This window comes from Spongiactinospora rosea (genome assembly GCF_003315795.1).
Classification (GTDB): domain Bacteria; phylum Actinomycetota; class Actinomycetes; order Streptosporangiales; family Streptosporangiaceae; genus Spongiactinospora; species Spongiactinospora rosea.
In genome coordinates, this window is sequence record NZ_QMEY01000001.1 from 225,898 (window position 1) to 282,933 (window position 57,036).

At 70.0% G+C, this 57,036-nt stretch carries 53 protein-coding genes and 3 tRNA genes (2 of these 56 cut by a window edge); 29 read left to right on the forward strand and 27 right to left on the reverse strand.

The genetic code is table 11. The features are described 5' to 3' along the window. Positions 1–1,168 carry the 5' portion of an MFS transporter gene (locus tag DP939_RS01090; RefSeq protein WP_113977769.1) on the reverse strand. It extends 221 nt beyond the left edge of the window, so the window shows 1,168 of its 1,389 coding nt (coding positions 1–1,168); it begins with the start codon at positions 1,166–1,168; the stop codon falls past the left edge of the window. Positions 1,169–1,371: 203 nt separating this feature from the next. Next, positions 1,372–1,722: a metallopeptidase family protein gene (locus DP939_RS01095; protein WP_199564892.1), complete on the reverse strand. Its 351-nt coding sequence runs from the start codon at positions 1,720–1,722 to the stop codon at positions 1,372–1,374. Between the two features lie 176 nt (positions 1,723–1,898). Here DP939_RS01095 and DP939_RS01100 point away from each other — a divergent pair, with 176 nt between their 5' ends. From DP939_RS01100 to DP939_RS01115, 4 genes are all read left to right on the forward strand, one after another. Then, positions 1,899–3,356 (forward strand): metallophosphoesterase family protein, encoded by a 1,458-nt coding sequence (locus DP939_RS01100; RefSeq protein WP_225877986.1) that lies wholly within the window; start codon positions 1,899–1,901, stop codon positions 3,354–3,356. Between the two features lie 73 nt (positions 3,357–3,429). Next, positions 3,430–3,502, forward strand: a tRNA-Glu gene (locus tag DP939_RS01105). A 70-nt stretch (positions 3,503–3,572) separates the two neighbouring features. Then, positions 3,573–3,647, forward strand: a tRNA-Asp gene (locus DP939_RS01110). A 5-nt stretch (positions 3,648–3,652) separates the two neighbouring features. After that, positions 3,653–3,726 (forward strand) — tRNA-Phe (locus DP939_RS01115). A 59-nt stretch (positions 3,727–3,785) separates the two neighbouring features. Here the strand turns inward: DP939_RS01115 and DP939_RS45925 are convergent. The 3 genes from DP939_RS45925 to DP939_RS45280 all read right to left on the reverse strand — a co-directional run bounded on the left by DP939_RS45925 (position 3,786) and on the right by DP939_RS45280 (position 5,650). Beyond that, positions 3,786–3,953, reverse strand: a complete 168-nt coding sequence (locus tag DP939_RS45925) for a site-specific integrase (RefSeq protein ID WP_158578419.1) — start codon at positions 3,951–3,953, stop codon at positions 3,786–3,788. Between the two features lie 149 nt (positions 3,954–4,102). Continuing rightward, entirely contained in the window at positions 4,103–4,648 is a 546-nt protein-coding gene (locus DP939_RS01120; protein WP_199564893.1) for an AAA family ATPase, read from the reverse strand. Between the two features lie 336 nt (positions 4,649–4,984). Next, the gene (locus DP939_RS45280; RefSeq protein WP_147267807.1) at positions 4,985–5,650 is read right to left on the reverse strand and encodes a helix-turn-helix domain-containing protein; all 666 of its coding nucleotides are present in this window, start codon (positions 5,648–5,650) and stop codon (positions 4,985–4,987) included. A 220-nt stretch (positions 5,651–5,870) separates the two neighbouring features. Between DP939_RS45280 and DP939_RS45285 the strand changes: the two genes are divergently transcribed. The 4 genes from DP939_RS45285 (at position 5,871) to DP939_RS01135 (ending at position 8,842) form a co-directional block, all read left to right on the forward strand. Beyond that, complete coding sequence (locus DP939_RS45285; protein ID WP_147267808.1) at positions 5,871–6,197, forward strand: hypothetical protein; 327 nt, start codon at positions 5,871–5,873, stop codon at positions 6,195–6,197. Positions 6,198–6,300: 103 nt separating this feature from the next. After that, on the forward strand, positions 6,301–7,212 hold the full coding sequence (locus tag DP939_RS01125; RefSeq protein WP_113977773.1) for a PI-PLC domain-containing protein: 912 nt from the start codon (positions 6,301–6,303) through the stop codon (positions 7,210–7,212). A 35-nt stretch (positions 7,213–7,247) separates the two neighbouring features. After that, positions 7,248–7,490: a carbon storage regulator gene (locus tag DP939_RS01130; protein WP_113977775.1), complete on the forward strand. Its 243-nt coding sequence runs from the start codon at positions 7,248–7,250 to the stop codon at positions 7,488–7,490. A 338-nt stretch (positions 7,491–7,828) separates the two neighbouring features. Beyond that, complete coding sequence (locus DP939_RS01135; protein ID WP_113977778.1) at positions 7,829–8,842, forward strand: RDD family protein; 1,014 nt, start codon at positions 7,829–7,831, stop codon at positions 8,840–8,842. A gap of 6 nt (positions 8,843–8,848) precedes the next feature. On the opposite strand, the gene DP939_RS01140 is transcribed toward DP939_RS01135, so the two are convergent. Next, complete coding sequence (locus tag DP939_RS01140; RefSeq protein WP_147267809.1) at positions 8,849–9,883, reverse strand: hypothetical protein; 1,035 nt, start codon at positions 9,881–9,883, stop codon at positions 8,849–8,851. A gap of 176 nt (positions 9,884–10,059) precedes the next feature. Beyond that, a complete protein-coding gene (locus DP939_RS45290; RefSeq protein WP_147267810.1) occupies positions 10,060–10,578 on the reverse strand; it encodes a hypothetical protein in 519 nt (172 codons plus the stop codon). 181 nt (positions 10,579–10,759) lie between these two features. On the opposite strand from DP939_RS45290, the gene DP939_RS01155 reads away from it, so the two are divergent. From DP939_RS01155 to DP939_RS01175, 6 genes are all read left to right on the forward strand, one after another. Then, on the forward strand, positions 10,760–11,950 hold the full coding sequence (locus tag DP939_RS01155; protein ID WP_113977789.1) for a cellulose binding domain-containing protein: 1,191 nt from the start codon (positions 10,760–10,762) through the stop codon (positions 11,948–11,950). A 26-nt stretch (positions 11,951–11,976) separates the two neighbouring features. After that, entirely contained in the window at positions 11,977–12,207 is a 231-nt protein-coding gene (locus DP939_RS46690; protein ID WP_199564894.1) for a DUF2975 domain-containing protein, read from the forward strand. A 4-nt stretch (positions 12,208–12,211) separates the two neighbouring features. Beyond that, positions 12,212–12,340: a hypothetical protein gene (locus DP939_RS48585; protein ID WP_263972284.1), complete on the forward strand. Its 129-nt coding sequence runs from the start codon at positions 12,212–12,214 to the stop codon at positions 12,338–12,340. Further along, positions 12,340–12,588 (forward strand): helix-turn-helix domain-containing protein, encoded by a 249-nt coding sequence (locus DP939_RS01165; protein ID WP_113977791.1) that lies wholly within the window; start codon positions 12,340–12,342, stop codon positions 12,586–12,588. Before DP939_RS48585 ends, DP939_RS01165 begins: the two co-directional genes overlap by 1 nt. Before the next feature lie 600 nt (positions 12,589–13,188). Continuing rightward, positions 13,189–16,140, forward strand: a complete 2,952-nt coding sequence (locus DP939_RS01170; protein WP_199564895.1) for an amidohydrolase family protein — start codon at positions 13,189–13,191, stop codon at positions 16,138–16,140. 351 nt (positions 16,141–16,491) lie between these two features. Continuing rightward, entirely contained in the window at positions 16,492–17,457 is a 966-nt protein-coding gene (locus tag DP939_RS01175) for an alpha/beta fold hydrolase (RefSeq protein ID WP_113977796.1), read from the forward strand. 35 nt (positions 17,458–17,492) lie between these two features. Here DP939_RS01175 and DP939_RS01180 read toward each other — a convergent pair whose 3' ends face one another. Next, positions 17,493–18,305, reverse strand: a complete 813-nt coding sequence (locus tag DP939_RS01180; protein ID WP_113977799.1) for a PIG-L deacetylase family protein — start codon at positions 18,303–18,305, stop codon at positions 17,493–17,495. An 89-nt stretch (positions 18,306–18,394) separates the two neighbouring features. Between DP939_RS01180 and DP939_RS01185 the strand changes: the two genes are divergently transcribed. After that, positions 18,395–18,883 (forward strand): CinA family protein, encoded by a 489-nt coding sequence (locus DP939_RS01185; RefSeq protein WP_158578420.1) that lies wholly within the window; start codon positions 18,395–18,397, stop codon positions 18,881–18,883. A gap of 52 nt (positions 18,884–18,935) precedes the next feature. Here the strand turns inward: DP939_RS01185 and DP939_RS01190 are convergent, their stop codons facing one another. The 3 genes from DP939_RS01190 to DP939_RS01200 all read right to left on the reverse strand — a co-directional run bounded on the left by DP939_RS01190 (position 18,936) and on the right by DP939_RS01200 (position 22,268). Beyond that, entirely contained in the window at positions 18,936–20,423 is a 1,488-nt protein-coding gene (locus DP939_RS01190; protein ID WP_263972285.1) for an MDR family MFS transporter, read from the reverse strand. Positions 20,424–20,622: 199 nt separating this feature from the next. Next, the gene (locus DP939_RS01195; RefSeq protein ID WP_113977807.1) at positions 20,623–21,228 is read right to left on the reverse strand and encodes a TetR family transcriptional regulator; all 606 of its coding nucleotides are present in this window, start codon (positions 21,226–21,228) and stop codon (positions 20,623–20,625) included. An 86-nt stretch (positions 21,229–21,314) separates the two neighbouring features. Continuing rightward, a complete protein-coding gene (locus DP939_RS01200) occupies positions 21,315–22,268 on the reverse strand; it encodes a helix-turn-helix transcriptional regulator (RefSeq protein ID WP_113979446.1) in 954 nt (317 codons plus the stop codon). Positions 22,269–22,359: 91 nt separating this feature from the next. Between DP939_RS01200 and DP939_RS01205 the strand changes: the two genes are divergently transcribed. Then, on the forward strand, positions 22,360–23,724 hold the full coding sequence (locus tag DP939_RS01205; RefSeq protein WP_113977809.1) for an FAD-binding oxidoreductase: 1,365 nt from the start codon (positions 22,360–22,362) through the stop codon (positions 23,722–23,724). 423 nt (positions 23,725–24,147) lie between these two features. Next, the gene (locus DP939_RS01210) at positions 24,148–24,762 is read left to right on the forward strand and encodes an AAA family ATPase (protein WP_113977811.1); all 615 of its coding nucleotides are present in this window, start codon (positions 24,148–24,150) and stop codon (positions 24,760–24,762) included. On the opposite strand, the gene DP939_RS01215 is transcribed toward DP939_RS01210, so the two are convergent. After that, positions 24,726–26,096: an APC family permease gene (locus DP939_RS01215; protein WP_113977813.1), complete on the reverse strand. Its 1,371-nt coding sequence runs from the start codon at positions 26,094–26,096 to the stop codon at positions 24,726–24,728. The genes DP939_RS01210 and DP939_RS01215 overlap by 37 nt on opposite strands. Before the next feature lie 111 nt (positions 26,097–26,207). On the opposite strand from DP939_RS01215, the gene DP939_RS01220 reads away from it, so the two are divergent. The 5 genes from DP939_RS01220 (at position 26,208) to DP939_RS01240 (ending at position 30,261) form a co-directional block, all read left to right on the forward strand. Continuing rightward, on the forward strand, positions 26,208–26,765 hold the full coding sequence (locus DP939_RS01220; RefSeq protein ID WP_113977816.1) for an RNA polymerase sigma factor: 558 nt from the start codon (positions 26,208–26,210) through the stop codon (positions 26,763–26,765). Then, the gene (locus tag DP939_RS01225; protein ID WP_113977818.1) at positions 26,762–27,604 is read left to right on the forward strand and encodes a hypothetical protein; all 843 of its coding nucleotides are present in this window, start codon (positions 26,762–26,764) and stop codon (positions 27,602–27,604) included. Before DP939_RS01220 ends, DP939_RS01225 begins: the two co-directional genes overlap by 4 nt. A gap of 145 nt (positions 27,605–27,749) precedes the next feature. Then, on the forward strand, positions 27,750–29,156 hold the full coding sequence (locus DP939_RS01230; RefSeq protein ID WP_113977821.1) for a hypothetical protein: 1,407 nt from the start codon (positions 27,750–27,752) through the stop codon (positions 29,154–29,156). A 27-nt stretch (positions 29,157–29,183) separates the two neighbouring features. Further along, positions 29,184–29,417 carry a hypothetical protein gene (locus tag DP939_RS01235; RefSeq protein ID WP_225877988.1) on the forward strand — a complete coding sequence of 78 codons (234 nt, stop codon included), beginning with the start codon at positions 29,184–29,186 and terminating at the stop codon, positions 29,415–29,417. A gap of 112 nt (positions 29,418–29,529) precedes the next feature. Further along, positions 29,530–30,261 (forward strand): DUF998 domain-containing protein, encoded by a 732-nt coding sequence (locus tag DP939_RS01240; RefSeq protein WP_113977826.1) that lies wholly within the window; start codon positions 29,530–29,532, stop codon positions 30,259–30,261. Positions 30,262–30,367: 106 nt separating this feature from the next. Here the strand turns inward: DP939_RS01240 and DP939_RS49040 are convergent, their stop codons facing one another. From DP939_RS49040 to DP939_RS01285, 9 genes are all read right to left on the reverse strand, one after another. After that, positions 30,368–31,876 (reverse strand): DUF742 domain-containing protein, encoded by a 1,509-nt coding sequence (locus tag DP939_RS49040; protein ID WP_318656253.1) that lies wholly within the window; start codon positions 31,874–31,876, stop codon positions 30,368–30,370. Further along, positions 31,873–32,277, reverse strand: a complete 405-nt coding sequence (locus DP939_RS01250) for a roadblock/LC7 domain-containing protein (RefSeq protein ID WP_113977831.1) — start codon at positions 32,275–32,277, stop codon at positions 31,873–31,875. The genes DP939_RS49040 and DP939_RS01250 overlap by 4 nt, the downstream gene beginning before the upstream one ends. After that, positions 32,274–34,832, reverse strand: a complete 2,559-nt coding sequence (locus tag DP939_RS01255; RefSeq protein WP_158578421.1) for a sensor histidine kinase — start codon at positions 34,830–34,832, stop codon at positions 32,274–32,276. Before DP939_RS01255 ends, DP939_RS01250 begins: the two co-directional genes overlap by 4 nt. 467 nt (positions 34,833–35,299) lie before the next feature. Beyond that, on the reverse strand, positions 35,300–35,779 hold the full coding sequence (locus DP939_RS01260) for a hypothetical protein (protein ID WP_113977836.1): 480 nt from the start codon (positions 35,777–35,779) through the stop codon (positions 35,300–35,302). A 99-nt stretch (positions 35,780–35,878) separates the two neighbouring features. Further along, positions 35,879–37,081, reverse strand: coding sequence for a type II toxin-antitoxin system HipA family toxin (locus tag DP939_RS01265; protein WP_225877989.1), 1,203 nt, complete (start codon positions 37,079–37,081; stop codon positions 35,879–35,881). Continuing rightward, positions 37,074–38,597, reverse strand: a complete 1,524-nt coding sequence (locus DP939_RS01270) for a DUF262 domain-containing protein (protein ID WP_113977839.1) — start codon at positions 38,595–38,597, stop codon at positions 37,074–37,076. Before DP939_RS01270 ends, DP939_RS01265 begins: the two co-directional genes overlap by 8 nt. Before the next feature lie 292 nt (positions 38,598–38,889). Continuing rightward, complete coding sequence (locus DP939_RS01275; RefSeq protein ID WP_113979448.1) at positions 38,890–39,411, reverse strand: phospholipase; 522 nt, start codon at positions 39,409–39,411, stop codon at positions 38,890–38,892. Positions 39,412–39,555: 144 nt separating this feature from the next. Beyond that, positions 39,556–40,002 carry a hypothetical protein gene (locus DP939_RS01280; RefSeq protein WP_113977842.1) on the reverse strand — a complete coding sequence of 149 codons (447 nt, stop codon included), beginning with the start codon at positions 40,000–40,002 and terminating at the stop codon, positions 39,556–39,558. 19 nt (positions 40,003–40,021) lie between these two features. Beyond that, positions 40,022–41,068, reverse strand: coding sequence for an aldo/keto reductase (locus tag DP939_RS01285; protein ID WP_113977844.1), 1,047 nt, complete (start codon positions 41,066–41,068; stop codon positions 40,022–40,024). A 51-nt stretch (positions 41,069–41,119) separates the two neighbouring features. On the opposite strand from DP939_RS01285, the gene DP939_RS01290 reads away from it, so the two are divergent. Beyond that, positions 41,120–41,908 carry an isocitrate lyase/PEP mutase family protein gene (locus DP939_RS01290; RefSeq protein WP_113977847.1) on the forward strand — a complete coding sequence of 263 codons (789 nt, stop codon included), beginning with the start codon at positions 41,120–41,122 and terminating at the stop codon, positions 41,906–41,908. Here the strand turns inward: DP939_RS01290 and DP939_RS01295 are convergent. The 3 genes from DP939_RS01295 to wecB form a co-directional block, all read right to left on the reverse strand. Further along, positions 41,905–42,399, reverse strand: coding sequence for a pyridoxamine 5'-phosphate oxidase family protein (locus DP939_RS01295; RefSeq protein WP_113977849.1), 495 nt, complete (start codon positions 42,397–42,399; stop codon positions 41,905–41,907). The genes DP939_RS01290 and DP939_RS01295 overlap by 4 nt on opposite strands. A gap of 65 nt (positions 42,400–42,464) precedes the next feature. After that, the gene (locus tag DP939_RS01300) at positions 42,465–44,546 is read right to left on the reverse strand and encodes a glycosyltransferase family protein (protein ID WP_225877990.1); all 2,082 of its coding nucleotides are present in this window, start codon (positions 44,544–44,546) and stop codon (positions 42,465–42,467) included. Positions 44,547–44,578: 32 nt separating this feature from the next. Next, complete coding sequence (gene wecB, locus DP939_RS01305; protein WP_113977851.1) at positions 44,579–45,724, reverse strand: non-hydrolyzing UDP-N-acetylglucosamine 2-epimerase; 1,146 nt, start codon at positions 45,722–45,724, stop codon at positions 44,579–44,581. A gap of 56 nt (positions 45,725–45,780) precedes the next feature. Between wecB and DP939_RS01310 the strand changes: the two genes are divergently transcribed. From DP939_RS01310 to hisC, 6 genes are all read left to right on the forward strand, one after another. Further along, complete coding sequence (locus tag DP939_RS01310; RefSeq protein ID WP_113977854.1) at positions 45,781–47,457, forward strand: glycosyltransferase; 1,677 nt, start codon at positions 45,781–45,783, stop codon at positions 47,455–47,457. 114 nt (positions 47,458–47,571) lie between these two features. Next, positions 47,572–48,834: a nucleotide sugar dehydrogenase gene (locus tag DP939_RS01315; protein WP_113977856.1), complete on the forward strand. Its 1,263-nt coding sequence runs from the start codon at positions 47,572–47,574 to the stop codon at positions 48,832–48,834. A gap of 12 nt (positions 48,835–48,846) precedes the next feature. After that, a complete protein-coding gene (locus DP939_RS01320) occupies positions 48,847–49,953 on the forward strand; it encodes a glycosyltransferase (RefSeq protein WP_199564896.1) in 1,107 nt (368 codons plus the stop codon). Positions 49,954–50,028: 75 nt separating this feature from the next. Continuing rightward, positions 50,029–51,816 (forward strand): DUF4434 domain-containing protein, encoded by a 1,788-nt coding sequence (locus tag DP939_RS01325; protein ID WP_113977859.1) that lies wholly within the window; start codon positions 50,029–50,031, stop codon positions 51,814–51,816. A gap of 54 nt (positions 51,817–51,870) precedes the next feature. Continuing rightward, positions 51,871–52,548, forward strand: coding sequence for an NUDIX hydrolase (locus DP939_RS01330; RefSeq protein ID WP_113977862.1), 678 nt, complete (start codon positions 51,871–51,873; stop codon positions 52,546–52,548). 50 nt (positions 52,549–52,598) lie between these two features. Next, positions 52,599–53,666 carry a histidinol-phosphate transaminase gene (gene hisC / locus DP939_RS01335; RefSeq protein WP_199564897.1) on the forward strand — a complete coding sequence of 356 codons (1,068 nt, stop codon included), beginning with the start codon at positions 52,599–52,601 and terminating at the stop codon, positions 53,664–53,666. On the opposite strand, the gene DP939_RS01340 is transcribed toward hisC, so the two are convergent. The 3 genes from DP939_RS01340 to murA all read right to left on the reverse strand — a co-directional run. Beyond that, positions 53,647–54,597: an EamA family transporter gene (locus DP939_RS01340; RefSeq protein WP_113977864.1), complete on the reverse strand. Its 951-nt coding sequence runs from the start codon at positions 54,595–54,597 to the stop codon at positions 53,647–53,649. The two genes, hisC and DP939_RS01340, sit on opposite strands and share 20 nt — an antisense overlap. A gap of 64 nt (positions 54,598–54,661) precedes the next feature. After that, complete coding sequence (locus tag DP939_RS01345) at positions 54,662–55,951, reverse strand: transcriptional regulator (RefSeq protein ID WP_111169872.1); 1,290 nt, start codon at positions 55,949–55,951, stop codon at positions 54,662–54,664. A 200-nt stretch (positions 55,952–56,151) separates the two neighbouring features. Further along, positions 56,152–57,036, reverse strand: partial view of a UDP-N-acetylglucosamine 1-carboxyvinyltransferase gene (murA, locus tag DP939_RS01350; protein WP_113977866.1) — the 3' portion only. 393 nt of this gene lie beyond the right edge of the window; the window shows 885 of its 1,278 coding nt (coding positions 394–1,278); its start codon lies beyond the right edge, outside the window; its stop codon occupies positions 56,152–56,154.

The window sequence follows — 57,036 nt, forward strand, 5'->3', positions numbered from 1 at the left end:
CGGCGGGCACAGACTGGACGAACGCGGCGTTGGCGGCGAGTTGGTACGCGCCGCCGACGCCGGACAGCACCCATAAACCCAGCACGACCCACAACGACGGGCGCAACGCGCAGACGATCAGCGGCGCGCAGGTCAGCATCGCCAGCCAGCCCATCACCCGCAGCCGCGTCGCCGGTTGCACGAACCGCCCGAACCAGAACGCCCCCAGCACCGTGCCGGCCGGCATCGCGGCCATCAGCAGCCCGGTGACCATGGGCAGCTTGGCGGGATCGGCGGCCAGGGTCGCCGCGTAGGGGACGGCGATCCCCTCCGGCAGGATGTAGAACCCGCACAGCCAGGCGAACAGCACCAGCGTGCGCAGCCGCCGCTCACCGAACACCAGCCGCGCCCCGGCCACGGCCGTGGCCAGCATCGACTCCCCGCCCGACGCGTCGCGCGCCGCGCCCGGACGCCGCCGTACGCCGGAGATCAGGAACAACGCGGACGCCAGGAACGTCGCCGCGTCGAGCGCCAGCGCCCGATAGGGCCCGATGCCCGCGATCACCGCCCCGCCCGCCGCGAAGCCGAGCATCTGGACGGCCTGGTTCGTCATGTTCTGGAGCGCGGAGCCCGCGACGTAGCGGTCGTCCTCCAGGACCTCGGGCAGCAGCGCGGCCCGCGCCGCCGAGAAGGGCGCGCCGAGGAGTACGACACAGAAGACCAGCCCGCACAGCGCCCAGAACGGCATGCCCGGAACGGCCATCAGCGCCACCAGGACCGCGCGCATCACGTCGCACCAGATCATCACCGCGCGCCGGGCGTAGCGGTCGGCGAGCCCGGCCAGCAGCGGACCGCCCAGGATCGGCGGCAGGTAGGTCAGCGCGTAGACGGCGGCGGTGGCGAGCGCGGACTGCGTGCGGTTGTAGACCAGCACGGCCAGGGCGACCTGCGCGAACTGGTCGCCGAGCAGGGACAGGCCCTGCGCGTACCACAGCGCGCGGAACTCCGGTATGGCGATCACCTCGCCATAGGTCACCCGGCGCCCGGCCTCGCTCTCCGCCTCATCGGACCCCTTTGGAGGGGCGGCACCATCGGGCTCGCCGGGACCGCCCGGCTCGCCGGAACCGCTGGATCTGCTAAATCCGCGGCGATGCCGCCCAGACAGCCGCTGGGGCTTCGTAGCCGCCATGGGACTCCGCTAGCTCGCGAGGGGGCAGGGGCAGGTACTGACAAGAGCAGGTGACAGGAGCAGGTGAACTGACAGAGGGTGTTCGCTGTGTAACCTACGGTGCCTGCTGCCGGGCCGCGACGCAAGCGGATAATCGCTTGATCGCCCGCCCGGTGTTTGGGTGTGTCCTGAAATATCGGGGTATGTGAGACGTGTTGTGCCGACTACCAGCCGAGCTCGTGGAGACGGTGGTCGTCGATGCCGAAATGGTGGGCGATCTCATGAACCACTGTGATCTGTACCTCCTCGACGACATCATCTTCAGTCTCGCAAATCTCACAGATGGGATTGCGGTAGATCTCGATCCGGTCGGGCAAAACACCCGCGTACCAGTCGCCGCGCTCGGTGAGGGGGATGCCGGTGTAGAGGCCAAGCAGCCCGGGCTCAGGGGGATCGTCCACGACCACGACCACGACGTTGTCCATCAGCCGCGTCAGCTCGGCGGGGATCGTGTCCAGCGCTTCGGACACGAGCTCCTCGAACCTCTCCCGCGACACCTCCATCACACCGGCCATTCTGCCCGCCGAAAGCGCGAAACGTTCACGATATGCCGTCGCACAGGTAGGAAGGCATGCCCTTCAAGGAACTCCTCACCCGAATCTCGGACATCCGGCGCCGCATCGCGGAAGCCGCCCGACGTACCGGCCGGGCGACCCGGCGGGCAGCGGGGCAGGTGGCAGGGCGCCCCGGCGTGCGACGCGCCGGGAGATGGGCGGCGATCGTCCTGGTCGCGGGCTTCGGCGCGTGGCTCGGCATCGCCGTCAGCGGCGGCGTGCGTTCCTCGCTCGGCCCCGTCGAGGTCGGGCTGTCCCTGCGGCCCGCCTTGGAGGGGCAGACCGTCGTGGACGTCCATCCCCTCGGCACGCTGCTGTTCGACAGCCACGACGCGCCGCTGCGCCTCCGGGTGACCCTGGAGAACATCAACCAGGACCTGGCCCGCGCCATGATCGCCGATCCGCGGCTGGCCGACCGCCTGCCCGACCTGATCGAGGACGACCTCCGTACGGGCGTCACGGCCCTTCTGGTGCGTTCTCTGCTCTTCGCCCTCGGTGGGGCCTTGCTGGCGGGCATCGTCGTCTTCAGGCGCGTACGGGCGGCTCTGGCCACCCTCCTGGTCGCCACGGCCTGCGTCGCGGGCACCGGCGGGGCCGTCGCCGCCACCTTCCGCCCCCAGGCGCTCGTCGAGCCGCAGTACACGGGCCTGCTCACCGGCGCCCCCTCCCTGGTCGGCAGCGCCGAGTCGATCGTGACGCGGTTCGAGTCGTACCGGGCGCAGCTCACCAAGCTGGTCAGCAACGTCTCGCAACTGTACGACACGGTCTCGGCACTGCCCGTCTACGACTCCGACCCCAACTCCATCCGCGTCCTGCACGTCTCCGACATCCACATCAACCCGATCGCCTGGAACCTGATCAAGACCGTGACCTCACAGTTCAAGATCGACCTGATCGTGGACACCGGCGACCTCACCGACCACGGCACCAAGCCCGAGGACGCGTTCGTCAAGGAGATCGGGCGCCTGGACGTACCGTACGTGTGGGTCCGCGGCAACCACGACTCCAAGGGCACCCAGCGAGCCGTGGCCAGGCAGAAAAACGCCGTCGTCCTCGACGACCGCTCCGCCACCGTCAAGGGCCTGCGCGTCTACGGCATCGGCGACCCCCGCTTCACCCCCGACCTGTCCGCCCACGCCAACAACGACCCCGCCTACCTGATCGACCACGGCCGCCGCCACGACGTCGGCGAGAAGCCGGTCGACCTCGTCGCCGTCCACGACCCGATCATCGCCGAGGGCTTCTCCGGCCGCACCCCGACCGTCCTGGCCGGCCACGCCCACGCCCGCTCCACCAAACTCCTGCCCACCGGCACCCGCCTCCTCGTCCAGGGCTCCACCGGCGGCGCGGGCCTCCGCGCCCTGGAACACGAGCAGCCGACCCCCGTGATGGCCTCCGTCCTGTACTTCGACAAGGACACCCGCCGCCTGGAGGCCTGGGACGACATCACCATGGGCGGCCTCGGCCAGCAGTCGGTCCAGATCCAGCGTCACATCGAGGAGCAGCCTGGTCGTACAATTCTTCCTGAGCCGGCAAGCGCCCCGACACCATCGGGTTCGCTCAAGGCTCCCGCGACACCAGAGCACCGGGGATGAGCCGCACTTTGGCATCGGGGGCATTCGTCCCCTATGCTGCTACAGGTCCCCGACGGAAGGCGTCACGGGCTAGGCCCCCATCGTCTAGCGGCCTAGGACACCGCCCTTTCAAGGCGGCGGCACGGGTTCGAATCCCGTTGGGGGCACCGGCAAGCGAACGCAGACCATGGTCTTCGAGCCCCGAAGAACTGGTAAGCTAAGCGAGTCGAACAGCAAGGTCCTGTAGAGCAGCTAGGAGTGCTCGCCACCCTGTCAAGGTGGAGGTCGCGGGTTCAAATCCCGTCAGGACCGCTCAAGGTCAGGTAGCTCAGTTGGTACGAGCGTCCGCCTGAAAAGCGGAAGGTCGGCGGTTCGACCCCGCCCCTGACCACAGTCTGGCCAGCGAAAATCCCGAACCTAGATCATGGTTCGGGCTTTTTACATCAACGGCTACATCAACCGCTGAGCGGTCTCTTTTCCGAGCCGCTTGATCGCCTGCATCTTCCCTTCCAGGGGCGCGTGCGCGTACACGTCCATTGCGACCTCTACGGCGCTGTGGCCGACGATCTCGCGAACCACGTGCGGAGGCACGCCCAGGTCAAGGCGGTAGCGCTCCACGCCGCCGCACGGCCGGGCGTGCGGCGTGGGCGCCGGTCCCGGCCGGCGGCGGGAACGCGGGCCGCTCGCCGTACGCAGCGCCCGCTGTACCCAGCCAACCCGCCACGCTGGGGCGCACCGCCGTCCAGGGGAGGGCTCCTACTACCTGATCACCGCTGGTGAATGACGCGCTCTCCCTCTCCGACGGGCTCCTCAAAGCCGGTCAGGTAGCGGTTGAGGAGTTCTTCGGACACAGTGACACGGTTCGCGCCGTCCTTCGTATTGCGCACAGCAAGCCTCTGCCGAAGCGTGGCAGGGTCTGCCTTCAGGTAGACGAGCTCCCACCGATAGCCATGGCTCTCGATCAACGCTTTGTAGCGTTCACGCGTCGCACGCTGCCAGAAGCTATAGTCCAAGACCACCGGACGACCTGTTGCCATCAGTCGTATGAGCTCATCCCACAGAGTCTGCTCGGCAGCTGCCTTGTAGCGCTCGTAATCCTCTGATTCGAACTCTGCGGCATCACGGCCAAACTGTTCCCAGACCACTTCATCGATCGACAGCCGCGTATAGCCCTCTCGCACCAGCGCTTGTGCGTAAGTGGTCTTACCTGCCCCCGCGATGCCGCACATCATCACCACGACGGACTGACCCAGCCCCGCTGGCGAACCAGCAGCGGCCCCTGCGGCCCTGAGCCTGTCAGTAACATCATCCACACACGCCAAGCTACCGCCGCACCCTACGTCCTGTGCCTTGCTCCGTTCCGAGCCCACAATTCAGGTACCGCCCTCACGATCGCCTGATGCCGGCTGATCCCTGTGCAGGGCACTCTGCGGTACATCAACCGCTACATCAACCCGGGCTCACACCAGCCCACGTACCCACATGTCAGCGATCACATGGAGCCGAGGTCAGGCCGTAACGCGGAGGCAAACGATCATGGTGCCTACTCCTGAAAAGTGGAAGGTCGGCGGTTCGGCCCCGCCCCTGACCGCCCCACACTTCACCAGCCTCAAAGTCGCCTGCATCAGATTTTCCGAGTCACGCTGTTCTCAGGGGCCGCACTCGGTTTCCTGCAAGTCTCGCACGAGCATCCAGTGATAGCCCGGTGGATCCGCTGGAGTGCGAACAGCGCGGAAAGTCTCTCCCTTGTTCACCACATCCTGATACCTATCGTCGTAGGTTATCGAGTCCTGCTTGTTCTTGTGCTTGAGGATCGCGCCCTCCGTATCGGCCGTTCGATAAACTGGTGCGCCCTTTCTTATTACCAGAGCACAGTGAAGTGCACCGGCGACCGAACGTGCTGAATTCGCCGGCGTCGTGGGCGGTGGGGTGTCCGGCAGGATCATCCGCACGACCTGCTGGACGATCGCAATGACCAAGGCCGTCCCGACGACCAGTGCGACAGCCCGAAGCCGAAAGGCCAGAGGGCGATCACGGAACCGGGGGCGGGCGGCTTTCGATCGAGGGCGCCGAGCCTGGGCCGCCCTGGCCTCCGCCACCAACGGGGCCCACTCCTCCTGCTCTCCTCCCAGGAATTCGATGATCTTCAGGGTGAGGTCATCGCCTGGAATCTTCTTTCCGCTGAGAAGATCATTGACTCCGGTTTTCGAACAGTTCGCACCTTTGGCAATGTCGCGAGCCGAGGGTGCTCCTGCGGCTTCGTGCAGCTCACGAATTTTCTGATAGAAGCTGCCAAGTACGTCCTCGTCGGACACGTCGCCCTCCGATGCATGTTATTCAGGGTTGTGTCGTCTAAATCACGCTTGTGGGCTGATGTCCGCAATGCCCCAAACAGTGTCCGCGCTGTCCATGTTGTCCGCACAGTTGTCCATGCGACTGTCCGCGAATGAGAGGTGGACAGCAGCCCCATTGTCCACGCCTAAAGCCACGCGGAAGACTTCTTCACGAAAGGTTCTCGACTACGCAGGAGGAGAAATGAACCGCAAAATCCGCCTTCGGCGGGCATGTACCGGCATCGCGGCAAGCGCGCTGCTCGTCACCGGATTCGCAGCTCTGCCGCTGACGGCGGCGCAGGCTTCCGCTCGCTGCGGGCTCAGCGGCTCCTACTCGTCAGGCCCCAAGGCGGGCGCCTACCTCTACTCGTACGTCATCCGCAACTGCCACGCGTTCGGGGTGCAACGCAAGATCGACGTGGCGCGCTACTGGGACGGTCCCTGCATCCGAGTCCCAGCGGGGGCCTCCCGGAGAGGGAGTCTCGTCCTTCCGATCGGAACCTCCATCAGGGGAATCAAGCCTTGCTGACCTGACCAGGCACACAAGGGCGTGCTCATCCCGGTCGGCATACGGAGGTGAGCATGCCCGCTCTCGATGATGAACCCCGACCAGACCAGGCTATGGAGTTTCCATGACCGCCAGAACGACCCTTGCAAAAGTCGCCGCCTTCGCCGTGACGGGCGGCATCATGTTCGCGCTGCCGGCCTCCGCTACCACCGCCGAACCGATTACGAAGGAGCCGCCGCCACAGTTGCAGCTTTGCACGGCCTTCCAGCAGCCGTGGTTGCCCAACGCTCACTCGCACAACGACTACAACCACCGGCGCCCACTCTGCGACGCGCTCTTCAATGGGCATACCAGCGTGGAGGCCGATATCTGGTACGTCCGGAACATCGCCGACCAGGAGAGCATCCAGGTAGGGCACTCGGCCCCCAGCGGTAGCACGCTGAATGAGCTGTACCTGAACAAGCTCCGCGCCGTCATCGAGCACAACCACGAGAAATACGGCAGCAGGACGGTCCTGCCGCGCTATCACGGCCGATTCCAGCTGCTCATCGACATCAAGTCGACCGGCCGGGAAGGGGCGCGTGCCTTCGAGATGCTCCATCAGATGCTCCGCGACAGATACCGGACCGTGGTCACCCGCTGGCACAACGGCAGAAAGATCCCTGGCCCGGTGGACGTCGTCGTGACCGGCAACAGGCCGGTGGATCCCGTCATCGACAACTGGAGGTTCGTCGGTATCGATGGCAGTGGTCAGGAGCTGAACGGCAGGCACCGACCCGGGCGGTGCAAGCGGGTGCCACTGGTGAGCAGCCCCTGGACCGATGCGTACAACGACCCGGCGGTGCTCAAGCGCATGGCACGAACGGCGAGCGCCCGAGGACAGTATTTCCGCGTCTACCACGCGAGCGAAGACTCCTGGCAGAAGCTGTACGCCGCCGGCGTCCACTACATCGACTCCAGCCTTCATCCTGCCGCGTTGCGCCATTTTCTCAAGGGCAAGCGGCCGGTAGTAGCGCCTAGGCCATGCATTCCCTGAATGTCAATGTTCTGCCACGATCCTGGAAGGACCCCATGGTTCCTCCTCCGCGAAAGATCAGCCGATCATATGGGCGTTACCGGACGCAGGCGGTGAAGGTCCCCGGCCTCGTTCTCACCTTCAGGCCTGGCGAGAAGGTCATGCTGGGTGACGACATCGTCGTCGAAGTGGCGCGGGTCGTAGGTGAGAAAGTTCGCCTGAGAATCCACGCGCCGAGATCCCTCCCCGTCTATCGAGAGAAGATCTGGCGGATCCGGCACGGCCAAGTGCCTTCGTAGCCGGTACGAGCCAGAGCATCATCACCATCCGGCGACTCGGCCGAGCAGTGTGTCCATCGCTGCTCGGCCGATTCCATGGATCTGTTTCCATCGGCCGGCCTTGCGCCCCCATGGCTGCTCCCGCTCCGGCACCGGCCACCAAGCTCCCCTTCTCGCCTCCTTCCGCCGCTGGGCACGTGCTCCGCTTACCTCCGCGTTCGCTGCCCACCGGGCCCTGCCCGCCTCCGGCGGAGGGGAGCTTCACGCCCCCATGGACCCCGCTGACACCTATGCGCGACTAATGCCCGATTTTCCAATGGGGGCCGGTGTCCTAGAAGGTGCTGAGGAGCCGACACAGCATGGGCGAAAGGAGCAAGGTGGAGCGGTTATCGCGGTTGCGGACATCGGTACTGGTGGGGTGGGGGGTGGCTGCGGGGGTCGCTGGGGTTCCGACGTGGGAGGGGTGGCGGCGGGCTCAAATAGAGGAGTATGTCCCTCCATTTGGGGAGGGGGACATCTATGGGATGGTCTGCTTCTACAACAGTGGGACGTCGCTGTCGCCGTTGGCTCCGTTGCGGCGTGATCTCGAAGTGGTCTTGGAGATCGCGGTGGGGTGGGCGGTTCCCGTGCTTGTGGTGCTGGTCGGTCTTGTTGCGGTTTTGGGGGGCCGGGATCTCGGGGTGACGGCGCGGCGGGTGGCGGGGCTGCTCGTGGTGGGGGCGTTGATCGGGCCGTTGGCCTCGTTGTACAGCGTTCGGGGGGTGTGTCGGGAGACGGTTCCGTTGTTCAGTGCTGACTGGTTCAGGGAGGTGGCCGGGGCCTGGGGGGTCGGGCAGGGGTGTCTGCTGGGCGCGGCGGCACTGGTGTTCGTGGTGGGGGAGCGGGGGGAGTCGCTCGGTGGGGTGGTTTGGCGGCGGGCGGCGGCGGGGCTGGTGGACTATCTGGTCATTGTCACGGTGCTGAGCGTTGGGGTGGGGGTGGCATGGCCGTTGATCGACCGGCGGTTCTCGGTGCGGATGGGGACGGGGCTTTTGGAGCGGGTCGAGGGGGATGTGTTCGGGGGCAGTGTGAAGCTTGGGGAGCTGGCTCTGCTGGGTGGGGTGTTCCTCTATTTCTGGGTGCAGCATGCGGTGTGGGGGCGGACGCTTGGGAAGCGGTTGCTGGGCGTACGGGTGGTCGCCGCGTCTGCGGGTGGGCGATTGGGGGCGGGGAGGGCTGCGATACGCGCGCTGGTCTTTCCTGTTCTGGCTCTGGTTCCCGAGGTTGGGCTGTGGTGTCTTGTCGTAGTCGGGCTTTGGATGCTGCTCGATCCTGAAGGGCGGGTGCTTCATGACCGGTGGCTGGGGGCCGCGGTGGTACGTGACCGGAGGTAGGGGGGTTCAGTCGCGGGCGAAGATGGTGCCCATGGAGACATCGCCGTCGAGGCTCAGTTTGAAGTCTCGAATCCGATGCGAGGTTCCGGACCTGACGTTGAGGCGGTAGTAGCCGAAAGATCCGTCGCCGGACTCTGGGGGCTCGGCCTTGACGACGTATTCTTCGTCGTTCAGCCAGCAGTCACCGATGGCGTCGCTCGGTTCCGACAGCAGGCGGAGCTTGAACTTCTTGATCGGCCTGCCTGTCATGGCGTCCCGGGTGATGACGTACTCGTCGGTGTCTTCGGTAGGAGTGCTGTGGATCTCTACCGTGGTCCGGCCGTTGGGGGAGAGAACGCTCGCGTATTCGGATCCCTTCCACTCGCTGACGACTTCGCCGTTCCGCTTCAGGATGGTGACCAGACCTTCGTCCTCGGTGTACGTGCCGTCCTCTTCGGAGCATTCTCGTGACACCGCGATCCAGGACGCCTTCCGGCTCATGCCGTAGGTCGAGCAGTATCCGTTGAGGGTGGTGGTCTTTCCTGTGGCGAACTCGGTGATCAGCAGTCGAGGCCGGGCGCCGTGGAAGGCCACTGCGAAGAATCCGCCATCCGGTGAGATCTCCAGGCCGCTGAGGTCGTCCAGCGATTGTGGGTCGAGTCGCGGCGAGATGGCTTTCGTCTGGGCCGTCGGCAGATCCCAGGCCACGAACTTCAGGTGCTTCTTGCTGAAGTAGGCGACTCGGTGGCCGTCGCGGGAGACCTGGAGTGGGACGGTGCGGTAGTGCGACTCGTTCACCCGCACCATGCTGGCCGCGTCGGAGAGTCCGATGTCACCTATGCACTCGTCTCCGCTCGATCGGTGCGCACCGCACGATACGCCGAACAGGATGCCGATGTCCTGTCTCCCTTGGCCCTCCTTGAAAAGGACGTGGAGTCGCCAGTCGGTGCAGGTCACGAAGGGGGGTGGCGTCGGATCTTCGTCTGCTGCCGTCATGCGTGCGTCCGCGCATTCCTTCTCCTCCGGGGCGAAGGCATATTGCACGGGCGGGTCGAACGGCATCGGGTTCCACTCCGAGATGGGCCGTGGCTCTCTCCGCTGACCCGCATGAACGCACCCTGCGCTGACCGTCAAGGCGAGCAGGAGGACGCCGAGCCGCCTTACTAATCGGCGCCTCGGGGCCGAAGCTTCCATGTTGAGCGAAGATTTCATGCTGCAATGCCTCCCCCGTGTACGGGTCAGAAGCCGGGGCGATCGTCGCCGAAAGAGGTGTGTTCGGTGGTGATTCCGATGGTGTAGAGCAGGGAGCGGAGGGCGTCGTCGGCGAAAATTCGGTCGGTGGTGATGACATCGCGGAATCGGTCGGGTGAGACGGGTTGGCCGGTGGCGGATTGGGTCCAGGTGGCCAGGTGGTGGTGCAGGTCGGTGTTGTCGGCGTTGGGGGTTTCGGAGTCTGGGAAATCGTTTTCCTTGGCGCACTTCTCATTGAGGTAGAGTTCCCAGTGGGTTTTGCCGTCGATGGTTCCGGTGACGTACGCCACATCGCTGTCCAGGACCATGGCGAATAGCGCGTGGCCGTCGGTCTGGGCCGTGATGGCGTCGAAGTCGGCGATCGCGGAAATCTCCGTTCCCGCTATGGACCAGCCCGGGGCGACGAAGTCGCTCCAGGGTTCTGGGTCCCAGGTGGGGCCGGGTGGGAGGATTTTCGTGGCGTCGTTCGGGGATTGGCAGGCGAGGTAGGCGCCCCATGTTCCCATATCGACTCCTCATGTCGAAGGCAGGCTGAGAGTAGCAGAATAGGGGCCGTATTTTATGTATTTCTGGGGCCGGTAGGCGCTTTCCGATTTGATGCCTGGATGTGGGCCTTTACGGAGGGTTCGTGGTGGGCCACAATCGCTGCGGGGGGACACAGAACCAACGCGATTCGAAGGGCGCATCATGCAACTCCGCAGGCAAGCCCTGGGGGCGGTCCTCCTGACCCTCGGACTCTTCACTCTGGCGTTACTTCTCGCCGTCATGGCGATCGGCTCGGTCGGAGGTGCGGCGGCGCGGGCCGCCGTGCCCGTTCAGGAGGCCGTGCAGGCGGCGGCCTCGTCGGAGAGCGGTGGGGTTCCGGGGGTGCCGGCGCGGCCCTCTGGCGTTCGGCCGTGTCCGGTGCCGTTGGCTCCGGTCGGGAACGGTGCCGGGAACGCCACCGACACCGGGTACGCGTCGATCTGCTGGAACGCGTCGTCGGATGACACCGGGGTCGTCGGGTACGACATCTACCGGCTGGACGTCGGCGGGTTCGTCCATGCCGCCACCACCACCAGCACGGTCGGTGGGTTCTCCGGGGAGCTGGGGCGGCTGTACACGATGTACGTCGTGGCCAAGGATGCGGCGGGCAATGTCAGTCCGCCGTCCAGTCTGATCACGGTGGCCGCGGTGCTCGGGATGAGCCCGACCTCCACGCCGACGCCGCCGCCCGGGGACCGGATCCCGCCGTCGCAGCCGACCGGGCTGCGGGACGGGTGCCTGATGGACTTCGAGGGGGTCGCGTTCTGCTGGCAGCGGTCCACTGACAACGTGGCGGTGACGGCGTACGACGTCTACCGGGAGACCGCGACCGGGTTCATGAAGGTCGGCACGGTGGAAGGCGCGGACTACACGAGCTTCTTGGAGCACGACGGCCTGGTCATCGGGCAGCGCTACACCTACATCGTGGTGGCCAGGGACGCGGCCGGCAACGTCAGCGTGCCGTCCGAGCCGCTGTCCGCGCTCGCCAGGGAGGGGCTGCCCTCGCCGTCGCCGTCGCCGACCATTGATCCGACGTGTGTGGTGTCGTACCGGGCGGCCACCTGGGGGTCGAAGCTGAACGCGGAGGTCACGGTGCGCAACGCGGGCGCGACGGCGATCGATGGCTGGAAGGTGACCGTGCGCTATCCGGCGTGGTCGTCCGTGCGGCTCGTGTCGGGGTGGTCCGCGGACTGGACCCAGGGAGGTACGGAGATCTCCGGCGTGAACAAGCGGTGGAACGAGGTCCTGCACGCCGGGTCGGCGACGCAGATCGGGTTCACCGCGTCGTACAGCGGGTCCGTACCGGCCCCGATCACCTTCCTCCTCAACGGCCGGATCTGCGCGACTTCATAGCCGGTCGATCCCCTCTCCCCGCGGCGGTGCCGCCGTCGCGGGGGGCGGCGGCCCGTGTTCCGCTCATCGTGATCTCACTGGCGGGGGTTGTGACGGTCCAGGTCGTGCTGATCTGTGTGTGGCGGCTGGTCGCCATGGTGCGGTGCGGGGCCGTGTTCTCGCATGCCGCCTTCCGGTACGTCCATGTCGTGATCGGCGTGATCGTGGCCGCCGCCGCCCTGGTGTTCGCGCCGGCCGTCATTGCCGGCGCCGGGTGAGCCCGTGCCGCCGGGCGTGGTGCTGCTCGGGGTCGCGCTCATCGTGCTCGTGCTGCGGATGCTGCTCGCGCAGGCCGTCGCGCGTGATGTCGAGGCGGCGCGGATGCGGGCGGAGCCGGCGGAGGTGATCTGATGCCGATCGCCGTGGACATCGACGTGATGTCGGCCAAGCGGAAGATGTCCGTGGGGGAGCCGGCCGCGCCCTCGGCGGTGCTGAAGAACGGCCGGGCCAAGGCGGTGCGGTTGGCGACGCCGGCCGCGCTCTGTGAGGTACTGGAATGCCGGCCGGGAGACCTGTTGCGCTGGGAGCCGGAGCCCGGCGAAAACCCCGAGTCCGCGAATGTTCAGAACTCTCCGGCCATGCGAATTAGTTCAGCGTAAAGCGCCTCTGGGCGATTCACCGGCCCTTCACCTGCCGCCTCCCGGTCGATGAATTTCGGGCCCGGCGACCGCCCGGCGACCGCCCTGCACCAACGGCCTCGGTCCCGCCGACCAGGGCCTCCCCATACGGACGTCGCTGGAGCGGACACCGTCGCCGCCTCCGAAGGCATGACCGAAACCTGGGCCTCAGCCGCCTCTCCAGCCCCTTCGGTCACTCGTCCCGCCAAAAACGATCTACCGTTCGGCGCGCTCAGACGGCCGCTCGGCGCGCCGCGCTGCCGTTCATCGCTGTGTTAACAATCACCTTCTTGGCGGTGTGAGGGCGCTCGCTTACGTTGCGGGCACCGTTGTTCAGCGGATCTCGCCGTCTGAGGGGGTGCTGTCCCCTGTGCGATTTCCGCTGGCCCGGCCAGCCGTTTAGGAGGGACAGGCATGGGTCGAATAAGCCGGGGGCGCTTCACCGCGGCATCCGTCGTGAGCATGGCGGCGTTGCTCGCCGTCGCCAGCGCGACGCCCGCGAGTGGGGCGAACCCGACGAATCCAACGAACCCATCGAACTCGGCCGACCGATCACACCACGACAGAACGATCAAAGTAACGGTGACCGAGGGCACCAGCATGGCGGTCACCGCCACTCCCGGCGGAGGGACCATCGTCATGGACCTCCAGGGCCGGCTCCACACCCTGGCGGGTTCGGGCGGTACCGCCCGTCCCTTCGGGGATCCCCTGTTCGATCCCTTCTGGCCGCGTTTGTCACCGGACGGGCGCGATGTCGCCGTCCAGTCGTTCGCGGATGGCATGTTCCACATCTGGACGGTCTCGCTGCGGACCGGGGACACCAGGCAGTTGACCCGCGGCGAGTACGACGACCTCCAGCCCGCATGGTCCCCGGACGGAAGCAAGATCGCGTTCTCGTCCACCCGGGAGGGTGGCAGCGACATCTGGACCGTGGACGTCCGGACCGGGCGGCTCGACCGGGTCACCAAGGCCAGTGCGCAGGAGAGCCAGCCGACGTGGTCGCCGGACGGCAAGAGCATCGCCTACGTTCGCGGCAACGTCATCGAGAGCATCGAGTTGGCCACCGGCACGGTCAAGACGCTGGTCGCGGACCGGGCCGGCACCGTGGCGGCCCCCTCGTGGTCGCCGGACGGCGGCAAGATCGCCTTCCTGCGCAGTGAGACCGGGGCGCGCCGGCTGAAGGTCGCCTCGACGCCCGACCAGGAGCAGGCGGTCGGCGACCTGACCGACGTCTATCCCTTCCCGCCTGCCTGGCTGTCCGCCGAGGAGATCCTTTACGCGGGCAATGGCAAGATCGTGGTGTCCAAGACGGCCGACGGGCAGACCCGCCAGGTGCCGTTCTCCGCGACCTTCGTACTGAATCGTCCGGTTTATGAGCGCAAGGAGTACGACTTCGATTCCAGCCGCCGCCGTCCGGTGCGCGGCATCGTCGGGCCCGCGTTGTCGCCCGACGGACGCACGGTCCTGTACAAGGCGCTCAACGACCTGTGGTTGCAGCCGGTGGACGGCCGAGGCCACGGCCACGGCAAAGCGCGGAAGCTGACCGACGACCACTTCTACGAGATCGACGCCGTGTGGTCGCGGGACGGCAAGAGGATCGCGTACGCGTCCGACAAGGCCGGCACCATGGACGTCTGGGTGCGCGAGGGCGCCAGTGGCAAGGAGCGCAGGGTCACCTCGCTGGCCGGCGCCGAGATCGCCCCCGCGTGGTCGCCGGACGGCCGCCGCCTGGCCTTCCAGGACCAGGGCGGCAAGACGTTCGTGGTGAACGCGGACGGCGGCGACCCCGCCGAAGTGCTCGGCACCCGCAGCGCCCCCGGACGCCCGAGCTGGTCGGCCGACGGCCGCACGCTCGCGCTCTCGGTCTCCGCCGACTCGCGCAACCAGATCGAGCTGGTCAACGTCGAGGCCAAGACCAGCAAGGTCGTCGAGCCCGCGCCGTGGCGTTCGATCTCGGTGCGCGGCGACGACGGACCGGCCTGGTCGCCGGACGGCCGGTGGTTCGCGTTCATCATGGAGAGCACCCTGTGGGTGCTGCCGGTCAACCCCGACGGCACGCCCGCGGGCAAGGCGCGGCAGCTCACCCACCAGCCGAGCGACGCGCCCTCGTGGAGCGGCGACTCCAGGACCCTGCTCTACCTGGAGAACGGCGAGATGCGCACGATCGCAAGGGACGGCGGGCGGTCGCGTCCGATCGAGACCGGCGTCGGCTACTCGCCCGAGCAGCCCAAGGGCCGGGTCGTCATCCACGCGGGCAAGATGTGGGACGGCAAGAGCGAGCGCCTGCGCGAGAACGTGGACATCACCGTGGTGGGCAACCGGATCAAGGACGTCAGCCCGCACCGGCCCGGCCCGCACCCGCGCGGCTGGAAGGTGATCGACGCCTCGGACCGGACGGTCATGCCCGGCCTGATCGACATCCACTACCACCAGCAGCTCCAGTCCAAGTTCTACGGCGACCGGCAGGGCAGGCTGCTGCTGTCGTACGGGATCACCACCACCCGGTCCACGGGTGACCAGGCGTACCGGGCGATCGAGGATCGCGAGTCGGCGCAGGCGGGGGCGCGGATCGGCCCGCGGCACTTCCTCACCGGCGAGATGCTCGAAGGCTCCCGGCTCTCCTGGGACTTCGCCCGTCCCGTGATGAACGAACGGCAGCTCGACCTGGAGTTCTCCCGGGCCAAGGCGCTGGACTTCGACCTGATGAAGACCTACATGCGCTTCCCGCACCGGATGCAGGCCGAGGTCGCCGCCCGCGGGCACCGGCTCGGCATCCCGACGACCTCGCACTACCTGAACCCGGGCATCGGGTTCGGGGTGGACCAGCAGGAGCACCTGTCCGGGCCGACCCGGTGGGGCTTCGGGTTCTCCCGCAACGCCTCGCAGGGCGTCATGTACGACGACGTGGTCAAGCTGCTCGGCCAGGGCGGCTTCCCGCTCACCACGACGATGTTCGCCTCCAGCGCGCTGCTGGCGGACGACCCGGCCCTCGTCGAGGACCCGCGGGTCAAGTCCCTCTACACCGGCTGGGAGCAGGACATCCTGGTCGGCGAGCTGAAGTGCGCCCAGGGCACCGGCCCGTGCGGGTTCCTCGCCGGAAACGCGGCGGCGGCCCAGCGGGCGGTGGAACAGCTCAAGAAGGTGCTGGCGGCGGGCGGTACGGTACTGGCCGGTACCGACGGACCGCTGGACAACCCGGCGGTCAGCCTGCACCTGAACCTGCGGTCCATGGTCAAGTACGGCATCTCGCCGGTGAAGACGCTGCAGAGCGCGACCCTGCTGAACGCCCGCGCGCTCGGCATCGAGCACGACCTCGGCAGCGTCGAGCGGGGCAAGCTGGCGGACCTGATGTTCGTCGAGGGCGACCCCCTCGCGAACATCGGCACGCTCGCCAACGTGCGCGGCGTGATGACCAACGGCACCCTGCACAACGTGTCCGACCTGATCGAACCGTTCTCCGGTGAGCAGCAGGCCACGGACTCGCCGACCGGGCTCGCCGCGCCCGAACCCTCCGAGGAGAACCACACCCACTGAGAACGCCTCTTCCGGGGCGGAGGTCGGCGCGGCCACCGCCCCGGGAGACCTCAGCCTGGGTATAGGTACTACATCGTCTGTTTAGGACGGTGTGATCTATACCTTTTTGAGCGCACATTACGTAGACTGCGATCACCCGGTGGCCGCCACCCATGGCCCCGGTTCTCGTGCGGCGCGACGGCCACATGTGGCCACGCGCCGCGCCCCCACCGTCCATCCGCGCCGGTCACGCCTCCAACCGGTGCCGATCCCCCTGTCCCTGCCGTTATCGGCCAGAGCCACCCCTCGTCACGGCCCGCGCAGCGGGTACCGGGACGAGCCCATGCCCTGAAACTGGAGGTCACAGCGATCATGAGCCACGACTTGGAGACGAACCGCAGCCTCGGACGGAGGATGCTGCTCGGCGCGGGGGCCGTGCTGGCCGCCGGAAGCGCGGTACCGGCGATGGCCGGGACCGCCGCAGCGGGTACGAACGGGGGCGTGAAGGTCCCCCGTCCCGACAGCCCGCTGCCCATCATCCCGGTCCCGGCGCAGGTCAAGGCCACCGAAGCGCTCGCGCCGCTGCCCGACGCGCGGCTGTGGTACTGGGACACCGGCGGCTCGGGCGCGCCGCTCATCTTCCTGCACCCGGGCACCGGCAGCTCGGAGAGCTGGCCGTACCAGCAGCCGTACTTCGCCAAGAAGGGCTACCGGGTGATCGCGTACTCCCGGCGCGGCCACTTCAAGTCCGACGCCGGGCCCGCGGACCGCACCGGCACCGAGGCCGAGGACCTGCGACTGCTGCTGGACCACCTGCGCGTGGACCGCTTCCACGGCGTGGGCGTCGCGGCGGGCGGCGGGACCCTGCTGGACTTCGCGCTGTCCCACCCCGAGCGGGTGCGCACGATGACGCTCTGCGGCAGCCTCACCGGCCTGGTCGAACCGGACTACCAGGCGACGCTCAAGCGGCTGCGGCCCGAGGGCTTCTACAACATGTCGGCCGACTTCATCGAGCTGGGCCCGACGTACCGGGCGGCGAACCCGGAGGGCGTCCAGCAGTGGCTGGACATCCACCACCGGGCCAGCCACACCGACGTCTCGCAGCCGTATGAGAACCGCCCGCTGTGGCCGGACCTCGAACGGCTGACCATCCCCACCTTCCTGGCCTGGGGCGACGGCGACCTTTACAGCCCGCCGAGCGTGCAGCGCGTGCTGGCCGCGCACCTGCGCCGTTCGGAGAGCCTGGTCGTCAACGAGTGCGGCCACCAGCCGCACTGGGAGCGGTCCGACATCTTCAACCCCGCCCTGCTGAACTTCCTGCGCAGGCACTCCCGCTAGGAACCCCCGCCAGAAACCCCCGCCAGAAACCAGGGTCACGGCCGCACGCGGGGTCCCGGAGGGGGACCCGCGTGCGGTTCGGCGGGCTCGCCGGGTCGTGCCACGGCGGGGTTCACGAACCACTCGCGGCCCAGCACCAGCCCGAACGCCCATGGCGGCATCCGCACCAGCGCCCGCATGACCGGGGCGAGCCTGCCCCGGCCGTTCATCTGGGAGTGGTGCCGGGCCAGCGCCGCCTGTTTGACCCGGGCGTAGCGGCGTACGTTCACCCGGTGGGTGATCGCCGAGGCGGGGCTGTAGGCGGCGCGCAGCGCGTCGATGTCGTAGCGGAACGGGATCCGCAGCGCGCGGATCAGCCCGGTCAGCCGTACGACGACGTCGCGCGGCATCGTCGCCTCCAGCATGGTGCCGACCCCGGCCAGCACGGCGGCGCGCTTGCCGACCTCGTGCACCTTGACGTGGTCGGGGTGGCCGTAACCGCCGTTGGGGTCATAGCCGATCAGTACGTCGGCGTTCTCCTCGCGCAGCAGCGCGGCGAGCCGCCCGGCGGCCTCCTCGGTGTCGGCACGGACGAACCGCGCCCGGTCGGGCGGGTCGGGGTGGAGGATCGCGCCGTGGCCGCTGTCGGCGTAGCCGAGGTGTTCGACCCGATGGACGCCGAGCACGGCGGCGCTCGCCCGCAACTCGGCCAGCCGCGGCGACCCCTCCTCCGGCAGCGGGCGCATCATCCCGTCACAGGCCACCACGATCACCACCCGGTGGCCTTCGGCGGCGGCACGGGCCAGGGTGCCGCCGGTCAGCAGTACCTCGTCGTCGGGGTGGGCGTGAAATGCCACGATCGTCGCCATTCACCTGATTATCGGGCAGCCGCGTTCTCCGTAGCCCGGTGTTAGGGTGTGCGGCGCGTTCCGGTACGCGGAAGAACGGGGGATGTGCGGTGTCCTTGGAAGGTGCGGGGAGGCTCGGGGTCCTGCTACGCGAGCGCGGGCTTTCGATCAGTACCGCCGAGTCGCTGACCGGCGGGCTGCTGGGTGCGGTGATCACCGACATCGCGGGGGCGTCCGACTACTACGCCGGTGGCGTCACCGCGTACGCCACGGCCGCGAAGGCCGCCGTACTGTCGGTGGACCCGGAGGTCCTGGCCACCCTCGGCCCGGTGAGCGGCCTCACCGCGGAACAGATGGCGGCGGGGGTACGCGGGCTGTTCGCCACCTCGATCGGGCTGTCCACCACCGGCGTCGCCGGTCCCACCGCCCAGGACGGCGAACCGGTCGGCCTGGTCTTCATCGGCCTCTCCGACGAGGCGGGCACCTTCAGCCGCGAGTTCATGAGCGGCGGCGAGTCCCGCGAGGAGGTCCGCCACCAGACCGTCGAATTCGCCCTCGACCTCCTGATCGACCACCTCACCGGCCGAACCCCCGAATGAGAAGTGGCGGGGGAGAACGGTGGTGGCGTTCTCCCCCGCCGGAGGGGGTTGGTCAGTGGGAGGCCGTGGCCTGCTCCTGGGCGAGGCGTTCTTCGCCGGAGAGGGTGTTGAGCGGCTTCTCCTTGATGAACAGGACGGCGAGCAGGGCGAGGGCCGTCAGGGGGATGCCGATCAGGAAGAGGTCGGCGGTGGCCGTGGCGTAGACGTCCTGGACGATGGTGCGCAACGGGGCCGGGAGCTGGGCGATGTCCGGTACGGCCTGGGCCTCGCCGCCGCCTCCGGCGGTCGCGCCCGCGATGGCCGGGATGCGCTCGGTGAGCATCGAGGTGACCTGGTTGGCCAGTACCGCGCCCAGGGCGCTGACGCCGACCGCGCCGCCCATGCTGCGGAAGAAGGTCAGTGCCGAGGTGGCGACGCCGAGGTCACTGGCCGGTACGTCGTTCTGGGCGGCCAGCACCAGGTTCTGCATGAGCATGCCGACGCCGATGCCGAGCACCGCCATGTAGACCATGAGCACCGGCACGCTGGTCTGCCCGCCGATCGTGCTCAGCAGCACCATCCCGGCGAGCATGATGGTCCCGCCCGCCACCAGGAACGCCTTCCAGCGGCCCCACTTGGTGATGAGCTGCCCGGCCACGGTGGAGGACACCAGCAGGCCGAAGACCATCGGCAGGCTCATCAGCCCGGCCTCGGTCGGGGAGTAGCCGAGCGCGATCTGGAAGTACTGCGACAGGAACACCGTGCTGCCGAACATCGCGACGCCGACCAGGACGCTGGCCACGGTCGCCAGGGCGACCGTGCGGTTCCTGAAGAGGCTGAGCGGGATGATCGGCTCGGCGGCCCGCGACTCGACCCACAGGGCGAGCGCCAGGACCAGCAGTCCGCCGCCGACCAGGCCGGCGGTCCACCACGAACCCCACTCGAACTTGTTGCCCGCCAGCGACGACCACACCAGCAGCGTGCTCACGCCGAGCGTGATCAGGAACGCGCCCAGGTAGTCGACCTTGACCTTCTTGCGGACCACCGGCAGGTTGAGGGTGCGCTGCAGCAGCACGATGGCCACGATCGTGAACGGCACGCCGATCAGGAAGCACCAGCGCCAGCCCAGCCAGGAGGTGTCCACCAGGACGCCGCCGATCAGCGGTCCGACGACCGTGCCGACGCCGAAGACCGCGCCGAAGATGCCGGCGTAGCGGCCGAGTTCGCGCGGCGGGATCAGGGCGGCCATGACGATCATGGCCAGCGCGCTCATGCCGCCCGCGCCGATGCCCTGCACGACCCGGCTGACGATCAGGATCTCCACGTTGGGCGTCAGGCCCGCGATCAGCGATCCCACCACGAACAGCCCGAGGGAGAGCTGGATCAGCAGCTTCTTGCTGTAGAGGTCGGCCATCTTGCCCCACAGCGGCACCGTTGCGGTCATGGCCAGCAGTTCGGAGGTGACGATCCAGGTGTAGACCGTCTGGGAGCCGCCCAGGTCAGGGACGATGACGGGCAGCGCGTTGGCCACGATGGTGGAGGCCAGGATGGATACGAACATGCCCACCATCAGCCCGGACAGCGCTTGTAGCACCTTTCTCCGGGATGTCGGGGCGGGCGCGGTCACGGACTCTGACTGCGCGTCGGTCGTTGTCATGCTTCCTCAGGTTTCTCAGCGGGTTTCGCAACGAAGTCGAAGAGCGAAGGGGCAGGGCACAGCTCCCGGCGCCGGGCCTCGGGCCGGGGCGGGAGGGCCGGCATCACGGTTCGGGGAGGCCGGCGGCCAGGCGGTCGAAGGCGTCGTCGAGCAGGTCGGACATGGGCACGGACCCCTTCGTCCGGGCCCACCGCAGCATCGACACGCGGAACGCGGCCATGCCGACGGCGGCGAGCAGTTCGGGATAGCCGCCGGCGGCCCGCCGCGGGCCGATCCGCTCGGCCACGGCGGCGGCCAGGGCGCGTTCGTTCTCGAACCCGCCGGACACCAGCCGGGGCAGCAGCGACGGGTTCTCCTCGATCACCTTGATCCGCAGCATGATCTCCTCGGCGCGCCGCTGCATGGATTCGGCCTGTCCGCGCAGCACCAGGCGGAGCGCCTGGAGGGCGGTGAGGCCGGGGGGTGCGGCGGCCAGTGAGCTGGGCCAGGCGGCCTCGACGCCGGCGGGGGTGACCAGGAGGGCGTCCTCCTTGGAGGGGAAGTAGTTGAAGAAGGTGCGGGACGAGACGTCGGCCGCCTCGGCGATGTCCTCCACCGTCACGCCCGCCAGGCCGCGCTCGGCGACCAGGCGCAGCGCCGCATCGGCGAGGGCCGCACGGGTCTCCACCTTCTTGCGGTCTCTCCGCCCGAGTTCTTCAACACTGCCCACACTGTCCACATACGGCCGAACGAGCGAGGGTCGCGAAGAATTTCAGACTGAGCAAACTTTCATAGACTGAAAGTAGGTGATGTCGGTCACAGTGTCTCTGACCTGCGGGTGAGCGCGGCCCCGAGGTCGCGCACCCGGCGGGCGATCTCCGGAGTGGCGTCCAGGGTGAACTCCGCGCCCAGCGCGGCGAGGGCGGCCACGTACTGGACGACGAGCGCGGGGGAGTCGGCGCTCACCCGTACCGCGCACTCGCCGGGCCCCAGGTCGCGGACCTCCCCGGGGATCGCCGTGAACACCCGGGTGCGCAGGTCGGCGGCGGTCAGCCGCACGGTCATCCAGGCGGTGTGCCGGTAGGTCGCGCGGGCGAACACGCGGGTCACGTACTCGGCCGGGTCGTCGGCGGGCAGTTCGCGCGGAGTGAAGCGCTGATGCGTGGGACGCGGCCCGGTGATCCGGTCGGCCCGGAACGTCCGCCAGTCCGCACGCCCAGGGTCGTACGCGAGCAGGTACCACCGGCCGCCGAAGGTGACCAGGTTGTACGGCTCGACCAGGCGGTCCTCCCGGTCGCGGTGGCGGAAGGCCAGCATCCGCCGGTCGTGCGAGGCCGAGGCCAGCACGGCCAGCACCCCGGCGTCCACCCGCGGCACGTTCCGGTAAGGCACGGCGGCCGTCACGTCGCCGAGCGTGGCCAGCCGGGGGCGCAGCCGGGCGGGCAGCACGCGTTCCAGCTTGGCCAGCGCCCGCATCGAGCTGTCCTCGATCCCGGCCACGCTGCCGCCCGCCGCGGTCACCAGGCCGAGCGCCACCGCCACGGCCTCCTCGTCGTCGAGCAGCAGCGGCGGCAGGTCGCGGCCGGAGATCAGCCGGTAGCCGCCCGCGGTGCCGGTGGTGCCCTCCACCGGGTAGTCCAGCGCGCGCAGGCGTTCGATGTCGCGCCGGATCGTGCGGACGGTGACGCCGAGGCGTTCGGCCAGCTCGGGGCCCGGCCAGTCGGGGCGGCTCTGGAGCAGGGAGAGCAGCTTCAGCAGCCGCCCCGGCATGTTCCTGCGCGCGGAGATGGGGTCGGTCACTTTTCCAGATTGCCGCACCTTGCGGACAAGTTGTGTCCGCAAGCCTTCCTAGGGTGGCCGTATGACTGAGACACCGGAGAACATCCGCGGGCCGGTTTTCCGGCCCGCGGCGGAGGGTTACGACGACGAGCGGACGGGTTACCAGCGCCTGGCGAGCCACCGGCCCGACCTGGTCGTGGGGGCGACCGGCGTGGACGACGTGCGAGCCGCCGTACGGCACGCCGCCGCGCTGGGCGCGCGGGTCGCAATCCAAGGCGCCGGGCACGGTGTCAACGAGCCGATGGACGGCGGGGTGCTGATCAGTACCCGGCGCATGGCCGGCGTCCGGGTGGACCCGGCCGCGCGCACCGCGTGGGTCGAGGCGGGTGCACCCTGGGCGAAGGTGATCGAGGCGACGGCCCCGTACGGGCTCGCGCCGATGTCGGGCAGCTCGCCGGGGGTCGGCGCGGTGCCGTACACACTGGGCGGCGGCCTCGGGCTGATGGCCAGGAAGCACGGCTTCGCCGCCGACCACGTACGGCGGCTGACCATGGTCACCGCGGACGGCCGGGTCATGGAGGTGACGCCGGAGGGCGAGCCCGGCCTGTTCTGGGCGCTGCGCGGTGGTGGGGTCGGCGGGTTCGGCGTGGTCACCGGCATGGAGATCGGCCTGCTGCCGGTTACGCGGTTGTACGGCGGAGGGCTGTTCTTCGACGTCGCCGAGGTGCCCGGCGTGCTGGAGGCATGGCGGCACTGGACGGAGACCGTGCCCGAGGAGATGACCTCGGCGGTGGGGATGTTGCCGTTCCCCGACGTGCCTCAGGTGCCAGAGGACCTGCGCGGGAAGCACGTGGCCCAGGTGCAGATCGCGTTCCTGGGCTCGGAGGAGGAGGGCCGGCGGCTGGTCCGTCCGCTGCGCGAAATCGGGCCACCGCTGCGCGACACGCTGCGCGACCTCCCCTACACCGAGTCGGCCGCCGTGTTCGACGAGCCCGACCAGCCGCACGCCTACCAGTCCCAGAACCGGCTGCTGCGCGACCTCGACCCGGGCATGCTGGCAACGCTGCCGAAGACCGGCGGGCCGTCCGCCCCGCTCATGTGCGTCGTGCAGATGCGGCACCTGGGCGGCGCGCCGGCCCGCCCGCCGCGCGTCCCGAGCGCCGTCGGCCACCGGGCCGCGACCTACTCGCTGAACGCTCTTTCGGTGGTGCGGCCCGGCCAGGAGGAGATCGCGCGCAGGCTCCATGATGACGTGCTGGCTCCGTTCGAGGAGCAGGCGCTGGGCCGGGGGATCAACTTCGGCTACGGGCGGCTGACCGAGCAGGAGGCCCGGACCGCTTTCGACCCGGGCGACTACGACCGGCTGGCCGAACTGAAGGCGCGCCACGACCCGAACGGGATGTTTCACGCCAACTATCCGATCTCCCCGGATAAGCGCGATCAGTGACATCAGTGCCACGCAATGCTGACGAAAGATACCTGACATACACAGGTGAATACCGACGGTGGAAGAGGTGGCTGCGCGCCGTGGGGGCGGTGCGTCTGACCTAACGGAACCTGGGCGAAGCCGCTGGACAAACCAGCGTTCTTCGCCCAATATTACCGTTGCCGGTCCGGTATAGGTCTTGTTGTTGAAGGCTGGAGCGGTCTAGCCCACGGCGCTGTTTCCAGCAGGTCCGCACTCCGCGCTAAACAGGGGTTTCCGATATCGCGCCGAGAAAGCTAGGATTCTTCACTACTACCTGACTACGCTTTACCCGTGTGTTTTCACACGCCTCCCGCATGTCCCGCACGACCCCCCCGTGTGTACGCGAAGGGATGCGATGAAGACGAGCCAGTCCGCCGGCCGGGCGTACTAGCGGGAACCACCATGAAGGCGACCGGCATCATCCTTTGTGGCCCGCCCGCCAGCGGTAAGAGCACCATCACCCGCGCGCTGCACGACCTGGACCCTCGTTTCGTGCCGGTGCGCAACCTGGTCGTCGGGCCCCATCCCGCCGACGACCACGACCAGGTCACCGACGAGCAGGTCGAACGGCTCCGCCGGGCCGGACGGATCATCTCCGACATCCGGCGCGAGGGCGGCCGGTACGCGATCGACCGCCACCCGATCGAGCACATGACCCAGGCCGGGCTCGTCCCGGTGATCCATGTGTGCGGCCGGCCCGACGTACGCCGGCTGTCCGCGCTGGGCGAGTGGGTGCGCGTGCTGCTCTGGGCCCCCAGGGAGGTCTGTCACGAACGGCTGCGCCGCAGGGACGGCTGTGGCACCGGCGGCCCGGTGGGCACCTCGGCCGGGCCTGACGTCCTGGACGCCCTCCAGGCCACCGCCGACGACCCGCTGTTCCACCTGCGCATCGCCACCGACGAGACGTCGCCCGACCGGGCCGCCAGGGAGATCGCCGACGCGTTCACCGCGGTGACCCGGCCGGCGAAGGCCGTCCGGCCTCAGTCGCGTACGGCGGGCTCGGTCGCCGGGCCCTGACGGCGGCGGATCACCAGCCAGTTGACCGCCCACAGCGCCAGGCCGATGGCCAGCAGGACGCCCGCCCGCGCGTAGACCTCCACCGGGCGTCCGGTCAGCGGGCTGGCCAGTACCAGCGCCAGCACCGCGCCGATCACCGGCAGCGCGGTCGGCGCCCGATAGTGCGCGTGCTCCACCCGGTCCCTGCGGAGCACCAGCACCGCGATGTTCACCACCGTGAACACGCACAGCAGCAGGAACGCCGTCGTGTCGCCCAGGCCCTCGATCCCGCCGGTCGAGATCAGCCCGATGGCCAGCAGCGTGGTGAACACGATGCCGATCACCGGGGTGCGGCGGCGCGGATCGACCCACCCCAGCCCCTTGGGCACGACCTTCTCGTTGGCCAGCCCGTACACCAGGCGGGAGGCCATCATCATGTTGATCAGGGCGGTGTTGGACAGGGCGAAGATCGCGATGGCCGCGAAGACCTGCGGCGGGAAGCTGATCCCGCCCGCCTTGACCACCTCCAGCAGCGGCCCGCTCGACTCCGCGAGCACCCGGTGGTCCACCAGCAGCGACGAGGTGATCGCCACCAGGATGTAGACGGTGCTGGTGATCGCCACGCCCAGGAAGATGGCCCGGGGGAAGTTGCGGGAGGGGTCGGTGCACTCCTCGGCCATGTTGACCGAGTCCTCGAAGCCGACGAACGCGAAGAACGCCAGCGCCGTACTCCCCAGCAGGGCGAACATCAGCCCGCCCGCCTCCCCCGACTCGATGTGGACCAGCCGGCTCGGCTCGCCGAGCCCGTTGACCAGCGCGTAGACGCCGATGCCGATGATGATCACCAGCCCGCTCACCTCGACGATGGTGAGCACGATGTTGGTGCGGACCGACTCCGACACGCCCCGGTAGTTCAGCAGCGCGACCGCGATGATGAAGATCACCCCGACCACGGCGGCCGGGATCGTGACGAACTCCCCCAGGTAGTCGCCGCCGATCGCCAGCGAGGCGGCGCTGGCCGAGGTCAGGCCCGAGCACATGACGGCGAACGCCACCATGAACGTGAAGAACGGGACCTTGAACGCCCGCTGGGTGTAGAGCGCGGCCCCGGCCGCCTGAGGGTACTTGGTCACGAGTTCGACGTAGGACATGGCGGTCAGCACCGCGATGAAGAAGCCGACCAGGAACGGCAGCCACAGGGCCCCGCCGACCCGGCCGGCGACCGCCCCGGTCAGGGCGTAGACGCCGGTGCCCAGGATGTCGCCGACGATGAACAGGACGAGTAGTTTGGGGCCGATCGCCCGCTTCAGTGGGACGGGTTCGGCTGCCGCCGTGGGGCTGGTGGGGGAGGTCATGTCAGGGCTCGTTCCCGCTGTCAATGTTCTTGACACCGCTTCGTTGCGAAACACCTTCGCTATGCCGGACATGTCGGAAGTGGAAGAGCAGCCTCATCGAAAGGTGGCAGCGTGGGACCACCTTCCCGCAAGCAGCGCTTCGAGCAGATGTATCTGGCGCACTACCCGGATCTGCTCGGTTACGTACAGCGGCGTACCGAATCTCCCGACGACGCCGCCGACGCGCTGGCCGAGACGTTCACCACCGCCTGGCGGCGGCTGGACGACGTCCCCGAGGGCGGGGAGGCCCGGCTGTGGCTGTACGGCGTGGCCCGGCGAGTCCTCGCCAACCAGCGGCGCGGCGAGAGCCGCAGGAGCGCGCTGGCCGTACGGCTGCGCGCCGAACTCGCCGAGTGGGCCGAATCCGCCCCCGCCGCCGGGGGCGGGATGGACGGTGTCCGCGCGGCCTTCCGGCGGCTCGGCGAGACCGACCGCGAGGTGCTGTCGCTGGCCGTCTGGGAGGGGCTGACCTCTGCCGAGATCGCCACCGTGCTCGGCTGCTCCGACGGGGCCGCCCGGCTGCGCCTGCACCGGGCGCGCAAACGCCTCGCCGGGGAGCTGGCCTCGGCCGGGCTCGATCTCACCCGGTACGGCCTGCGGGCCGTGGCACTGGCGAAGGGGAGGCCATGAACACCGACGTCGACCACCTGATCGCCGCGCTCGCCCGCGACCCTGGGCCGGGACTGACGCCCGGGGCCCGGGACCTGCTCGGGGAGATCACCGACGAGCCCTCCTTCGTCGCCGCGCGGGAGCCGAGGCGGCGCTGGTGGCGGGTCGCGCTGCCGGTCGTGACGGCGCTGGTCACCGCCGTGGTGGGGGTACTGGCGTACTCCGCTCCGGCCTCGGCGGCGCTCGACATCCGGCGCGAGGGGCCCAATTACGTGATCATGGTGGTCGACATCTACGCCGACCCTGACAAGTACCAGAACCAGCTACGCGCGATCGGGCTGGACATCAGGCTGCGGGTGAAGGCGGCTCCGGCGAGCCTGGTCGGGCAGGTGATCATGATGCCGATGGCCGGGGGGCGCATTCCGATCGCGAAGGCCGAGATCGATGACCGGATCAAGGCGATCGGGCAGAAGGGGACCTGCCGGAAATGGGGGGACGTCTGCCCGATCGGGCTCAAGATCCCGGTGGATTACCGGGGGCGCACCGAGGTGACGCTCGGGCGGGCGGCGAAGCCCGGGGAGAGGTACGACGTCATGGCGCCGATCGACGGGCCGGGGGAGCCGCTGCACTGTGTGCCGTACGTCGGGCGGCCGGTGCGGTCGGTGCGGGACCTGCTGCGGGAGCGCGGCGTGACGTCCCTGACGTACGCGACGGCCAAGAGCCGGGAGTCCCGGGTGCCGGGGGACTGGTACGTCCACGACGGGACGCTCACCGCTTCGGACGCCGCGCTGCTCCTGGTCGGGCCGGACAGGACCCCGCCGCGCGACGCGGGGCCGAAGATGACCGGCGACTTCTGCTGATCCCCTTTCTGACCGGCTGATTCGTTCCTGACCTGCTGATTCGTTAACCCGCGTCGCGTTCGGCGACGGGTCGTTCCGGCATGCCCGAAAAGCGGGGCTGCCGCCCTTTTCCGCCTTCTGCCTTCTGTCGATGACGGGATTTCGCATGCTCACCGTAGGTTCCGCCCGTTCCGTCATGCCGTCCGTCCCCTTGCGGGCCGGGCATGGGCCGTTCGGCGTGGTGCTCGCCCTGGCCGCCGTGCTGCGCGTGGTGACCATGCTCGGGTACCGGCCCGCCCAGCTCTACTGGGGCGACTCGTTCTCCTACCTGCACCTGGCCGCCCATCCCGAGCCCTCCACCGGATTCCGGCCGCCCGGATACCCGCTGCTGCTGGCGCTGCTCCGCCCCTTCCACAGCATCGAACTCGTCGTCGCCGTCCAGCACGCCATGGGCCTGGCCGTCGGCGTGCTGATCTACGCGCTGCTGCGCCGCGCGGCGCTGCCCGCCTGGGCCGCCACGCTCGCCGCCGTGCCCGGCCTGTTCGACGCCTCGTTCCTGCGGCTTGAGCACGCGGTGCTGTCCGACATGCTGCTGATCTTCCTGGTGGTGGCCGCGCTGGCGGTCATCACCTGGCGGCCCGTGGTGTCGCCGCGCGCCGCCGTCGCGGCCGGGCTGCTGCTCGGCTGGGCCGGGCTGACCCGGACCGTCGCGGTGCCGCTGCTCGGCCTGTTCGTCCTGTATCTGGTCGCCCGGCGGTCCGGGTGGCGGCCCGTGGTGGCCCTGGCGCTCGCCGGGGTCCTGCCCCTGGCCGCGTACGCCGCCTGGTACCACGCCCACCACGGCCGGTTCGCGCTCAGCGGGTCGGACGGGGTCGCGCTGTGGGCGCGGACCATGACGTTCGCCGACTGCGCGGTGATCCGGCCCCCGGCCGCCGAGGCCCGCCTGTGCCCCAACGGGACGGTGGTGGACGCCGCCTCGGAGTACGTCTGGGCGCCCGGTTCGGCGATCAACCTGCTGCCGGGTGGGCGGGAGGCGAACAACGACCTGGCCCGGTCGTTCGCGCTGCGGGCCATCGCCGCCCAGCCGCTGGACTACCTGGCCGACGTGGCCCGCGACACCGCGCTGACCTTCGCCTGGACCCCGGTGCCGCACCCCGCGCGGGTCACTCCGGCCTTCGGGTTCGCGAGGGGGGCGTGGGGGCTGCCCGCGTACCCGCTGGTCGAGCAGGTGCGCCGGGACTACGACCCGGACCTGCGCGGCCTGCGGTCCGTCGAGCCGTACGCGTCGTTCCTGATCGCCTACCAGTACCCGGCGTACCTGCGCGGGCCGTACATCGCGGCGATCCTGCTGCTCGGCGGCGCGGGGGCGCTGCTGGGCCGCAGGCCGGCGGCGCTGCCGTGGCTGACGGCGGTGGCGCTGCTGGTCGTGCCGGTGGCGGTACTGGACTTCGACCACCGGTACGTCCTGCCGGTCATTCCGGTCGCCTGCCTGGCCGCCGGGCTGGGCATGCGCCCGAATCCCGGAAAACGTCGGTGGCAGGTCGTACGGTGGCCTGCGGGGAGAAGCGAGTGAAGCGTCGAGTGCAGAGGAGACGGGGCGATGACGGGGCACGATCAGCTCGGGCCTGGCATGAACGCCGAGCATGAGCGCAACCTGGCGCTCTTCCGGATCGTCCACGAGGTGGCCACCCACCACGCGGGGCGGCCGGTGCCCGCCGTACTGGCCACCCTGCGCGACCGGGTGCCGCACGCCCCGGGGCTGGGCATGGACGAAGGGGCCCTGCTCCGCATCGCGCACGAGATCAGCGTCGGGCGCGACCCTTCCGGGCTCTGACCGCCGGCCCTGGGGTTTCTGGTGACCCTGATTTCTCAGGGGTCGGGGATCAGGGGTGGCTCAGGGATACCGCCGGATGCCCTGAGGGGTCGTTCGGCGAGAACCTACTTGCATGCTGCTCGTGAGAGGGATCTACCCGCTGATCGCCTGCCTGGGGGTCGTGGCGGCGGTGGTCGCGATGGCCGTCGGCCTGCTCGACACCGACCCGCGGCTCGACGCCTTCGGCATGACGATCGGCGAGTACGCCGTGGTGAGCGAGGGGGTCACCACGGAGTTCGGGATGCTCTCTCTCGGAGTGGCCGCGGTCGCGCTGCTGGCGGGACTGCGGGCGACGGGGGCTCCGGTGCAGGGGACACCGGGGTGGCTGATCGGCGCGTGGGGCGGGGTGATGATGGCCGCCGCATTCGTCTTGCCGATGCTCGACGGGTGGACAGGGGAGGCGCGCCGGATTGCGTCGATCATGTCGGTGATGTCGCTCGCAGTCCTTCCGGCAGCCGCGGGGCTGCTGGTGTCCAGGTTCGCCGCCGACGAACGCTGGCGCGTCATCGCCAGGCCGGTCGAGTGGCTGGCGCTGGCGGGCGGCTTCGGGCTGCTGGCCACGACGTACGCGGCGCTGCCCGGCGACGGGGCACTGATCGGGCTGGTCGAGCGGGTGATGCTGGCGGTGGGCATCGCCTTCCTGGGGGTGCTCGCACTGCGGTTGGTGACCCTCGGCGGCGCGGGCCGGCGGATCGCGGTACGGCTGCGTGAGGCTTACGCCGGGCTCGCGGTCCGGGTCGATCTCGCCAAGCCGGTCAAGCTGGTGCGCTCGGCCGGTTCCATCGACGACCGTGGTCCGGTTTAGAGGTCGATCGCGTCCTTGAGCGGCCGGGCTCGTGGTCCGGGTCGATCTCGCCGGGCCGGCCGAGTCGGTGGGCTCGGCCGGTTCCATTGACGGCTCTGGGTTCGGTCTAGAGGGCCCGGAGGCCGTTGATCACGTCCTTGAGGATGTGTTCGCCGGTGAACGTCGCCACGGGGGCGGGCGGGCGGATCACGATGAGCTCCATGTCCCGCAGGTCGCCCAGGATGACACGGACCACGCCGACGGCCAGGTCCAGTTCGGCCGCCACATCGGCCACCGACGCGGCCCGCCGGGTGCGGGCCAGTACCTTTTCCTGCTCCGGTCCGAGGACCGTGCCGCTGGGGGGACGTTCGCCCGTCGCCACCACCATCGCGATCAGGTCGATGGGCGGGCCGCTGGACCGGGTACGCCCGTTGATCAGCGCGTACGGCCGGACGACCGGTCCGGCTTCTTCGTCCAGCCACTGGTACTCGGCCGGTGGCTCGGGGGGCGCCGGCCGTACGGGAGGACCGGGGGGCCGGTTGGCCGGTGGGTGAAGGTGGTGCGCGGGTGCGTGGGGGGCCTGGTCCGGTCCGTTGGGGGGTCCAGGGGGTTCGGCGGCGGGGAGGGCTTGGCCGGTCGCCGGGGCGGGTTCTTCCGCACGGCGTACCGGAAGCGGTCCGGTTCCACCTCTTGGCCGCCGGTCCTGCCCGGGGGCGTTGATGGGCCGCGGGGGCGCCGGGCGCTCCTGCACCGCCTTGCGGGGGGCTTCCTCGGCGTGCTGTGCCGGCTGGGCGGGTGGTGCCGGGCGCTCTTGTGCCGCCTTGCGGGGCGCTTCCTCGGGCTGTCGCGCCGGCCGGGTGGGCGCGGGCCGCTCTTGTGCCTGTGGCGTGCCGCCGGGAGCCTGCTCGGTACGTCGTACCGGCCGGACGGGGCGGTCTTGCATCGCCCTGGGAGGGGCCTCTTCCGGCGCGGGCTGCGGTTGAGGGGTCGGGCGGGCCGGGGGAGGGGTGGCGTCCGGGAGGGGCCAGACGCGCTCGTCCCTGGCGGGGATGCGGTTGGAGGAGGAGGGGGGCGGCTGGCTCCTGCGCCGTGCCGTACGGCCCGGCGTGGGCCTGGCCTCGGGGGGACGGCTGATCGGCACGCCCTGCTCCTGGGCGCGCTTGGCCGCGGCCTCCTGTGCCGCCCTGCGCCGGGCGGCCCTCCGCTCCAGGCCGGAAAGTCCCTGTTTGGGCGTCGAGCGGGGGTCTTGTCCCGGTGGTTGGACCGGACGCTGAGGTGTCCTCTCGGCCGGTCCGCCGCCGTCCCGGGTGGGCCAGGGCCGATCGCCCTGCCCCATGGCGGGCCGCCCTTCCCGGGGGGCCCGCTCCGGCGCACCGGACGCGCCTCGCCCGCCCGGCTCCACGCGGGGGCGCGGCCTGCCGGGAGCCGTACGAGGCTCCTGCCCAGCCGTGGAAGCCCCGTCCGCCACGGGCCGCCGAGCCGTCGCCCCCTGCTCGCCCCTGCCCTTCTCGGCGGCACCGGCGTCCGTGCCCTCTGGAGGGGTGTCCGGGGCGGGGGGCGGGGGGTTCGCGGGGATGGCGGCCATGGTCTCGGTGGCCGGGTCTGTGCCGGGGGTGGTGTGGTCGTGGGAGTTCACGAGCCGCCCCGTGGTGGTGTCGCGATGTGCTGGCCGACCCGCTTGACCAGCATGGCCATCTCATAGGCGACGTGACCCACGTCGGCGCCCTCCGTGGCCAGCACGGCCAGGCAGGTGCCCTGTGCCGCCGCGCTGACGAACATGAACGCCGTCTCCATCTCCACGATGGTCTGCCGCACGTCCCCGCCGCCGAAGTGCCGCCCCGTACCCCGGGCCAGGCTCTGGAACCCGGAGGCGACCGCGGCGAGGTGTTCGGCGTCCTCCCGGCTGAGCCCGGAGGAGGAGCCGACGGGAAGCCCGTCGGTGGACAGCAGCACCGCCTGGCTGATCGCGCCCACCCGGGTGGTGAGGTCGTCCAGCAGCCAGTTCAACTCACCGGTATTGCTAGGGTGCGGGGTCATTCGTCCCTCTTGTCGACAGTCGTCTGATGAACGTAGTGAGCATCCTCCCGGCCGCGCCGCGCGCCACGCTGGAAGGCGGAAAAGATCGCGCGTACTTCCTCGGGAGAGCGCTCGGACGCGTCGGGATCCGCGTCCGGGTCTTCCGGATCAGTCTCCCCCTTCGCGGGGTCCTCGTCCGCCGCATCCTGGCGAAGTTGTGGTGCCAGGCCGGCCTGCGGCACCCGCCGGGGTAGTCCGGCGTCGGTGGTCTCGCCGGGCGCCGCCTCACCGCTCGCGGACGGCGCGGGCTCCGGCTCGGGCGCGGCTCCGGGGATCGCGCCGGAGGGGGTACTGCGGGCGGGGGTGACCGGTACGGCCTCCCCGGCGTCGGGCTCGGAGCTCTCACCGGGGACCACGGAAAGCGACGACGGAGTCGTACGGCGCGCGCGGCGGGTCGGCAGCGGCGGCTTCGGTCCCTCGTGCCCCGTGGGCTCCTCCTGCGCCGCGCCCTCCGCGTCCTCCGCGCCCTCCGCGTGCTCCTCGCGCTTCTCGGGCGGCGTGAAGGCCCCGGGCGCGCTCTCGCCGCCCACGGGCTCCAGCGCGGGCCGTTCGTCCCCGGCGGTGGGCGGGGTGGTCCGCTGGGCCAGTTCCCGGGCCGCGGCGCGGGCGGCCCGCCGCCGGGAGCCGGGCAGCGTACGGCGCTGCGCGGGCACCACGGCGGGCTGTGCCACGCGCGAGTCGGCCAGCAGTGTCCGGGGCAGCAGCACGATCGCGACCGTCCCGCCGTACGGCGAGGCCCGCAGCACCACGCGGATGCCGTGCCGGGCGGCGAGCTGCCCGACCACGAACAGCCCCAGCCGGTCGCTGTCGGCCAGATCGAACTCCGGCGGCCCCGCCAGCCGCTCGTTGATCGCCTCGTACTCCTCGGGCAGCAGCCCCAGCCCCCGGTCCTCCACCTCGACCGCGAACCCGTTGGCGACCAGGTCCCCACGGACCATGACGGTCGTCTCGGCGGGGGAGTACACCGTGGCGTTCTCCACCAGTTCGGCGATCAGGTGGGTGACGTCGGCGACGGCCGAGCCGTCCAGGGCCGTCTCCGGTACCGGCTGCACGCTGACCCGCGTGTAGTCCTCGACCTCGGCCACGGCCGCGCGCAGTACGTCGACCACCGGCACCGGGTTGCGCCACGCCCGCCCGGGGGTGGCCCCGGACAGGATGATCAGCCCTTCGGCGTGCCGGCGCATCCGGGTGGTGAGGTGGTCCAGCTTGAAGAGGTCGTCCAGGGCGTCGGGGTCGTCGGTCCTGCGCTGCATGGCGTCCAGGAGGGCGAGCTGGCGGTGCAGCAGGCTCTGCTTGCGCCTGGCCAGGTTGAGGAAGACCTGGCCGACGCCGCGCCGCAGGTTGGCCTGGCCGACGGCGGCCTGGACGGCGGTCCGCTGCACCGACCCGAACGCCTCGGCGACGTCCTTGACCTCGGCCGACCCGCTGACGACGATCGGCGGGGCCTCGGTCTCGACGTCCACGCGCTCGCCCCGGCGCAGCCGCTCCACGATCCGCGGCAGCCGTACTCCGGCCAGCTCGGTGGCCGCCCGGCGCAGTCCGGCCAGGTCGCGGGCCAGGCGGCGGCCGAAGCGGACCGAGATCAGGATGGACACGATCACCGCGAGCAGGCCGAGACCCCCGGCGATGGCGATCCTGACCAGGATGTCGGTGGCGACGGACCCGGAGCGGGCGGCGAGTACGGCCGAGGACGACGCGCTCAGCTCGTCCAGGGAGGCGGAGATCTCGTCCACGGTGGTCCGCCAGCGCTCGGCCCCGGACGGCAGCGAGCCCTTCGCCGACGCCTGGACGAGCTGGTCCTCCAGCGTGGTGAACTGCTTGAACGCCGTGGAGGCGAGCAGCTTCTGGTACGGCTCGCGCAGCTCGGCGTCGAGCGAGGAGATCCCGCGGGCGTGCAGGAAGCGGCGGGTGGAGACGTACTCGGTGAAGGCCCCGTGCTCGGCGGGCGTGATCCGCTGGTCGATGAGCGCGCCGCTGATCAGGGCGTTCTGCCTGGCGATGATCTCGCGGGCGTTGCCCATCGCCTGCATCGCCCCGGCCTGCTGGTAGATCGACATGTCGGGGACGGCGACGAGCTGGTCATAGAGCCGGTAGACGCGGTCAAGGATCGTGTTGTAGTCGGTGAGCGCGGTCAGCCGGTCGCTGCGCCCGCTGTCGATCCCGGCCCGGACCGCGGGAAGGAGGTCGAGCTGGGTGAACAGGGCGGTGAGGGGGACGCGGAGTTCGGCGCCGATGTCGCCGCGCGCGGTTCCGGCGGCCTCGGCGCCGCGCAGCTTGCGTACGGCCTGATCGGTGGTGGCACGCTGCGCGCCGAGTTCACTGGTGACCACGCGGGAACTGATCGCCACGGTGGACCGGGCCCGCTCGGCCTGGAGCTGGGCGCCCAGATCGGTGGCGGTGACGCCGATGGTCTGGTAAAGCGCATCGGCGCGAAGCAATGCCATGCCATCGCTGACCGTGACATTTAGGACGAAGCCCCACAGAGCGCTCAGCGAGAGGAGCGGTAGCAGCAGCAACAGGGAGATTTTAAACCGAATTGACCGGTTTCTCGAAGCCATGCGCACTCGTCCCAACCTCATGAGTGTCTGGAGGCTTGCCGTCGCGTCTCACATATACCGGTAAATCCACCTCCGGGAAGATCGCTCAGGAGACTAGCACCAAATAAGGATTGGGTGCATTGGAGACGCGCATGTCGTTCTGCTTTCGCAGATGCGGTCGTGAGGGCGGCTTCGATCTGCGTCTCCCGGTGTGACCTGGGCGTATCGCGGATTGTGGGACGGGCGAGGGGTGGCGCGGCGACGGCCGATGCGGGTGCCCGGCCGGAGCGGTTGACCTGCGATTACACAAAACTTGACGACCTTGGAAAAACTCCTGGCGAGAGTCCGCCAAGATCGTCATCGTGCCTGAGGTTTCCCGAAGATCCTTCGTGGCACCCGGCCGCCGCGCCTGCCCTCGAACCAGTGTCCCCTACATCCCCGAGGGGTCAGCGGCAGGCCACGCCGGTGAGGTTGCGGCCACCGTTGTAGGAGGTCTTACCGCCCGGGCCGTGGTCGGCGTGGCGTACACGGATGGACAGGCACAGGTTCTTCCCGTAGACCTTGACCGGCCCGGCGTAGTACTTGAATTTGCCCTGCTCCTGGTCGTAGTTGTTCTTCCAGTTGTCCTCGGCCCACCGTGAGTTGTACATCTCGATCCACAGCGGGGTGCGCTCGCCGTACCTCGGGAGGCCGGGGCGCTTGGCGAGGACCGCGCAGTTCCAGCCGTTGGACGCGTTGTAGTAGAGCTTGATGTCGCTGCGGTAGTAGGTTTTGCCGCTCAGCGCGTCCTTCAACGGGACCTTCCAGGTCCCGACCAGCGAACCGGCGCACCCGTACGCGCCCGCCTGGGCCGCCTGGGGCAGCGCCACCTGCGCCGCCAACGCGATACCGGCCGCGGCCAGAACCGACAGAGACCTCCGGAACATGTGACTCCTTGCTCTTCCTGGACAATCGGGCCAAATAGGGCCGGGGGGATCTTCCCACCGTACCTTGACCCTCCCTTTACCTTCAGGCCGCCCGCCGGGTCAGCCCGCCGCCTGTGCGATCAGCGGCAACGACCGCAACCGTTCCTCGATATGGGCGGCCACGAAGGCTGGGAGGGTGCCCTCCGCCTTGACCTGCGGCCATGTGTCGACCAGTGCGCCGATGGTCTCCCGCACGACGCTCAGCGCCATGTCGGGTTCGATCCGGGCGCGTTCGGCGAGGCTGCGAAAATTGTCCAGGGTCACCAGCTTGGCCACTCTGCCGCCGTTCACCGGAAAGGCCAGTTCTTCGGCGCGGAACTCGTCATAGGAGGACACCGAGACGAAGTCGTACGCCGGGGAAAGCCGCGCGCTCACCCCGTCCGGATAACGCAGCGTCCAGTTCTTGAGATGCGCGTCGAGATTGCCCATGACCACGACCATGGTGAGCCTGCGCAGGTACTCCGCCAGATCCTGCGGGCAGACGGCGTTGATGAACCTGGCCAGCCCGGTATAGGTGGCCCGCTCGTACTTCGAGGCCACCGCGACCTCCCTGATCTGCGCGAAATCCTCCTGATGGACGCGTCCGGCAGGGAGCCGGTCGAAGCGCCGTACCGCGAAGGCCCGCTCTTCGGGACGGATCAGGCCGTCCGGAAGGCCGCTGAGGTCGGCCCCGGTGAGCAGCCGGATCTCCGGCACATCGATGCCGATGAGCCGCGCCCAGGTCAGCATGGAGAATTCGTTCGCCGGTACTTCGGGGAAACGCCGATCGGGCAGTTTGACGATCCAGTCGCCGCCCTGACCGGACATGGGCAGGACCAGACCCTTGCCCTCCCAGCGCATGGAGAACTTCTCCTGTACGCCTGCCAGCGAGAACCTGACCATGCCGCCACTGTCGGAGGCGGGCCTGAGGTCGAATTCGGGAATGGCGGGGATGCCACGCTCGGGTACCACACGTACGTTTCCCGGCAGGTCCTCGCCCAGAAACAGCAGGACCTGGAAGTCGTGCGGGTTGGCGCGGCCGAGTTCGCGGGCGATCAGGGTGCGCAGGCCGCTGCCCGGCTCGGGCAGCAGATTGGCGAACCACTCGGGCACCGAACCGCTGGCGGACCGGCGCTTGCCGGGGTTGGCCTCGAACCCCTGGCCGAGGACGGGATGGACCGGATCTCTGTCCTCGTAGTCGAACCAGGTGTTGCCCGCGCGGTAGCCCAGGGTGCCGACCCGGCGGGTGCCGATGAACACTCCGGCGGTCGCCGTCTCAGTCACGTTCGTCATCCTCGCCCAGGAGCGCGGTCACATCGGGGCCATCCGGGAAACCGAACAGAGCGCGATCTTGGACATACCGGTAGATCACCGCCTCGACGGCCTTGGCGCGCGCCTCCAGGAAGCGGTGCGGGGGCCCGAACCGGAGCAGCTCTAGGAATTGCGCGTCCAGGCAGTGGCTGGCCAGTACGCGCTCGTCGAACGTGTCCCAGCGGAGCCGCTCGGCGAGATCACCGGCCTCGGCGAGGGGCAGAATGAGGTGGTTCGCCATCCCCCTGCCCAGCGAGCTGGAGTCGTCGAGAACGGGGACCAGAGGGTCGGTGACTTCGAGCAGCGGGGCGACATCGATCGGCTCGCCCTGGCGATGTCCACCCATGGGCAGGTGCCTGGGCGCCAGAGACAGCAGGCCGAGGAAATTGACCTTGGCCTTGGGGTGGGTGAGCCGGGTCTCCGAGATGTCCGGCCGCCACCCCTGGAGCGCTGGCAGGAGCCCGATCAGCCGTTGGGCGCTGGCGAGCGGGTCGGTGTGCACGGCCCGGAGGAACACCGTGTCGTCCTCGACGGGCTCGCCCACCATGCCTCGCCAGACCCAGCGGCGGAGGAGTTCGGCGGCTCTGCCTCGCGGTGGGCCGAACTCGGCCATGAAGATCGCCAGGACGGGGATGTACTCGGGGTGCGGAATGAGCCAGGCGTGCGGGATGCCCGCTTCGTCGCGGAAGAAGTCCACGACATGGCCCAGCGCCGTCTCAGTACGGGCAGGGTCGCCGACGGCCAGCAGGCTTTGCCGGAGAACCGGCTCGGGAATCTCGCCGAAGCCGAAGGCGTGCACGGCGCTGCCCAGGGTGTGCAGATCACCGCGTTGTTTCTCATCGTCTGTTGAGAGCAGTGTGCCGAACACCTCTACGTCCGTCAGCGGGTTTCCACGGGTGTTCGTCCGCTGAAAGATGTCGCGCAGGGTGTGGTCGTCGTCTCCGGCGACGATGTACATGGGGATCTTGTAGTCACGGACACCGGCGATGACCTGGTCGGCCAGGGCGATCTGCCGGTCGCTCAACTCTGGCCGGGCCTGTAGCCAGGCGTTCGTTCCGGTGGTGTCCAGGACGAGGGACATCGGGAACTGATCGTCTGCCGGCCGTTGCAATCGGGACAGCGCGACGAAGGACTCGCTCGCGAGGTCGAAGAATATGCGGAAGCGTGGGTCGACCGTCTCATCGGTCGCGGTGAGCGCGCCGACCAGGCTGGTGATCCGCTGCTGGCCGTCCACCACCCAGTACGCGTCGCCCACCGCCGGGGCCTCGATTCGCAGGTGACCGACGAAGATCGTTCCTGCGGTGGCGGGTCGCTGCCATACCAGCAGTTGGCCGATGGGATAGCCGCGCAGGATGCTGTCGAACAGCAGAGTGACGTCGGCGCGGTCCCACTGATAGATGGACGGGATGCGGAGACGGCCCTGGAGTGCGTACTCCACCAGGTCGCCCGGCGAGACGCTTTCGACCTTCGGTCGGGAAACTGGTGGCACCCCCGGCCTCCTTCCGGGACCACCATAGCCCCACGCCGCCCCTTGACCCGGCCGCTACGCACGGCCATGGTCAGGGAAAGAGAACCGCCCGCCCCCGGTCGAGGGGGGCGGGCGGTTCTTGGTGCTTGGGCCGATGTGCATGTCGCCTCTCGGCGAAAGGCTCAACGCGGCTCCAGCCGGACGGTAGTCCGCGAAGGCATGAATGGTGAGGCCCGGGGACATTGGGCACACCGGCCACGATGGGGTCAACCATCAGGGGGGCGGGACTATTCCCCGGGGGGCGGGGTGAGTCTCAGGAGGCGCGGCGCTGGACCTCCTGCTGGATGCGCCGGATCTGCTGGTCGGTGACCACCAGGTCGCCGAACTCGCGGACCGCCTGGTAGTAGGTCCAGGCCAGGCCGTCGCAGGTGGCCTTGGCGATGCCCGAGTAGCCCGCGCACACCTGTTTCATGTCGAAGTAGAAGGCGTCGTCGATCCGGGGCTTGTTGGCCGGGAAGCGGTTCACGAGCTTGTAGTTGCGGTAGCCGAAGTCGTGCCGGCGGCAGGGCGTCCGGAAGTCGAAGCCGAGCGGCTGGTCGGGGCTGCTGGAGCACAGGTCGGTGGACCAGTCGAACGCGTAGTCGGCCCAGGCCGCCTGGTTCTGCCAGGCGGAGTGCCAGGCGGCGGCGCTGCCCGCGGTGGGCTGGGAGAACTGGGACAGGGCGGCGAGCTTCTGCTCCAGGGTGACGGCCGCCTGGGCGGGCAGCGCGAAGGCCAGGAGGGCGATCAGGGAGAGGGCGAGGGTGGATGACGCGGCGAGGCATCGTCTGACCATGACAACCTGCTTCTCGTACGGGGGGAGCACGGAATCATGTCGTGGCAAGGTTCGCCTGACGACACCACGATGAGCCCGTACGACCGGGCAGGCCGAATCAGATCATGCTCAATTTCCCGCCCGGTGTTCGCGCAGGATCGCCGTTTACACGACGCGGCGGGCCAGCAGCAGCCGTATCGACCAGCCGGCGCTCCACAGCACCAGCAGGGCCACGACCGGGCCGCCCACGATGACGACCAGCCCGGCCCCGACGTTCGCGCCGACCGAACCGGCGGTCACCACCCGCCAGCCGAACCCGGTCAGGGCCGCCGCGGCGAGCAGGGGCACGAGCGTTGCCCACCACCGCCGGTCGAAACCGCGCCGCGCGGAGGCGCGTACCAGTACGGCGAGCGTGCCCGCCGCCACCACGAGCGCGCCCGCGCCGATGGCGGTCTCCGCCCAGGGGGCGAGGTCGGGTGGCCGGACCGAGTGGTCGAGCGGGGCGCCCGGCGGTACGTCGGCGCTGAGGTCGCCCACCAGCCACCACACCGTCAGCGCCACGGCCGGTACGCACCCGGCGGCGGCCAGGACGAGGCCCGCTCGGCTCCGCATGCCCTCTAGTGAAGCACCTTCAGGCCGCGGCCCGCTCGGACAGCGGGCGGCGGCGCAGGGCCGGGTCGGTCAGCGCCAGGGGACGCCAGGCGTTCGGGTCGTAGAGGTCGGTGCCGGGCGGCACGATCTCGTCGATCCGGTCGAGCGCGGCGTCGTCCAGCGTCAGGGAGGCGCCGTCGAGCAGTACGGTGAGCTGGTCCATCGTGCGGGGGCCGATGATCACCGAGGTGACGGCCGGGTGCGCCGCCGCGAACGCCACGGCCAGTTCCGGCAGCGTGCGGCCGAGTTCGCCGGCCAGGGCGACCAGTTCCTCGACGGCCGTGTACTTCGCGGCGTTCTCCGGACGGTCCGGGTCGAACCACGCGGGCTCGTACGCCGCCCGCCCCGCGGTCAGGTCCGCCGACCGGCCCTTGCGGTACTTCCCGGTCAGGAACCCCGAGGCCAGCGGCCCCCAGGTGAGCACCCCCATCCCGTACCGCTGACACACCGGCAGCATGGACCTCTCCGCGCCCCTGGCCAGCAGCGAGTACGGCGGCTGCTCGGTACGGAACCGGGGCAGGCCGCGCCGCTCGGCGACGTGGTGGGCCGCCACGATCTCCTCCGGCGGGAAGGTGGAGCACCCGAAGGCCCGGATCTTGCCCTGGGTCACGAGGTCGCCGAGCACCCACAGGGTCTCCTCGATGTCGGTCCAGGGGTCGGGGCGGTGGATCTGGTAGAGGTCGATCCAGTCGGTGTCCAGCCGCCGCAGGCTGTCCTCGACGGCGGTGGTGATCCAGCGCCGGGAGTTGCCGCCGCGGTTGCGGCCCTCGCCCATCGGGAAGTGGACCTTGGTGGCCAGCACCACCTCGTTCCTGCGGCCCTTGAGCGCCTTGCCCACGATCTCCTCCGACTCGCCCGCCGAGTACATGTCGGCGGTGTCCACGAAGTTGATGCCGTGGTCCAGCGCGGCGTGGACGATCCGTACGCACTCGTCGTGGTCGCGGTTGGCTATCGCGCCGAACATCATGGCCCCGAGACAGTGGACGCTGACCTCTATCCCGGTGCCGCCCAGAAAGCGATATCTCATGCGGGCGACACTAGGAAGTGGACTGCACTCCAGGTCAACTAGGTTTCAGAGATGAGCTTTCGCGATCTGCACCACGCCGGACGTCCGCTGCTGCTGCCGAACGCGTGGGACTACGCCACCGGGGCGGCGCTGGCGCGGGCCGGGTTCGCGGCGGTCGGTACGACCAGCCTGGGCGTGGCCGCGGCGGCGGGCAGGCCGGACGCGGCCGGGGACACCCGGGCGGAGACCCTGGCCCTGGCGCGGCTGCTGGCCCGGCTGCCCGTGCCGGTGAGCGTGGACGCCGAGAACGGTTTCTCCGACGACCCCGACGAGGTCGCCGCGCTGGTCGCGGAGCTGGCCGGGTACGGCATCGCCGGGGTCAACATCGAGGACGGCCGCGCGGACGGCTCCCTGACGCCGGTGGACCACCAGACCGCCGTGATCGCGGCCGCCAGGTCGGCCGCCCCGGGGATCTTCATCAACGCCCGCACCGACACGTTCTGGCTGGCCGGTGCCGCCGAGCCGGACCTGGCGGCGACGCTGCGGCGGGTCGAGGCGTACGCGGGCGCGGGGGCCGACGGCGTGTTCGTCCCCGGCGTGGCCCGGGAGGCCGACATCGCCGCCCTGGTCAGGGACGTCCCGCTGCCGCTCAACGTGCTGTTCCTGCCGGGCCGCACCGACGTCGACCGGCTGGCCGGCCTCGGCGTCCGCCGGGTCAGCCTGGGCTCACTGCTCTACCGCACCGCGCTGCACGCCGCGGTGAGCGCGGCCACCGCCATCCGCGACACCGGCACCGTGCCCGAAGCCCCGATCCCGTCCTACGCCGAAGTGCAGCGAATGCTCGCCGGCGAGTACTTCTAGGACGCCCAGGCGACCATCCAGTGCGGTTCGACCCGGTAGAAGGCCAGGTCGCCGCGGCGCATGAAGTCGCCGTAGAACTCGTCGAGGTAGGGCAGGACGTCCGGCCACGCCGGGTGGGCCGGGCCGTCGGCCGGGTTGAGCGGGTGCGCGGTGCCGTGGGTGAAGACGCCGAGGCGTTCGCCTTCGATGAGGGCGACGCTGACGGCCGGGCGGGCGGCGAGGTGGCGGGCCTTGGCCGCGGTCGTACTCGTGCCGAACACCCACCGGCCGTGCAGGAAGTGGCCGTCGCCCGCGCTGATCCGGGGCTCGCCCTTGGCGGTCACCGTGGAGATGGCCAGTGTCCGCATGCCGTCGAGCAGGCCGGTCAGCCGCTCGGCGGTCAGCGCCCGGTCACCGGCCCCGACGATCGACCGCAGGTGCGCGGTCGATCCGGAAAGGGAGTCGTCCAGGAGTCGCTGAAGTGCGGCGAGTTCGTCCGGTGTCTCACGCATGGACCTTATTGTCCCCGGCATTGTCCCCCGGCCCAGATGAGGCCCAGATGAGGCCCAGATGAGGCTCAGATGAGGACGTGCGCCTCCGGGTGCCCCACGAAGGAGAACTGCGCGTTGCGGGTCAGCTTGATGTGGTCGGCCTGCCAGGTGTGCATGTCGGCGTCGGCGCTGCGCCAGTAGACGAAGTTGAAGCGGTCGGCGGAGTAGATCTTGACGCCGTCGGCCTTGAGCGCGCGGACCATGCGGGTGTCCTCGCCGCGGGTGACGTCCTCGAAGGGGTAGGCCCGGAACATCTCGGCGCGGCCCAGGAAGGTGCCGCCCTGGACCAGGTGGGCGTAGCGGTGCTCCAGCCCTGGCAACCGGAGCATGGTGGTGTTCATGCCCTCGAAGTAGGTGTAGTGGGCGCCCTTGCCGACGAGTTCGGCGTCGGTGTAGTCGAAGGCGCGTACGAGGTCGGACAGGTAGTGCTCGCCGTACAGGTTGTCGTCGTCCATCTTGGCGATGTAGTCGCCGTCGGCGGCGGCGATGCCGAGGTTGAGGCACGCGCCCAGGGACAGCGAGGGGTCGGCGGGCAGGACGACGACGTCCGTGATGCCCGCCACGCGGGCCTTGTCGGCCACCACGACGGGGTCGATGGAAAGGCCGTGCAGGACCATCACGAGCTGGGTCGGGCGGTGGATCTGCTTGGCCACCGAGGAGATCGCGTGTTCGAGCTGGGCGGCGCGGTTGGTGGGCAGCACGACGGAGATCGAGCGTTCGCGCGGGGCCGGTGTACGGCCGAGCACGCCCAGGATCTGGTCCACCCGGTGCGCGAACAGGTGCTTGTCGAACACCTCGCGCATGGCCAGGTGGCCCTGCCGGGCGCGCAGCTCGGGGCTGTTGATCAGGTGCAGCACCTGGTTGTAGGACTCGATCGGCTCGCGGGCGATCGGCACCAGGTCGCCGAAGGTCTCCTCGATGGCCCGCGACCACCCCGACACCACCGGCGTGGAGCAGGCCGACAGCTCGAAGACCCGCCGGGCGCACATGGTGGGGGAGTCGAGCACCGAGTTGACGTTGAGGAAGACCTTGTAGAGCTTGTAGGCGGCGAGCATCCGGTCGTAGGGGAGTTCGCCGACGATGTGCGGCGCGTACTCCGGCGGCCAGGCGTACTTCTCGTCCACCTCGCCGTTGCGGGCGTAGATGTGCAGGCCCAGCTCGCGTACCGGGGCGAGCACGGTCTCCATCTGCTCGCGGCGCTCGGGGTGCTTGTCGCGGAAGTACATGCCGGCGAAGACGACGTCGTGCAGGCGGCCCTCGCGGGACTGGATCGGGTTGTGGACGCGCGGCTGCGCGGCGAACTGGAGGACGTCCACCCGGTCATGGCCCAGCACTTCCCGATATTTCGGGACCATGTCGCCGTCGCAGGTGAACACGTGGTCGAACAGCTTGGCCGTGTCGATGAAGAAGTCGAAGTTCGGCGGGTCCTCCTTGTTCCAGAAGACCGTGGGGATCCCCTCGGCGCGGCACCAGTCGATCAGGTCGCGCAGCTCCTGCTTGGGGGCGTTGGTACCGGTCATCTGGTAGCGCCAGCGGCCCTGGTTGCCGTGCCAGGCCGACTCGCAGAACAGGATTTCCGGCCGCCGCTCGGCGAAGATCTCCGGCCAGTCGCGCAGCCCGAACTCGATCTGGTCCCACTCGTACCGGAAGGCCATCCGGGAGAAGTCGTCCAGGATCACCGCGACCTTCAGGTCCGGCCGCGCCACCGGCCCGGCCGGCCACTTCACCATCGGCACGTCCACCTGCGGCCCGCGCCGCTCCACGGTATCGATCACCTCGGTGACCGGGGTGGGCGCGGACGGGGCCTTGTCCTTGGAGCGCATCGCGCGGACCACGCCGCCCGGGCTGCGCCCGCTCAGCGCCTCGCCCATCTTGTAGGAGCGCTTGGCCGACAGGGCGGAAAGCTTCCAGTTGGCGTACGCGGCCTTGGCCTCGGCGATCTCCAGCCGCCGCCGCAGTTCCCTGATCTCGGCCTCGTGGCGCTCCACGACCTTGCGCTCCTCGGGCAGCCAGTTGACCGGCCCGAGGCGGGTGAAAGCCGGGTCGGGAATGGGTTCCTGGGGCTCTTCTGGCATGGTGACGGCCTTCACGATCGAGGGATCTGTCATGCTACGGCGGTAGCCGCCGGAATTATGGGCTTTCAGCCGTTCTGGTAGGGAACGCTCAGAGTGTGCGCGGCGGGTGACAGGTTGTCCCCGCGCAGCCAGGCGGCCAGGACCCGGGCGATCCGCGGCCCGGAGACCCCGTCCCACAGCGGCGGCAGGTCGCCGCTCGGCGTCGCCGCGCCGTCCGCCAGCGCCTTCTCCGCGGCGGCGGGCAACTGCGCGGGCGTCACCAGCCGGTTGGTGCCGTGCGTGATGGTGATCGGCCGCTCGGTGTTGGCCCGCAGCGTCAGGCACGGCACGCCCAGCATGGTGGTCTCCTCCTGAACGCCCCCGGAGTCGGTCACCACCAGCGCCGCGCCCCGCACCAGCGAGAGGAAGTCGATGTACCCCAGCGGGTCGATCACCGAGAGCCGTTCGCCGGTCACCAGCCCGGCGGCGGCCAGCCGCTCGCGGCCCCGCGGGTGCAGCGGCACGACCACCGGGACCTGCCTGCTCACCTCGGCCACCGCCGTGACCAGCTCGCGCGCCGCGTCGGCGTCGTCCACGTTGGCGGGGCGGTGCAGGGTGCCCACCGCGTAGTGCTCGGGCAGCCCCAGGCGGTGGCGGACCGCCTTGGCGTCCAGCCTCGGCAGCGCGGCCTTCAGGCTGTCGATCATCGGGTTGCCGACCAGGTGGACCTTGGCCGGGTCCACGCCCTCGCGCGCCAGGTGCGACAGGGCCTCGGGGGAGGTGGCGAACAGCAGGTCGGCCAGGGAGTCGGTGACCACCCGGTTGACCTCTTCGGGCATCGCCCGGTCGAAGGAGCGCAGCCCCGCCTCCACGTGCGCGGTGGGGATGCCCAGCTTGGCGCACACCAGGATCGCGGCCAGCGTGGAGTTGACGTCGCCGTACACGACGACCAGGCCGGGGTCGTGTTCGAGCACGACCTCCTCCAGCCCGGTCAGCAGCGCGGCGGTCTGCTTGGCGTGCGAGCCGGAGCCCACCCCGAGATTGGCCAGCGGCTCGGGCAGGCCGAGGTCGGCGAAGAAGACGTCCGACATCAGGGCGTCGTAGTGCTGCCCGGTGTGGATGATCCCCTGGGGAACGTCCAGCTCGGCGAGGCCACGCACGACCGGGGCGGCCTTCACGAAGTTGGGCCTGGCCCCGAGCACATGGAGCACCAAGGGGACACGTTCCCTCATTGACCTCGCCTTTCTAATCGGGATATGACAAACGTTGCCTATGGTACGGTCGCCGCGTGGTTTCTGACGCCAGTCCGCCACAGTCCGGCAAGGTTTCCCCGAAGAGCGCGCGAGCGGGTCTGAAGGGCATCCTGAAGGGCTTCGTGCGCCACCCGGTCATCGTGTCCCGCGTCGTCGCCAGCCGCGTCAAGTCCGACCCCCTCAGGGTCGCCAACGCCGCCGCCGACACCCTGCCGCCCAAGCTGCGCCCCGTCGTGGGCAGCGTCGCCTGGCCGGCCGCGCGGCGGCTGCGCTGGGTCGCGCGCAAGCTCGGCATGCGCGTACTGCGCGGCCCATGGGACGAGGCGCGTGCGCACTTCGACGCCGGACGGATGACCGAGGCCGCGGGGGTGCTGGAGCCGCACGTCAAGTACCCGTTCATCCGCCGCAGGCACGAGTACTACGCGGGTGAGCTGGCCGCGATCCAGCCCGACCCGATCCCGCCCAAGCCCAAGGTCATCATGGGCGAGCCGGTGCCGGGACGCGTGCTGCACTGCGTGACCAACGCCCTGCCGTACACCCAGGCGGGCTACACCGTCCGCACCCACCGCATCGTCACCGCGCAGAAGGCCGCCGGGCTCGATCCGCACGTCGTGACGAGCTGGGGCTGGCCGATGCTCCAGGGGCATACCGACGTCGAGCCGTACGAGGAGATCGACCAGATCCCCTACCACCGGCTGCTGCCCAGCGGGCACGACGAGGTGCCGTTCGAGACCAGGGGCCGCATGCTCCGGGGCGCGGGCGAGGTCACCGAGCTGGTCAGGCGGCTGCGCCCGCAGGTGCTGCACGCGGCGACCGACCACCGCAACGGCTCGGTGGCGCTGGCCGTGCGCGAGCGCACCGGCACGCCGGTCGTCTACGAGGTCCGGGGCTTCCTGGAGGAGACCTGGGTCTCCCGCAACCCCGAGCTGCGCTCCGGCAGCGAGCGGCACAAGCTCCAGCGCGAGCGCGAGGCGCACCTGATGCGCTCGGCGGACGCGGTCGTCACCCTCGCCGAGACGATGGCCGTGGAGATCGTCGAGCGCGGCGTACCGCGCGAGCGCATCCACCTGGCCCCCAACGCGGTGGACGACTCGCTGCTGACCGCCGAGTACGACGGGGCGGCCTTCCGCGCCGCCTACGGCATCGAGCCCGGCGAGGTCGTCGTCGGCTCGGTGTCGAGCATCGTGGCCTATGAGGGGTTCGCCACACTTCTCAACGCCGCCGCGCTGCTGCGCGACGCGGGCACGCCGGTCCGGGTGCTGCTGGTCGGCGACGGCGCCGAGCGGCCCGCGCTGCTCGAACTGGTCGAGGAACTGGGCCTCACCGACGCCGTGCTGCCCGGCCGGGTCGGGCCCGAGGAGGCGCTACAGGCCCAGGCGGCCATCGACATCTTCGTCTGCCCGCGCGATGACCTGCGGGTCTGCCGCCTGGTGACGCCGCTCAAACCGGTCGAGGCGATGGCCCTCGGCAAACCGGTCGTGCTCAGCGACCTGCCCGCGCTGTCGGAGCTGGTCGGCTCGGACGGTGCCGGGCTGCTGGTCCCCGCCCAAGACCCCGAGGCCCTGGCCAACGCCCTCGCGGGCCTGCGCGAGGACCCGGCGCGGCGGGCCGCGATGGGCGAGGCGGGCAAGGCCGAGGTCGCGGCCAAGCGGACGTGGAGTCGCGTGGCCGAGACGTACCGTGATCTCTACCGATCCCTTGACATCAGATGACTCGCGCGTTTGGTAGTGGATCTGATGGGTTCATTCGCATTACGCGTGGCTGGTGCAGACTTGAGATAGCCTTTGCGACCATGAAGTGTTCTTTCCGGCTCCCCAGGGTCCACCGTGAACGAGTTTGACCTCGCCGTCATCGGTCTTGGGTACGTCGGTATGCCGCTGGCCAAGGAGGCCGCGGGGGCAGGGCTGCGCGTCGTGGGGCTCGACGTTGACGCAGGCAAGGTCGACGCGCTCAACGCCGGCCAGTCGTACATCGACGACCTGACCGACGCCGATCTCGACCAGATGCTGAAGAACGGCTTCACCGCCACCTTCGACGAGGCGGTGCTCGCCCGTGCCGACACGATCGTCATCTGCGTGCCCACCCCGCTCGACGACGACCACCGGCCCGACCTGTCCGCCGTGGAGGGCGCGACCAAGGCGGTGTCGCGGCACCTGACCGCCGGCACCCTGGTCGTCCTGGAGTCCACCACCTGGCCCGGCACCACCGACGAGGTGGCCCGCCCGCTCCTGGAGAGCTCCGGCCTCGTCGCCGGGCGCGACTTCCACCTGGCCTTCTCGCCGGAGCGGATCGACCCCGGCAACCCGAAGTTCGGCCTGCGCAACACGCCCAAGGTGGTCGGCGGCTACACGCCGGCCTGCCTGGACCGCGCCGCCGCGTTCTACGCTCGCTTCGTGGAGCAGGTGGTGCGGGTCAGCGGCACCCGCGAGGCCGAGATGGCCAAGCTGCTGGAGAACACCTACAGGCACGTCAACATCGCCCTCGTCAACGAGATGGCGATCTTCTGCGACGAGCTGGGCGTGGACCTGTGGGAGTCGATAGAGGCCGCCGCCACCAAGCCGTTCGGGTTCCAGAAGTTCCTGCCGGGGCCCGGCGTCGGCGGGCACTGCATCCCGGTCGATCCGAGCTACCTGTCGTACACGGTGCGCAAGCTGGGCTACCCGTTCCGGTTCGTGGAGCTGGCCCAGGAGATCAACGAGCGGATGCCCGCCTACGTGGTGGCCCGCGTACAGCGGCTGCTCAACCGGCACCGCAAGGCGGTCAACGGCTCGCGGGTGCTGCTGCTCGGCGTCACCTACAAACCCGACATCGCCGACGAACGCGAGACCCCCGCCGTGCCCCTCGCCCGGGCGCTCCGCGAGCTGGGGGCCGAGCTGGCCTTCGTCGACCCGTACGTCAAGGACTGGCGGGTCGATGGCAGTAACGTGCCGCGTGAGGACGACCTCGCCGAGGCCGTCGCCGCGGCCGACATCACGGTGCTGCTCCAGCAGCACTCCGTCTTCGACCTCGCGACCATTGAGGAGCGGGCCGGTCTTGTGCTCGACACCCGAGGCGTTCTCGCCGAGGGCGAACGCGTCGAGCGGCTGTAGGGGGTTCCGCGCGTGCACGTGCTCGTCATGACGGTGGTTCATCACCCTGAGGACGCGCGGATTCTGCACAGGCAGATCCGTGCGCTGGTGGACGCCGGTCATGAGGTCACGTACGCCGCGCCGTACACCGCGCGCGGCGTGGTGCCGCGCTCGTGGGTGACCGGGGTCGATCTGCCCAGGGCGGCCGAGCGCAAACGCTTCGCCGCCGTGCGTGCCGCCCGCAACCTGTTCAAGCGGCTGCGCGACAAGGTCGACGTGGCGCTGATCCATGACCCCGAGCTGCTGTTCGCGGTGGCGGGCGTGCGCCGCCGCCCGCCCGTGGTGTGGGACGTCCACGAGGACACCCCGGCCACCCTCTCGCTCAAGCCGTGGCTGCCGCGCCTGCTGCGCCCCCCGGTGCGCGCCTTAGCGCGCGTCCTTGAGGGCACGGCCGAGCGCCACCTGCACCTGCTCCTCGCCGAGACCGCGTACGCGGGCCGGTTCCGCCAGGCCCACCTGGTGGTGCCGAACGAGACCTGGGTGCCCGACACCGTCACCCCGCCGGGCGATGACCGGGTGGTCTACCTCGGCTGGCTGTCGGAGGCGCGCGGGGTGCGCGAGGCGGTCGAGGTCGGCCGGCTGCTCCAGCCGTACCGGGTCACCGTCGAGCTGATCGGCTACGCCGACCCCCAGTCCCGGCCCGTGCTGAACCAGGCGGTCGCCGACGGCGTGCTGGAGTGGCGCGACTTCATGCCCAACGACGAGGCCCTGAAGCGGCTGGACGGCGCCCTGGCCGGGCTGTCGCTGCTGCACGACGAGCCCAACTACCGGCACTCCATGCCCACCAAGATCGTGGAGTACATGGCGCACGGCATCCCGGTGATCACCACTCCCTCCCCCCGCGCGGTGGAGCTGGTCGAGCGCTACCACAGCGGCATGGTGGTGCCCTGGGAGGACGCCCAGGCGGTCGCCAAGGCCGTCCTGGCGCTCAAGGACGACGAGCGCGAGCGCCGGGCGCAGGGCGCGCGGGGCTACTCGGCCGCCCGGGCCAACCACCACTGGCCCAACTCCGCCCGCAGGTTCGTGGCCCAGCTCGAAGCGTGGGCAGGGGTCCGGCGGGCGGGCGCGAAGAAGCGCTGACCGACGTCCGCGAGAGCGACCCTCTGACGTCCGGATTTATCTGGCATTGATATCAAGGGCGGTAATCTCCTGAAAGTGCGCTGGCTCACCGTTCTCCTGGGAGCGGCGATCATCGCCGCGGTCGCGGCCGTCGTCATCGTGATCCCCAAGGAGCCGCCCGCCCGGCGCACCGCCGAGCGGAAGGCGCCCGCCGTACCTCAGGCCAGCCTGTTCACCGACCCCTGCGGCACCTTCGACACCGGCACCCGCACGCCGTACGCGGTGACCGGCTACTGGCTGGTCCCCACCTCCAACGAGTGCACCTGGCGCAAGCAGCTCGAAGCCATCCACAAGGTCGGCGGCGACACGGTGATCAGGCTCGGCACCGGCCTGCAGCCCCGCTACGTGGACGAGGAGGGCCGTATCATGACCAAGGACATGGAGGTGGACTCCCGCTACGCGCCCTGTGAGGAGGACGGCCTGACGTGCGTACAGGCCGCCGAACGCGACCTCAAGAAGATCAACCGCGCCAACCGGATCACCTGGACCTACGTCTACCGCACCGACGAGCGCTTCGGTGACGGCGTCTTCCGCTGTCCGGAGGTGGAGCGCTCGATCACCATCGGCAAGACCGTCTTCCACCGGCTGATCGCCCCCCAGGACGGCACCGACGACGCGGGCTGCGACTTCACCAAGCCGCGCAACTACCACCTGATCATCGTCGCGGCGGCCCGCGAGGACAGCCTGACCCAGCTCCTCGACCTCGCCGACCGCTTCCACATGCGGGTCTTTCCCGCGCTGCCGCTGGCCCCGCGCAACCCCGCCCAGCCCACCAAGGCCGACCCCCGCCACATCGGCACGCTGACCACGCTGACCCGCCGCATCCTCCAGGACTACGGGCGGCGCCACCGCGACCGTTCCTCGCTGGGCGGGGTGTACCAGCCGTTCGAGCTGCAGATGCGGCAGATGCGGTTCGACGGCGGCGAGAGCGACAACGACACCCTGCGGGTGTACGCCGAGCAGCACAACATCGTGGCGCAGGAGCTGCCCGGCAAGCCGATCCTGGTCAGCCCCTACCTGGACGCCCGCAGGCGGGTCGGTTTCGGGGCCACGCCCAAGGAGGTCGCCGCCGGGTTCGAGGCCCTGGCCAGGACCGGCGTGGAGATCATCGCCCCGCAGGACAGCCGCGGCACCGGCAAGGTCGGCCTGTACTGGCCCGACGAGCGCGACAGCCCGGTGGACGAACGGCTGCGCCCGACGGTCGGCGAGACCACGTACGGCACGGCGTACCACGGCTCCACGCGCGACTACTACCGGGCCATGGCCGAGGCCCGCGACCGGGTGGCCGCCGAGGGCCACAACGTGCAACTGTGGGCCAACGTGGAGGCGTTCGAGCCGTCCGGCGAGCAGCGGTGCGGCGCCCAGGGCACCCGCGGCGCCACCGACAAGCGCCGCCTGGACGCCGCGGTCACCCTCACCGGCCGCTACGTCTCCAAGGTCATCTCCTACATGTGGAGCGACTTCTTCACCTGCGGTTCGCCCTCGCTGTCGCAGCAGATCGCGGCCGACCACGATCGCCCGATGGCCGTGGACGCCATCCACAAGCCCCGCGGCATCCAGGACGGGCTGGAGATCCGCGGCTACAACCTGGCGAACACGCGGGTGAACGTGACCTGGGAGGGCCTTGCCGCACCGAAGACCGTCGACGCGCGGGCGGCGGGCTGGCACGACCCGACGCCGCTCCCGGGGATGCCCGCGGGCACCGAGACGCTGTGGGTGCCGCTGGACTGGCGGGACGTGCCGCAGGGCGAGTGGCTGCGGGTGGAGGTCGTCTCGCCGGACGGCCGGGCGGCGGCCGAGCCGTTGCACGTCAATGCGTCCTGATCGGTGCTTCGAGGTTCACCCTGCGGACGGCCCGCTCGGTGTAACGTGCACGGCATGACCCCGCGCATCCCGGTCAGCGTGGATCTGGTCGTGCTCACCGTGCGCTTCGCGGAGCTGTGCGCGCTGGTGTGGCGGCGCGACCGCCCGCCGTACTCGGGGCGCTGGGCGCTGAGCGGCGGCTTCATCCACCTCGACGAAGACCTCCCGGCCGCCGCGGCCCGGGTGCTCGCCGAGCGGGCCGGCCTGCCCGGGGCCCCGGTCCACCTGGAGCAGTTGCAGACCTACGGCTATCCCGACCGCGACCCGCGCCAGCGGGTGCTGAGCGTGGCCTACCTGGGCCTCGCGCCCGACCTGCCCGCCTCCACCGAGGCCCACATGAGCTGGCGGCCGCTGACCGAGCTGTCCGAGATGGCCTTCGACCACCGGCGGATCATGCTCGACGGCATCGAGCGGGCCCGCTCCAAGCTGGAGTACACCTCGCTGGGCGCGGCGTTCTGCCCGCCCGCGTTCACGGTGGCCGAGCTGCGCCGGGTCTACGAGATCGTGTGGGGCCGCACCCTCGACCCGCGCAACTTCCACCGCAAGGTCACCAAGGCCGAGGGCTTCCTCGTGCCCACCGGCCACAGCACCACCAGGGACGGCGGGCGACCCGCGATGCTGTACCGGCGCGGCCCGGCCGAGCTGCTGCGCCCGCCGATGATGCGCCCCGCCAAGGACGCCGTGCGCCTGTAGGAGCGTGCCCTGTCAGGGGGGACCACGGGGGCGGGGGTTATCGTGTGGCCATGCCTCGTTTCCGCGCGATTTTGGACACCGTGCCGCCGTACAAGGCCGGAAAGACCGCCGTCTCACCCGACGGCCGCTCCTACAAGCTTTCGTCCAACGAGTCCCCCTACGGCCCGCTGCCCTCCGTGGTCGAGGCGGTCGCCGCGGCCGCGCGCGACATGCAGCTCTACCCCGACCCGGCCGCGACCGACCTGACGCGGGCCATCGCCGAGCGCTACGACGTGCCGGCGGAGCACGTGGGGCTCGGTCCCGGCTCGGTGACGCTGGCCCAGCAGCTTCTCGCGACGGTTTGCGACCCGGGGGCCGAGGTGCTGTACGCGTGGCGGTCGTTCGAGGCGTATCCGCTGCTCGCTGACCTGGCCGGGATGACCTCGGTGCGCGTGCCGCTGGCCGCCGGCACCCACGACCTGGACGCGATGGCGGCGGCGATCACCCCGCGGACCCGCCTGATCTTCGTCTGCAACCCGAACAACCCGACCGGCACGGTGGTCCGCCGGGAGGAGCTGGTGCGGTTCCTGGACCGGGTGCCGGGCGAGGTGCTGGTGATCCTCGACGAGGCGTACCGCGAGTACGTCAGGGACGCCGACGTGCCCGACGGCCTCACCCTCTACCGCGACCGTCCCAACGTGGCGGTGCTGCGCACCTTCTCCAAGGCGTACGGCCTGGCGGGGCTGCGGCTGGGCTACCTGATCGGCCAGGAGCCGGTGGCGGCGGCGGTCCGGAAGGTCATGATGCCGTTCGCGATCAACCACCTGGCGCAGGTCGCGGGCATCGCCTCGCTGGCCGCCGAGGACGAGCTGCTGGAGCGCGTGGAGCTGGTCGTCAAGGAGCGCACGCGGGTCCGTGAGGCCCTGCTGGGCCAGGGCTGGGACGTCCCCGCCACCGAGGCCAACTTCGTGTGGCTGGCGCTGGGTGAGGACACCGCGGCGTTCGCCGAGACGTGCGCGGCCGAGGGCCTCGCCGTACGGCCGTTCCATCCGGAGGGCGCGCGGGTCTCCATCGGCTCTCCCGAGGCCAACGACGCCTTCCTGGCGGTCGCGGCGGCCTTCAGGTCCGCCCGGACGTGAGCTGCGGCTCGTCCGCCGGTTCGGCGGGCCGTGCTCGCCGCCCGCTGGACGACACCACGAGTGCCACGCCCGCGACGATCACGAGCCCGCCCAGGACGACCTGCGTCGTGATGGGCTCGCCCAGCACGATCGCGCCCAGGAGGACGGCCACCACGGGGTTGACGTACGCGTAGGTCGAGACCAGCGAGATCGGGGCGTTGCCCAGCAGCCAGGCGTACGACGTGAAGCCGATCAGCGAGCCCACCAGGACCATGTAGACCAGCCCGGCCCAGGAACCGCCGGAGATCTCGGCCAGGTGCAGCCGCTCGCCGCCGATCAGGCCGCCCGCCACCAGGACCAGGCCGCCCGCCAGCATCTCCACCGTGCTCGCCGCGAACGGGTTGGGCGGCATCGGGATGCGCGCGGCCAGGAACGACCCGATCGACCAGAGCAGGGACGCGACCAGGACGATCACCACGCCCTGCGTGTTCGACCCGCCCGTGCCACCGGTGAGCGACAGCGCCGCCACCCCGCCGAAGCCGACCAGCACCCCGGCGAACGTCATCAGGTTGGGCCGGTCCCGCACCAGCACCCGGAAGATCACCAGCCACAGCGGCACCGAGGCCACCAGGAGCGCGGCGAGCCCGCTGCCGATGTACTGCTCGGCGACCGAGACCATGCCGTTGCCGCCGGTCAGCAGCAGCACGCCGACCAGCGCCGCACCGCCGAACTGGCGTGCGGACATGCGAAAGGCCCCCCGCTTCCGCACCAGCAGGAACGCGCCGAGCAGAAGCCCCGCCGCCAGGAAGCGCAGCGCTGCTCCCAGCAGCGGCGGAATCGTCTCGATCATGACCGCGATGCCGAGGTACGTAGAACCCCATACCACGTACACGATCGCCAGCGCGCCCCAGATCAGCAACGATTGGCGGCGGACAGCATCAACTGACCCCATGGCTCATTACAGTACCGGCTGCCGCCGTGAAAACACTCGCCAGGGTCGGACCCCACGTCCGACCTCAGCGCGTGCCGAGCTTCTCCACGATGAGCCGGTAGAGCTGCCGGGGTCTGCCGGGCTGCGGGGTGCGGTTGGGCGGCAGCGGCCACGCGAGTCCCTCGTCCACCAGCGTGCGCAGCAACCGCCGTGCCGTACGCGGGGTCACGCCGAGCATCCGCCCCGCGCTCTCCGCGTCCACCACCGTGTCCCCGCCCTCCAGCTTGGCCGCCAGCCTCGCCAGGACCTCCACGCCCTTGGGCTTGATGGGTCCTGACCCCGCCGGGGGCATCCTGGGGGGCGGCACCAGCGCCCGGCCCTCGCGGTCCACCGCGAAGCCCTGGCCCTGCTTGCCCGTCTGGGTGCGCGCCAGCGCCGCTCTGGCGTGGCTCTCGGCGTCGTGGGTGGTGCGGCCCATGCCGACCCCCACCTCCACCGCCAGACCCAGCTCGTCGCGGATCCTGGCCGCGAACGGCATCACCCGGAACCCGTCCGTCGCCGCCGCCACCGAACCCCTCGTCGCCGTCACCAGATAGCTGTGATCGTCGATCGGCCACACCGTCGCGTTGATCCGGTTGGCCTCCTGCACCAGCAATCGGTGCAGCGAGAGGCGCAGCTCGTCGCGCCAGTACCGGGGCGCGGCCCGGCGTACCGGCTCGCGCAACGTCGGCACCTCGACGACCACCACCGTGAGCTGGGATTCCTCCAGCCGGTGGTGCGCGCCGAGCAGCGCCGCGGTGTGCAGCGCCGTGCGGACGGCCGCGGACGTCGGCCGGATCCGGATCACCGGAATCGAGGCCGCCTGCAACCGTTCGGCCACCGCGGGCAGGCACGTCAGCGCCCCGCTGGTGGCTCCCTGTCTGGCCAGCCGCTCGTGGTACGCGGCCAGCGTGCCCGTCGCTCCAGGCTCGTCGCGGCTGTGCACCTCCGCACTGGCCAGCCCGAGATCGGAGTAAGCCTCCTCCACCTCGGGCCGGGTCAGAACGTCGATGCTGACCCTTTCAGGGTCGATCCGCTCGTCCAATGCGGCCCGGGCCAATGCCGCCACGAGTGCCGCTCCACCGAGCTGAACATAAGTCGCCGGCATTGTGAGCACGCCCGAACGCCGGGCGATGTCGTAAGGGACAGGGCTCGCGAAAAGGCAGGCGTCAACGCCTGGCCCAAGCCTTGTCACCTTGTCGGCGGCTTCCTGTTCATCCCGATAAGCGGCAGCCACGAGTCGGCATGGCAGCGGTGCCGCGGCATGCCCCATGAGCATCACGCGCTCGACCAGATCGTGTGGTCCCACCACCCCGATGGTGAGATCCGGCGTCATGGTGCCCGGACGTGACACTCGGGGTGTTTCTTCGCCCCGCTCGACCAATGTTCGTCCCATCCTGCCATCCGTTTGTGGTGCTCTCTTTTGGAACGATCGCTCGCGAGGGCCATAATGTCACGCCCGGATTTTAGCCAATACCGTTCCCGTGGCTCGAAGTTCTGGTAAAGACGCAGGTCAGCATGGGAAAAGGGACGATTTCATGTGGTGCAAATCTCTCGCGTGACATCGGCGCCCAGAGCCTGCATGCGTTCGGCCAGATGGGCGTGCCCGCGATCGATGAGATAGCCGTTGGAGATCACGGTCTCCCCTTCGGCGGCCAGTCCCGCGAGAACGAGCGCGATACCCGAGCGCAGATCGTGAGCGGTCACGCTCGTTCCGGTGAGGGGAGCGCCGCCGTGCACCACTGCGCGGCTGCCTTCCACCTCGATGGTGGCGCCCATCCGGTTGAGTTCGGCGGCGAGTGCGAAGCGGCCGTCGAAAATGCGCTCGTGAATATAGCTCGCGCCATCGGCGAGACAGGCGACCGTCATGATGGGCGACTGGAGGTCGGTGGCGAATCCGGGGAAGGTGTCGGTGATCACGTTGATCGGGCGCAGCGTGCGGTCCCTGCCGACGTTGAGGACCGCGCCCTGGTCGGCGAACTCGACCCCCATCTGCTCCAGCTTCCAGCGGACCACGCCGAGGTGGTCGAGCTGCGCGCCGACCAGGTTGACCTCGCCGCCGGTGATGGCCGCGGCCATGGCGAACACGCCCGCGTCCAGCCGGTCGGGCATCACCTGGTGCTCGACCGCGCGCAGCTCGTCGACGCCCTGGACGGTGATGAACCCGGTGCCGCCGCCGCTGATCTTCGCGCCCATCTTGGTGAGCATCTCGATCACGTCGAGGACCTCGGGCTCCAGCGCGGCGTTCTCGATCACCGTGGTGCCCGAGGCCAGCGCGGCGGCCATGATCAGGTTTTCGGTGCCGGTGTGCGACGGCGTGTCCAGGTAGAGGGAGGCGCCGGTCAGCCCGGCGGCCTTGACCGTGATGACGGTCTCGCCGTCGTCCACGACCGCGCCGAGGCGCTTGTAGCCGAGATAGTG

Bases quoted from the DNA above. Each gene is read 5' to 3' on its own strand.
- DP939_RS01215 (WP_113977813.1), bottom strand. From the start codon at position 26,096: ATGACCTCCCCCACCAGCCCCACGGCGGCAGCCGAACCCGTCCCACTG.
- DP939_RS01295 (WP_113977849.1), bottom strand. From the start codon at position 42,399: ATGCGTGAGACACCGGACGAACTCGCCGCACTTCAGCGACTCCTGGAC.
- DP939_RS01095 (WP_199564892.1), bottom strand. From the start codon at position 1,722: ATGGCCGGTGTGATGGAGGTGTCGCGGGAGAGGTTCGAGGAGCTCGTG.
- DP939_RS01180 (WP_113977799.1), bottom strand. From the start codon at position 18,305: ATGGCGACGATCGTGGCATTTCACGCCCACCCCGACGACGAGGTACTG.
- DP939_RS01140 (WP_147267809.1), bottom strand. From the start codon at position 9,883: ATGCCGTTCGACCCGCCCGTGCAATATGCCTTCGCCCCGGAGGAGAAG.
- DP939_RS01230 (WP_113977821.1), top strand. From the start codon at position 27,750: ATGCTCACCGTAGGTTCCGCCCGTTCCGTCATGCCGTCCGTCCCCTTG.
- DP939_RS01250 (WP_113977831.1), bottom strand. From the start codon at position 32,277: ATGACCCCGCACCCTAGCAATACCGGTGAGTTGAACTGGCTGCTGGAC.
- DP939_RS01285 (WP_113977844.1), bottom strand. From the start codon at position 41,068: ATGAGATATCGCTTTCTGGGCGGCACCGGGATAGAGGTCAGCGTCCAC.
- DP939_RS01300 (WP_225877990.1), bottom strand. From the start codon at position 44,546: ATGACAGATCCCTCGATCGTGAAGGCCGTCACCATGCCAGAAGAGCCC.
- DP939_RS45290 (WP_147267810.1), bottom strand. From the start codon at position 10,578: ATGGGAACATGGGGCGCCTACCTCGCCTGCCAATCCCCGAACGACGCC.
- wecB (WP_113977851.1), bottom strand. From the start codon at position 45,724: ATGAGGGAACGTGTCCCCTTGGTGCTCCATGTGCTCGGGGCCAGGCCC.
- DP939_RS01260 (WP_113977836.1), bottom strand. From the start codon at position 35,779: ATGTTCCGGAGGTCTCTGTCGGTTCTGGCCGCGGCCGGTATCGCGTTG.
- DP939_RS01190 (WP_263972285.1), bottom strand. From the start codon at position 20,423: ATGTTCGTATCCATCCTGGCCTCCACCATCGTGGCCAACGCGCTGCCC.
- DP939_RS01340 (WP_113977864.1), bottom strand. From the start codon at position 54,597: ATGGGGTCAGTTGATGCTGTCCGCCGCCAATCGTTGCTGATCTGGGGC.
- DP939_RS01200 (WP_113979446.1), bottom strand. From the start codon at position 22,268: ATGCCGGGGCGGCTGCTGAAGCTGCTCTCCCTGCTCCAGAGCCGCCCC.
- DP939_RS01275 (WP_113979448.1), bottom strand. From the start codon at position 39,411: ATGGTCAGACGATGCCTCGCCGCGTCATCCACCCTCGCCCTCTCCCTG.
- DP939_RS01175 (WP_113977796.1), top strand. From the start codon at position 16,492: ATGAGCCACGACTTGGAGACGAACCGCAGCCTCGGACGGAGGATGCTG.
- DP939_RS01205 (WP_113977809.1), top strand. From the start codon at position 22,360: ATGACTGAGACACCGGAGAACATCCGCGGGCCGGTTTTCCGGCCCGCG.
- DP939_RS01330 (WP_113977862.1), top strand. From the start codon at position 51,871: ATGACCCCGCGCATCCCGGTCAGCGTGGATCTGGTCGTGCTCACCGTG.
- DP939_RS01210 (WP_113977811.1), top strand. From the start codon at position 24,148: ATGAAGGCGACCGGCATCATCCTTTGTGGCCCGCCCGCCAGCGGTAAG.
- hisC (WP_199564897.1), top strand. From the start codon at position 52,599: ATGCCTCGTTTCCGCGCGATTTTGGACACCGTGCCGCCGTACAAGGCC.
- DP939_RS01290 (WP_113977847.1), top strand. From the start codon at position 41,120: ATGAGCTTTCGCGATCTGCACCACGCCGGACGTCCGCTGCTGCTGCCG.
- DP939_RS01235 (WP_225877988.1), top strand. From the start codon at position 29,184: ATGACGGGGCACGATCAGCTCGGGCCTGGCATGAACGCCGAGCATGAG.
- DP939_RS01165 (WP_113977791.1), top strand. From the start codon at position 12,340: ATGCCGATCGCCGTGGACATCGACGTGATGTCGGCCAAGCGGAAGATG.
- DP939_RS01280 (WP_113977842.1), bottom strand. From the start codon at position 40,002: ATGCGGAGCCGAGCGGGCCTCGTCCTGGCCGCCGCCGGGTGCGTACCG.
- DP939_RS45285 (WP_147267808.1), top strand. From the start codon at position 5,871: ATGAACCGCAAAATCCGCCTTCGGCGGGCATGTACCGGCATCGCGGCA.
- DP939_RS01240 (WP_113977826.1), top strand. From the start codon at position 29,530: ATGCTGCTCGTGAGAGGGATCTACCCGCTGATCGCCTGCCTGGGGGTC.
- DP939_RS01225 (WP_113977818.1), top strand. From the start codon at position 26,762: ATGAACACCGACGTCGACCACCTGATCGCCGCGCTCGCCCGCGACCCT.
- DP939_RS01345 (WP_111169872.1), bottom strand. From the start codon at position 55,951: ATGACGCCGGATCTCACCATCGGGGTGGTGGGACCACACGATCTGGTC.
- DP939_RS01135 (WP_113977778.1), top strand. From the start codon at position 7,829: ATGGGCGAAAGGAGCAAGGTGGAGCGGTTATCGCGGTTGCGGACATCG.
- DP939_RS01155 (WP_113977789.1), top strand. From the start codon at position 10,760: ATGCAACTCCGCAGGCAAGCCCTGGGGGCGGTCCTCCTGACCCTCGGA.
- DP939_RS01125 (WP_113977773.1), top strand. From the start codon at position 6,301: ATGACCGCCAGAACGACCCTTGCAAAAGTCGCCGCCTTCGCCGTGACG.
- DP939_RS01130 (WP_113977775.1), top strand. From the start codon at position 7,248: ATGGTTCCTCCTCCGCGAAAGATCAGCCGATCATATGGGCGTTACCGG.